The 57,671-nt window shown below is 36.7% G+C and carries 53 protein-coding genes and 3 pseudogenes (2 of these 56 only partly in view); 15 read left to right on the plus strand and 41 right to left on the minus strand.

Annotation, left to right across the window (positions count from 1 at the left end; genetic code table 11):
• The 4 genes and pseudogenes from EUC40_RS20340 to EUC40_RS20355 all read right to left on the minus strand — a co-directional run.
• Nucleotides 1-675 (minus strand): annotated as a pseudogene (locus EUC40_RS20340) (fatty acid--CoA ligase family protein); it reaches 857 nt to the left of the window's first position.
• A 161-nt stretch (nt 676-836) separates the two neighbouring features.
• A pseudogene (locus EUC40_RS20345) lies at nt 837-1,254 on the minus strand (hypothetical protein).
• 160 nt (nt 1,255-1,414) lie between these two features.
• Nucleotides 1,415-2,404 carry a lipoate--protein ligase gene (lplA, locus tag EUC40_RS20350; RefSeq protein ID WP_151626495.1) on the minus strand — a complete coding sequence of 330 codons (990 nt, stop codon included), beginning with the start codon at nt 2,402-2,404 and terminating at the stop codon, nt 1,415-1,417.
• 9 nt (nt 2,405-2,413) lie between these two features.
• Nucleotides 2,414-3,148, minus strand: coding sequence for an MBL fold metallo-hydrolase (locus EUC40_RS20355; protein ID WP_156576394.1), 735 nt, complete (start codon nt 3,146-3,148; stop codon nt 2,414-2,416).
• Between the two features lie 179 nt (nt 3,149-3,327).
• Between EUC40_RS20355 and yhfH the strand changes: the two genes are divergently transcribed.
• The gene (gene yhfH / locus EUC40_RS20360) at nt 3,328-3,456 is read left to right on the plus strand and encodes a protein YhfH (RefSeq protein WP_000567010.1); all 129 of its coding nucleotides are present in this window, start codon (nt 3,328-3,330) and stop codon (nt 3,454-3,456) included.
• Between the two features lie 39 nt (nt 3,457-3,495).
• On the opposite strand, the gene EUC40_RS20365 is transcribed toward yhfH, so the two are convergent.
• Nucleotides 3,496-4,509 carry a LacI family DNA-binding transcriptional regulator gene (locus tag EUC40_RS20365; RefSeq protein WP_000103723.1) on the minus strand — a complete coding sequence of 338 codons (1,014 nt, stop codon included), beginning with the start codon at nt 4,507-4,509 and terminating at the stop codon, nt 3,496-3,498.
• Between the two features lie 197 nt (nt 4,510-4,706).
• Between EUC40_RS20365 and EUC40_RS20370 the strand changes: the two genes are divergently transcribed.
• The 4 genes from EUC40_RS20370 to EUC40_RS20385 all read left to right on the plus strand — a co-directional run bounded on the left by EUC40_RS20370 (nt 4,707) and on the right by EUC40_RS20385 (nt 9,259).
• Nucleotides 4,707-5,648: a helix-turn-helix transcriptional regulator gene (locus tag EUC40_RS20370; protein ID WP_156576395.1), complete on the plus strand. Its 942-nt coding sequence runs from the start codon at nt 4,707-4,709 to the stop codon at nt 5,646-5,648.
• A 92-nt stretch (nt 5,649-5,740) separates the two neighbouring features.
• The gene (locus EUC40_RS20375; RefSeq protein ID WP_071711133.1) at nt 5,741-6,241 is read left to right on the plus strand and encodes a DinB family protein; all 501 of its coding nucleotides are present in this window, start codon (nt 5,741-5,743) and stop codon (nt 6,239-6,241) included.
• A 281-nt stretch (nt 6,242-6,522) separates the two neighbouring features.
• Entirely contained in the window at nt 6,523-8,946 is a 2,424-nt protein-coding gene (locus EUC40_RS20380) for a hypothetical protein (protein ID WP_156576396.1), read from the plus strand.
• On the plus strand, nt 8,927-9,259 hold the full coding sequence (locus tag EUC40_RS20385) for a hypothetical protein (RefSeq protein WP_156576397.1): 333 nt from the start codon (nt 8,927-8,929) through the stop codon (nt 9,257-9,259). The genes EUC40_RS20380 and EUC40_RS20385 overlap by 20 nt, the downstream gene beginning before the upstream one ends.
• A 156-nt stretch (nt 9,260-9,415) precedes the next feature.
• Here the strand turns inward: EUC40_RS20385 and EUC40_RS20390 are convergent, their stop codons facing one another.
• A complete protein-coding gene (locus EUC40_RS20390; RefSeq protein ID WP_156576398.1) occupies nt 9,416-9,718 on the minus strand; it encodes a DUF2087 domain-containing protein in 303 nt (100 codons plus the stop codon).
• 14 nt (nt 9,719-9,732) lie between these two features.
• Nucleotides 9,733-9,936 (minus strand): hypothetical protein, encoded by a 204-nt coding sequence (locus tag EUC40_RS27330; RefSeq protein WP_244322168.1) that lies wholly within the window; start codon nt 9,934-9,936, stop codon nt 9,733-9,735.
• Nucleotides 9,937-10,260: 324 nt separating this feature from the next.
• Here EUC40_RS27330 and EUC40_RS20395 point away from each other — a divergent pair, with 324 nt between their 5' ends.
• A complete protein-coding gene (locus EUC40_RS20395) occupies nt 10,261-10,923 on the plus strand; it encodes a class I SAM-dependent methyltransferase (protein ID WP_156576399.1) in 663 nt (220 codons plus the stop codon).
• A 51-nt stretch (nt 10,924-10,974) separates the two neighbouring features.
• Here EUC40_RS20395 and EUC40_RS20400 read toward each other — a convergent pair whose 3' ends face one another.
• The 4 genes from EUC40_RS20400 to EUC40_RS20415 all read right to left on the minus strand — a co-directional run bounded on the left by EUC40_RS20400 (nt 10,975) and on the right by EUC40_RS20415 (nt 16,866).
• The gene (locus tag EUC40_RS20400) at nt 10,975-13,452 is read right to left on the minus strand and encodes a YhgE/Pip domain-containing protein (protein WP_156576400.1); all 2,478 of its coding nucleotides are present in this window, start codon (nt 13,450-13,452) and stop codon (nt 10,975-10,977) included.
• A gap of 215 nt (nt 13,453-13,667) precedes the next feature.
• Entirely contained in the window at nt 13,668-14,240 is a 573-nt protein-coding gene (locus EUC40_RS20405; RefSeq protein WP_071711141.1) for a TetR/AcrR family transcriptional regulator, read from the minus strand.
• A 272-nt stretch (nt 14,241-14,512) separates the two neighbouring features.
• Entirely contained in the window at nt 14,513-16,462 is a 1,950-nt protein-coding gene (locus EUC40_RS20410) for a M56 family metallopeptidase (protein ID WP_156576401.1), read from the minus strand.
• A gap of 2 nt (nt 16,463-16,464) precedes the next feature.
• Nucleotides 16,465-16,866: a BlaI/MecI/CopY family transcriptional regulator gene (locus tag EUC40_RS20415; RefSeq protein WP_000184503.1), complete on the minus strand. Its 402-nt coding sequence runs from the start codon at nt 16,864-16,866 to the stop codon at nt 16,465-16,467.
• Nucleotides 16,867-17,249: 383 nt separating this feature from the next.
• Between EUC40_RS20415 and EUC40_RS20420 the strand changes: the two genes are divergently transcribed.
• The gene (locus EUC40_RS20420) at nt 17,250-18,104 is read left to right on the plus strand and encodes a hypothetical protein (protein WP_156576402.1); all 855 of its coding nucleotides are present in this window, start codon (nt 17,250-17,252) and stop codon (nt 18,102-18,104) included.
• A gap of 114 nt (nt 18,105-18,218) precedes the next feature.
• Here EUC40_RS20420 and EUC40_RS20425 read toward each other — a convergent pair whose 3' ends face one another.
• Together EUC40_RS20425 and EUC40_RS20430 are read right to left on the minus strand one after the other, a co-directional pair.
• Complete coding sequence (locus EUC40_RS20425; protein WP_071711143.1) at nt 18,219-18,518, minus strand: hypothetical protein; 300 nt, start codon at nt 18,516-18,518, stop codon at nt 18,219-18,221.
• Between the two features lie 99 nt (nt 18,519-18,617).
• The gene (locus tag EUC40_RS20430) at nt 18,618-20,984 is read right to left on the minus strand and encodes a DUF6359 domain-containing protein (protein ID WP_156576403.1); all 2,367 of its coding nucleotides are present in this window, start codon (nt 20,982-20,984) and stop codon (nt 18,618-18,620) included.
• 238 nt (nt 20,985-21,222) lie between these two features.
• Here EUC40_RS20430 and EUC40_RS20435 point away from each other — a divergent pair, with 238 nt between their 5' ends.
• Nucleotides 21,223-22,575: a DUF4026 domain-containing protein gene (locus tag EUC40_RS20435; protein ID WP_156576404.1), complete on the plus strand. Its 1,353-nt coding sequence runs from the start codon at nt 21,223-21,225 to the stop codon at nt 22,573-22,575.
• A 52-nt stretch (nt 22,576-22,627) separates the two neighbouring features.
• Here the strand turns inward: EUC40_RS20435 and hemY are convergent, their stop codons facing one another.
• From hemY to EUC40_RS20455, 4 genes are all read right to left on the minus strand, one after another.
• Nucleotides 22,628-24,049: a protoporphyrinogen oxidase gene (gene hemY, locus EUC40_RS20440; protein WP_156576405.1), complete on the minus strand. Its 1,422-nt coding sequence runs from the start codon at nt 24,047-24,049 to the stop codon at nt 22,628-22,630.
• Nucleotides 24,050-24,068: 19 nt separating this feature from the next.
• Nucleotides 24,069-25,004: a ferrochelatase gene (hemH, locus tag EUC40_RS20445; RefSeq protein WP_000726769.1), complete on the minus strand. Its 936-nt coding sequence runs from the start codon at nt 25,002-25,004 to the stop codon at nt 24,069-24,071.
• Nucleotides 25,005-25,018: 14 nt separating this feature from the next.
• Nucleotides 25,019-26,065, minus strand: coding sequence for a uroporphyrinogen decarboxylase (gene hemE, locus EUC40_RS20450; protein ID WP_071711147.1), 1,047 nt, complete (start codon nt 26,063-26,065; stop codon nt 25,019-25,021).
• A gap of 188 nt (nt 26,066-26,253) precedes the next feature.
• Nucleotides 26,254-28,371: a transglycosylase domain-containing protein gene (locus EUC40_RS20455; protein WP_156576406.1), complete on the minus strand. Its 2,118-nt coding sequence runs from the start codon at nt 28,369-28,371 to the stop codon at nt 26,254-26,256.
• 127 nt (nt 28,372-28,498) lie between these two features.
• On the opposite strand from EUC40_RS20455, the gene hmoB reads away from it, so the two are divergent.
• A complete protein-coding gene (hmoB, locus tag EUC40_RS20460; protein ID WP_071711149.1) occupies nt 28,499-28,996 on the plus strand; it encodes a heme-degrading monooxygenase HmoB in 498 nt (165 codons plus the stop codon).
• Nucleotides 28,997-29,095: 99 nt separating this feature from the next.
• On the opposite strand, the gene EUC40_RS20465 is transcribed toward hmoB, so the two are convergent.
• The 21 genes and pseudogenes from EUC40_RS20465 to ecsA all read right to left on the minus strand — a co-directional run bounded on the left by EUC40_RS20465 (nt 29,096) and on the right by ecsA (nt 48,516).
• Nucleotides 29,096-30,514, minus strand: coding sequence for a PH domain-containing protein (locus EUC40_RS20465; RefSeq protein WP_156576407.1), 1,419 nt, complete (start codon nt 30,512-30,514; stop codon nt 29,096-29,098).
• Complete coding sequence (locus EUC40_RS20470; RefSeq protein WP_071711151.1) at nt 30,507-30,983, minus strand: PH domain-containing protein; 477 nt, start codon at nt 30,981-30,983, stop codon at nt 30,507-30,509. The genes EUC40_RS20465 and EUC40_RS20470 overlap by 8 nt, the downstream gene beginning before the upstream one ends.
• Nucleotides 30,984-31,057: 74 nt before the next feature.
• On the minus strand, nt 31,058-31,354 hold the full coding sequence (locus EUC40_RS20475) for a protoporphyrinogen oxidase (protein WP_156576408.1): 297 nt from the start codon (nt 31,352-31,354) through the stop codon (nt 31,058-31,060).
• A 248-nt stretch (nt 31,355-31,602) separates the two neighbouring features.
• A pseudogene (locus EUC40_RS20480) lies at nt 31,603-32,599 on the minus strand (hypothetical protein).
• Nucleotides 32,600-33,209: 610 nt separating this feature from the next.
• On the minus strand, nt 33,210-34,364 hold the full coding sequence (locus EUC40_RS20485) for an ABC transporter permease (protein ID WP_425278195.1): 1,155 nt from the start codon (nt 34,362-34,364) through the stop codon (nt 33,210-33,212).
• Nucleotides 34,330-35,052 carry an ABC transporter ATP-binding protein gene (locus EUC40_RS20490; protein WP_156576409.1) on the minus strand — a complete coding sequence of 241 codons (723 nt, stop codon included), beginning with the start codon at nt 35,050-35,052 and terminating at the stop codon, nt 34,330-34,332. The genes EUC40_RS20485 and EUC40_RS20490 overlap by 35 nt, the downstream gene beginning before the upstream one ends.
• A 4-nt stretch (nt 35,053-35,056) precedes the next feature.
• Entirely contained in the window at nt 35,057-36,298 is a 1,242-nt protein-coding gene (locus EUC40_RS20495; RefSeq protein ID WP_156576410.1) for an efflux RND transporter periplasmic adaptor subunit, read from the minus strand.
• Nucleotides 36,299-36,314: 16 nt separating this feature from the next.
• On the minus strand, nt 36,315-36,533 hold the full coding sequence (locus tag EUC40_RS20500) for a hypothetical protein (protein ID WP_156576411.1): 219 nt from the start codon (nt 36,531-36,533) through the stop codon (nt 36,315-36,317).
• Between the two features lie 136 nt (nt 36,534-36,669).
• The gene (locus tag EUC40_RS20505) at nt 36,670-38,262 is read right to left on the minus strand and encodes an S-layer homology domain-containing protein (protein WP_156576412.1); all 1,593 of its coding nucleotides are present in this window, start codon (nt 38,260-38,262) and stop codon (nt 36,670-36,672) included.
• A gap of 273 nt (nt 38,263-38,535) precedes the next feature.
• Nucleotides 38,536-38,802, minus strand: a complete 267-nt coding sequence (locus EUC40_RS20510; protein WP_156576413.1) for a CPCC family cysteine-rich protein — start codon at nt 38,800-38,802, stop codon at nt 38,536-38,538.
• Nucleotides 38,803-38,924: 122 nt separating this feature from the next.
• Nucleotides 38,925-39,578: a DUF975 family protein gene (locus EUC40_RS20515; RefSeq protein ID WP_156576414.1), complete on the minus strand. Its 654-nt coding sequence runs from the start codon at nt 39,576-39,578 to the stop codon at nt 38,925-38,927.
• Between the two features lie 228 nt (nt 39,579-39,806).
• Complete coding sequence (locus tag EUC40_RS20520) at nt 39,807-41,258, minus strand: PH domain-containing protein (RefSeq protein ID WP_156576415.1); 1,452 nt, start codon at nt 41,256-41,258, stop codon at nt 39,807-39,809.
• A complete protein-coding gene (locus EUC40_RS20525) occupies nt 41,251-41,727 on the minus strand; it encodes a PH domain-containing protein (protein ID WP_071711159.1) in 477 nt (158 codons plus the stop codon). Before EUC40_RS20525 ends, EUC40_RS20520 begins: the two co-directional genes overlap by 8 nt.
• Nucleotides 41,728-41,806: 79 nt before the next feature.
• Complete coding sequence (locus EUC40_RS27060) at nt 41,807-41,980, minus strand: hypothetical protein (RefSeq protein ID WP_061676567.1); 174 nt, start codon at nt 41,978-41,980, stop codon at nt 41,807-41,809.
• Between the two features lie 2 nt (nt 41,981-41,982).
• Nucleotides 41,983-42,564 carry a TetR/AcrR family transcriptional regulator gene (locus EUC40_RS20530; RefSeq protein ID WP_156576416.1) on the minus strand — a complete coding sequence of 194 codons (582 nt, stop codon included), beginning with the start codon at nt 42,562-42,564 and terminating at the stop codon, nt 41,983-41,985.
• Between the two features lie 240 nt (nt 42,565-42,804).
• Nucleotides 42,805-43,506 carry a LutC/YkgG family protein gene (locus EUC40_RS20535; protein WP_156576417.1) on the minus strand — a complete coding sequence of 234 codons (702 nt, stop codon included), beginning with the start codon at nt 43,504-43,506 and terminating at the stop codon, nt 42,805-42,807.
• Nucleotides 43,487-44,917, minus strand: a complete 1,431-nt coding sequence (locus EUC40_RS20540) for a LutB/LldF family L-lactate oxidation iron-sulfur protein (RefSeq protein WP_156576418.1) — start codon at nt 44,915-44,917, stop codon at nt 43,487-43,489. The genes EUC40_RS20535 and EUC40_RS20540 overlap by 20 nt, the downstream gene beginning before the upstream one ends.
• 15 nt (nt 44,918-44,932) lie before the next feature.
• Nucleotides 44,933-45,658, minus strand: a complete 726-nt coding sequence (locus EUC40_RS20545) for a (Fe-S)-binding protein (protein ID WP_000868616.1) — start codon at nt 45,656-45,658, stop codon at nt 44,933-44,935.
• 189 nt (nt 45,659-45,847) lie between these two features.
• Nucleotides 45,848-46,555: an ecs operon protein EcsC gene (gene ecsC, locus EUC40_RS20550; protein ID WP_071711165.1), complete on the minus strand. Its 708-nt coding sequence runs from the start codon at nt 46,553-46,555 to the stop codon at nt 45,848-45,850.
• A gap of 13 nt (nt 46,556-46,568) precedes the next feature.
• The gene (gene ecsB / locus EUC40_RS20555) at nt 46,569-47,780 is read right to left on the minus strand and encodes an ABC transporter permease EcsB (RefSeq protein ID WP_156576419.1); all 1,212 of its coding nucleotides are present in this window, start codon (nt 47,778-47,780) and stop codon (nt 46,569-46,571) included.
• Nucleotides 47,773-48,516, minus strand: coding sequence for an ABC transporter ATP-binding protein EcsA (gene ecsA, locus EUC40_RS20560; RefSeq protein ID WP_001292594.1), 744 nt, complete (start codon nt 48,514-48,516; stop codon nt 47,773-47,775). Before ecsA ends, ecsB begins: the two co-directional genes overlap by 8 nt.
• A gap of 560 nt (nt 48,517-49,076) precedes the next feature.
• Between ecsA and EUC40_RS20565 the strand changes: the two genes are divergently transcribed.
• The 3 genes from EUC40_RS20565 to EUC40_RS20575 all read left to right on the plus strand — a co-directional run bounded on the left by EUC40_RS20565 (nt 49,077) and on the right by EUC40_RS20575 (nt 50,908).
• Entirely contained in the window at nt 49,077-49,511 is a 435-nt protein-coding gene (locus EUC40_RS20565) for an HIT family protein (RefSeq protein ID WP_001016832.1), read from the plus strand.
• A 178-nt stretch (nt 49,512-49,689) separates the two neighbouring features.
• Complete coding sequence (locus EUC40_RS20570; protein ID WP_071711168.1) at nt 49,690-50,052, plus strand: YtxH domain-containing protein; 363 nt, start codon at nt 49,690-49,692, stop codon at nt 50,050-50,052.
• Nucleotides 50,053-50,350: 298 nt separating this feature from the next.
• Complete coding sequence (locus tag EUC40_RS20575) at nt 50,351-50,908, plus strand: HTH-type transcriptional regulator Hpr (RefSeq protein ID WP_000834923.1); 558 nt, start codon at nt 50,351-50,353, stop codon at nt 50,906-50,908.
• 9 nt (nt 50,909-50,917) lie between these two features.
• Here EUC40_RS20575 and EUC40_RS20580 read toward each other — a convergent pair whose 3' ends face one another.
• On the minus strand, nt 50,918-51,253 hold the full coding sequence (locus EUC40_RS20580) for a DUF1878 family protein (protein WP_071711169.1): 336 nt from the start codon (nt 51,251-51,253) through the stop codon (nt 50,918-50,920).
• A 111-nt stretch (nt 51,254-51,364) separates the two neighbouring features.
• Here EUC40_RS20580 and EUC40_RS20585 point away from each other — a divergent pair, with 111 nt between their 5' ends.
• On the plus strand, nt 51,365-51,559 hold the full coding sequence (locus EUC40_RS20585; RefSeq protein WP_000172690.1) for a hypothetical protein: 195 nt from the start codon (nt 51,365-51,367) through the stop codon (nt 51,557-51,559).
• Nucleotides 51,560-51,983: 424 nt separating this feature from the next.
• Nucleotides 51,984-52,850 (plus strand): peptidylprolyl isomerase PrsA, encoded by an 867-nt coding sequence (gene prsA / locus EUC40_RS20590; protein ID WP_071711170.1) that lies wholly within the window; start codon nt 51,984-51,986, stop codon nt 52,848-52,850.
• 245 nt (nt 52,851-53,095) lie between these two features.
• Here the strand turns inward: prsA and ltrA are convergent, their stop codons facing one another.
• On the minus strand, nt 53,096-54,742 hold the full coding sequence (ltrA, locus tag EUC40_RS20595) for a group II intron reverse transcriptase/maturase (protein ID WP_001097732.1): 1,647 nt from the start codon (nt 54,740-54,742) through the stop codon (nt 53,096-53,098).
• Between the two features lie 649 nt (nt 54,743-55,391).
• Nucleotides 55,392-55,637 (minus strand): cytoplasmic protein, encoded by a 246-nt coding sequence (locus EUC40_RS20600; protein ID WP_156576420.1) that lies wholly within the window; start codon nt 55,635-55,637, stop codon nt 55,392-55,394.
• Nucleotides 55,638-55,917: 280 nt separating this feature from the next.
• Between EUC40_RS20600 and helD the strand changes: the two genes are divergently transcribed.
• On the plus strand, nt 55,918-57,671 hold the 5' portion of the coding sequence (gene helD, locus EUC40_RS20605; RefSeq protein ID WP_156576421.1) for an RNA polymerase recycling motor HelD. 577 nt of this gene lie beyond the right edge of the window; 1,754 of the gene's 2,331 nt are visible here — the first part of the coding sequence; it begins with the start codon at nt 55,918-55,920; its stop codon lies off the right edge, out of view.

A 57,671-nucleotide genomic window follows, 5' to 3' on the forward strand; every position in this document is an offset into this window, starting at 1 on the left:
CGTTTACCGCAACTGTTAAACAGAACACATGGAACATCGGCAGTGCCGCAACGACGCGGTCATCAGCCGTATATTGTAAATACGACGCCACATCGCTCGCATTACTATATAAATTTTTATGTGTTAACATAGCGCCTTTCGGTTTTCCAGTTGTGCCTGACGTGTATAGGATAACCGCTACATCTTCTTCATCTAGTTCAGGACCTTCGTAAGTTGTATCCCCAGTTCCTACAAAACTAGTAAACGTTTTCATTTTTTCGGTTTCTGTATGGTTAAAATCTGATGAGGTTTCGCATATGATGATATTTTCTAATGAAGGAAGTCTTGTTGTAAGAGATTGTATAACAGGTAGAAGGACGTCGAGTACGATGATTGTTTTTACATCTCCATTTTGTAAAATGTAATGTATTTCGTCTGCTGTATAAATTGGATTAACTGGAATGACAGTTGCTCCCGCTTTCATTGTTCCATATAAACCGACCAAAAATGTGGTGAATTCCCAACAACTAATGCGACATTGTCCCCTTTTCCAATGCCCATTTTTGCTAAATTGCTAGAAAACCTCGTGACCATTTTGTTTAATTGGTCATACGAGACCGACTGATCCATAAAAACATAAGCCGGTTTATCCCCCTTCTTTTTTGCCGTTTCAGCCAAAGATTGAACGAGATTCACACAAACCCCACCTTTATAAAATTTAGAATATTTAAAAATTCTAAATTAATTATATTAAAAGAAAATTAAAGTGGCAAGTGATATTCCATTAACTGCATATACACGAGTCACCTCCTCTTAGTTTACTTTGGAAGGATAAGGGAATTTTGTTTGCAAGTAATTTATGAAACGATCCCTAAAATCATTTTAGGATATCTTTTCTCTAAGTCTTTCAACTTCTTCTTTATTTAAGCTCGTATACTCCCCGTACAAATTCATAACGTCCGCTCCATCTGCATGAAAGAACACCGTAACATATAATGTTGGTAATCCTGTGTAGTCTTCATTTATCGATAAAACAACATCTGGCGTTTTATTCACAGTGCTGAACGTTTCATTTCTTTTCCATCTCTTATTTTGGAATATGTCTTGTATATCCTGTATCTTTTGCCTGTTATCTGTATTCGTATAATATATGACATGATCTCCCGCTGGTTTTCCGATAGATAAAATTGTACGACTTGAGGGCAATTCACTGTTACACGCTGTCATTCCGATGACGAAGCTGAGCAATAATACAACGTACATTACCCTTTTCATATCGATCCGCCTCCTTTTAAATATATATATTCCTTTATGAGGGGCAGATGTCTTGGAAATAGATGTTTTGTGATACATGAAACTATATCGACTTACCGACAAAACATGACAATCCACGCAAAAAGAAAGAGGCTGCCAGTTATGACAGCCTCCCTCATTGTTAGAAGAATAAATGTAAGAAATCTTCTGTTGTAATATTACCGAAGTAACGTGCGATATCTACGCCTTCTAAAGCTGTAGTGAATGCATCTTTGTCGAATTGTACGCCTGTTAGACGCTCTTCAATGTCATGAACATCTAGTGAGCCGAAGAAGTCACCGTAAATTTTGCATTCTGTTACTGTTCCTTTTTTCACTTCAAGACGAACGTCAACTTGTCCAACTGGGAAGCGGTGTGAATGTTGTAAGTTGAACTTCGGAGATTTTCCGTAGTTCCAGTCCCAATTTTGGTAGCGCTCTTCAGAAAGTTTGTGGATTTCTTTCCAATCCTCTTCTGTTAATTCGTACGTTGGAATTTCTGTTTCCCCTTCGAAAATTGTTTCTAGAAGAAGTTGTCTAAACTCTTCTGTCGTCATTTTTTCGTTTAGGAATTCTGTAATATTCGCAACGCGGCTACGAATTGATTTAATTCCTTTTGATTGGATTTTATCCATTTTTACTTTTAATGCTGATACAACGTGATCGATTTCAGAGTCAAATAGTAACGTACCGTGACTGAACATACGACCTTTCGTTGAGAACTGTGCGTTACCTGAAATTTTTCTACCTTCAGCTAAAATGTCGTTACGACCACTTAGTTCTGCATTTACGCCTAATTTACCAAGCGCTTTCGTTACAGGCTCTGTGAATTTTTTGAAGTTGCTGAAACTATCTCCATCATCTTTCGTAATAAAGCTGAAGTTTAAGTTTCCTAAATCGTGATATACTGCGCCTCCGCCTGATAAACGACGAACGACATGAATACCCTTTTCTTTTACGTAATCTGCATTAATTTCTTCTACTGTGTTTTGGTTTTTACCAATGATAATCGAAGGTTCGTTAATGTAGAACAGTAAATATGTTTCGTTAATATCTAAGTTTTTTACACAGTATTCTTCAATTGCTAAGTTTATTCTAGGATCTGTAATCCCTTTATTATCAATAAATAACATCGTATCACCTCATGAGTTCCATACGTAGCCACTATGCGCTAGCGTAATATGGCCACTGAAAATTTGTTTTGCTTCTGTTACTAAATCAGATGGGTTGCCTGTATGCGGTAAGTGCGTTAATAAAAGTTCCTTTACGTTTGCATCTTTCGCAATATTTGCTACTTCTGTACTATTCATATGCCCTGCTTTTGCCGCTTCTTGATGTGCATACATATTACACTCACAAATGAAAAGATCCGCATCTCTTGTGAATGGAATGAATTCAGGAATATAACTAGAATCAGCGCTGTATACTACGATATCATCACCAGCTGTAATACGCATCGCAAAGCATGTAACAGGATGAACAGTTTTTAAAAATGAAATAGAGAACGGTCCAACTTGCAGTGTTTCTTCTGGGTTGTACGCGATTCCTTTCGTGTGTGGTTCATGCGTTAAAGATTGGAATCCATTCTCATCACACGTATGACCGTATATTGGTAACTCCGGTAGTTGTCCTTTTGTGGCACTCGTAATTAATCTCGCATATTGCAATACCCCAATGTCTGCAACATGATCGTGATGATAGTGCGACAGTACAACTGCATCTATATCAGATGGCGTTATATATTTTTGAATCTGTGCTAGTACACCACTACCACAGTCGACAAGTAAACGAAAACCATCGTGTTCAAACAAATACCCCGACGTTGCTTCTCCCGCTTCTGGAAAGCCGCCCCAAAAGCCGACAACAGTCATTTTCATATGTATCCTTCCTTTCTAAAACCGAGTAGCCATGCAGTTTTTACTTACATCCTACATTGTTAACTATAATCCATTTCCTAAACTTTTTCATTAATTTTCAATTTGTTATAAAACAGTTGTTGACTTTTGTTTTTTGTACTAATACAATGATAGTAAGAAATGGAAATGGAGGGATTGACATGATCGATCAACCAATGGAGTTTTTCAGAAATTTACCGACGAAAACTTGTGCGCACTGCGGGAAAGAAATTGATGAGCAGCACGAAGCATACCATAACAAATGTGACGATTGCGTTCACGAAGAATAGTAGTTTGTGAACAGAAAAAAACCTAGCAGACATAGTCTACTAGGCTAATAACATCGTATCCTTCATCGTTGAACCTTTCACCAAGAGCTCCAGTTCAAACTCATACAATTCTTTTTTCCTATAATTTTTCGTATGGATTTTATCCATCATCAGGTCGACAACTTTTCGAGCCATCTCATCGATCGGCTGTTCAATTGTCGTAATACCTGGTTCTGTAATCTGTGCTAAAATTTGATTATCAAAACCGATAACAGCGAGATCATCTGGAATGCTCCAGTCATGGCGTTTCGCCTCTGAAATAATTCCAGCTGCTACCTCGTCGCCTCCTGCCAAAATCGCGGTAGGATTTTTTTTGTCCTTTAATACTTCATGGAATATTCTCTTTCCATCATCCCAAGAGAAAGCGTTTTCAAGAAAATCGATTGCTTCCACTTCTCTACTCTTTTCAGTAATCGCACGCAAAAAGCCCATTTTTCGCTGTTGGCTAACAACTTTGGTTTCGTTACCACGGCAAAAAATAAGATTACGATACCCTTGTTCTAACACATGCTTAGCAGCTATGTATGCTCCTTGCGCATGATCAAACTTCACTGTTGGAACATTTGCTTCCTCAATATATTCATTACATAACACGATTGGACCGTGTTGTAAGTATGGCTCTACATCTTCCCACGGATTTTCTAGTGAACATAGAATAATCCCATCTACTTGTTTCGTAGATAATAATTGTAAATACTCCATCTCTTTTTCCGGTAAATATCTTGTTTGACAAATAATCAGTTTATATTTATGTTCAGAAGCAGCAATCTCGATTGCTTCAATAAATCGACTGAAGAAAGGATTTGTAATCCTTGGAACTAGCACCGCAATTGTTTCCGTTTTTTGTTTACGAAGTCTTCTCGCCGCAGAATTAGGAACGAATCCTAAATGCTTCATTGCTAATTGAACCCTTTTTTTCTTCTCATCTGAAACATATGGATGATTATTAATCACCCTAGAAACCGTTGTCCTTGATAACCCCGCTAATTTCGCCACGTCCTCGATAGTCGACACGAAATTCTCCCCCTTTGCATGAAAACGTTTTCTTAATCTGATTATATAGTATATTATTGGAAACTGCAATATAGGTTGTTATGATTTTACTATATTAATATTATACATAGGGAAAAGTATGTTAATGGGAGGGGAATTTATACTGCTTTTAGAAGTATACAGTAGGCATATTTATAAAAGATAAAGGGAGATATTTCATGAATCGGACGGATCGTTTATTAGCTATATTAATTGAATTACAAAGAAAACAAACTGTTACAGCACAAAGCTTAGCTGAAAAATTTGAGACAAGTATAAGAACAATTTATCGAGATATGGATGCACTTAGTGAATCTGGCGTCCCACTTTTCGCCATGCCTGGCCACGGTTATTCATTAATGGATGGTTATTTCTTACCACCCATTCAACTTACGCCTGAAGAGGCTGTTACTCTTTTATTAGGCGGTGATTATATCGAGAAAACTTTCACCTCTTCTTTTTCTATACATGCGCAATCAGCAAAAGAGAAACTTGAAATTGTCCTCCCTGCTGATCAACAAAAGAAAGCCCTAGAATTACGAGAAACTTTCCGTTTCCTTTCTCCTATATTTTCACACAAACAATCTGAACAAGAAAAACTTGAAACCGAACTTATCCTGTTGCAAGAATCTATCCAAAAAGAACAGGCTATCTCTTTTTCTTATCGTAAACCAAGAGAAACTACAAAAATAAAACGGACCGTTCATCCTTACGGCTTAGTCAATATTTCAGGAATTTGGTACATCGTTGCTCATTGTTTACTTCGAAAACAAATACGTAATTTTCGTTTAGATCGTATGGATACGTTACAGCAAGAGCAAGAATTCTTTACGAAGCCAAAAGACTTTTCTTTACAAAACTATAAGCCCGAAAGCAATCGTACTGTTACAATCCATTTATTGTTTCCATCTCATATTGCACATAAAATTATTGAATCACGATATTTTTTTATAGATTCATATGAGCATAGAGACAATGGTTTTCACGTCTTTTTGAAATCAAGAAACATAGACGAAGTATTTCAATGGGTATTAAGCTGGGGAAGCCAAGTGCAAGTACTTGAACCAAAAATTCTTTCTGAGAAAACCCGTGATGAAGCAAAAAAAATGTTGCAACTTTAATTGTTGCATTTCACTACTGACATAATGTTGTCAGCATTACTTCTTTATAGTAGATAGTAACAAATACATTTTCATAAAAAGGAGTTAGTGATATGAAGAATTTTGAAGAGTTAGCAACGTACTACATAGGGGAATTAGAAAAGTACTCTATAGAACAATTTAGGATGAAGCCTTCTAGTGGGGAATGGTCTCTCGGTCAAATGTATAATCATTTAATTGCCTCCACATACATGCAATTAAACGCAATCACACAATGTAAAACTGAAACACCATCAATAACTAACACAAAAACAGATATGGGTGAAAAAGTATATAAACTTGGTGCTTTCCCGGATATACAAATAAAAGTACCTGGTCATTCAGGATATACACCTGAAAACCCAGCTAACAAAGAAGAAGTGCAGAAGCAATTTCTAGAATTAATTACAATTGTAAAAAATACGGAACCAACACTCCCTTCTATCGCAGATGATTGTAAAGTCGAACATCCCGGGCTTGGTTACTTAAATGCAGCAGAATGGTTCCAACTTATTTCTATGCATTTTGCACATCATCTTCGTCAGAAAGATCGACTGGAACTGAAGGTTTGCTAAGCGTTAACATTTCCACTACAAAGAGACTGCCAATATTGGCAGTCTTTTCACTTTTGATTCGATATCCCTACATCTATATAAACGAAAAAATTATTAAGCAGTTTGAAATAGTATAGGGAACTGCGTATCAGCTAGTACGATGATGCAAATACAGTGAAAAAATCTAGTGTTATATGCCCTTATAAAACATACGATTAATCCAATTATAAAAATAGACAGATTTAAAAATGGATACTATAGTTAAATATAGCCATTCACTTTACATTTTATGGGGGAATATTATGACGGTCAGTATGATTTATGACAAACTAATCAAAACGGAATCTATTGTTTTCGAGAATAACGGAGGGTTTTCTGCTCCGAACAATTCGATTATAGGGAGCAAGAAACTATATATAACCAATCATGGTCGTGTATTGGGATATGATTCTGGCGGGATCTTTTCTTCCGAACAAAGCTGGGAATATAAAAAGAAGATTAAAGTACAAATTTCTGAATCTGATGTGCTATTATCTAATCATAAAAAAGATCCTTTTACATTTAATATTTCTGTAACTCATCGGCAGTTTTACGACTTATATAAAGCGGTAGTAGGAAAAAATTCATGGCATATTGTTGGCGAAACAGCGACTAGTACACCGTGTTTAATATCAAATGACTTCGAAAATAAACATGCTGAAATGTTTGCCAGCGACATTAGAATACAAGATCAGAAGATAGTATTAATGAACTGTTCTTTTCCTAATATATATTATTATAGAATCCGTTCATACAGAAAAGCGGATTCTATTATAGAATTGAATGGAAAATTCTATAATAAATCGGTCGGTGATTTAGAGAACATTAAGCTATTTATCCCTTTTGATAATAAAATGAATCAATTAATTAGCTCATTAGAAAAATCTCCAAGTATCTTTGAAGATATAGGTAATACAAATTTAATATACACGGCTGTAACAAGCGGTATCATTCATCGACAGTTTGTAATGAATCAAGAGCTAGTATTTGCCCTTTGCAATGATGACTTAGTTGTCATGGATGAAAAAAAACGTAAGATTATAAGTCAGCATCCTGTCAAAGAATATGACTGCTATTACAATTCGATCTCAAAACAAATATTGATCATGCATAAACAGCGGCAAATGGCTCGATTTATACTATCGTTAGATTATGATGGATTGGAAGAAGAAGTTTCAAAAGAATTTACCAAACCAAATCATAAATTCATTTCAGATTTTGGGGATTTTACTGGTACTTTATTAGGTAAGGAATACACAAATACGAATATAATGATTGCGATAAATGAAGAAGAAATTGAATTTCTTCTAGCAAATCCTTTGAATTCTATTGGTGTAGTGAGGCTGGTGAACGCCAAATTTATTAAAGACGGTAAGAATGTCTTTTTCATCCATCAAGGTGAAATAGCACTTATACAATCAACGAAAAAATTCAAATTACATAATTCCATACAGTTTGAATCAATACCAGAACCGTTAAAAATGAACATTTGTTTTACGAACCACAATGAGCCGTTTTTCTTAGAACAAACGACCGATGCGATCATATTAAAACAATCCCTTCAGCAGGATTTCTTACATTTACATCATGACCAAATTATAGATATTTCTGTAACCAATTATGGTGATGAATCGTCCTCTTATTCTGAAGTGACAGTAACGCTTCATGATCAGAAACAATATAAATTGAATATGTATAATGAACGCATTAAAGATATAATGTCGAAAGCCTATTATTTTAAGAAAGAAGCAAGTCTGCCACAAGTTTCATCAGATCAACTATTTTTAAGTTATAGTCGACAAGTAAATAACCATATCTTATATCACTATTTTGGACAACTTTTCGCAATGTACGAGGGGTTGAAAGAAATTCAAGCTACTACGCAAGACAAAGAATTAAAGAATGTACAAATCATTAACTATTTATATTATGCTACACAGGCTCAAAAAAAACATTTAGATAAGGTATCTATTTATCTTCCAGCAATGCTTGAACAAGTAGAAAAAGATATTTTAAAGGAACACGGTCAAGGAATGGTGTATCAATCATTCAAATCATTACAAAAAAACCTTATGGGTATTACATCTCAAATTCATCGTTCTCTTCATGAGATGGAGAGTTCTACTTCAGCAGTTTCATTTGCACTTATTCCTAGAGAGGACTATGAGAAAACCATTTCTAGCCAAATAGTCGACAGAGGAATAATCAATGGTGCTGCTTACGGGGTAGCAGCGATGCTTTTTGGTCCCGCTGCTTTAATTGGAGTAGCAATGACAGGTATTAATGCTTACTATAGTAAGAAAGACCATGAAATGAGAGAGCGAATTCGAAAGGAAAATGAGAATCAACGTTTAGAATTCTACACTTCTAAAATACAAGATTCCTTCGAACATTTCATTCAGACGTTATTGCCTTTCTATATTTCTGAAGTGAATCATGCCGTTTTCCATACTTATAAGCAAGTTCATACTCTTTATGAACCTATTAAAAACAACCAAGAAGTTCGAGAGCACATGTTAATGAAAATTACACAGCTCTATACATATAAAAACTTACCAATCGATGAGTCTGTTACAATGAAAAAACAGAAGCTTATTGAATTAGTAAATAAAAATGAAAGCCATGCTGAAAAACACGTAGACACATTCCGTTTGGAGGTTGAAAATCATGTTCCGCAATCCATTTAATCCTAACAGTACAGATGCTTTCGATTTATTTGATCAGATGGATACTCTAGATATGACTGGTATTTCTGAAGTGAATAATCCATTTACCTCTGCAGGTCCAGAAGTTACTCATACTTCAAATGTTGATTATGCTGGGGAGCACTTTGTAAATCCCCATTCCGTTTCTAGTTACGATCGTCAAGATGGTACTCATGTTGAAGGATATTGGCGAGATGGTGATGGCAACACCGATATAGACGTAACCGCTGAAGACGGCGGCGGATATATACAAACAAACCCAGATGGCATCCTTCACAATAACTTTGGTTTTTGAGGGCGAATTTCGGGAATGAAAATTAGATTGTGGTGTAAACGGATGCCCCGAGAATGCAGCATCCGTTTATTTCATTTGAAGTATTGAACGGTACCATAAAAATCGATGGGTGCCCGAAACCTCTTTATGTATAAAAATCCCCCTTCCTCATTACCTTTATAACTCCTCCCACTTCGTCCAAACTTCTCTTTCATTTATACGATACATATTATCCTCGCGATCCATAAACCCGTGCACGATAAACTCGCGTCTAATTGTACAAAAGTCCTCATGATATTGTTTGATGAATGTATTCATTTCTTTTTCCGTATATTGATTCTCTGCATTTAATTTGCTAACTAAATGCTCTAACAATACTAATTTTTTCTTCTTTTGACCTGGAATCGATTTTAAGCGGTCTTCTTTATCGAAAAAGTTACGAATGGTCGTATCTCTGAATTTCATTTCGCTTTCTGTCATTTTGCTCCTCCTTATTATTTATCCTTTTCCTTTTCTTTTTCACTGAAAAGATCCAGCGCATAACCTATGCTTATGAAGAAATAGTAGAATGCAAGAAATGCTAACGTATCGTTTACACTTGTATATTCTTCTTTACGGAACAGGATAGGTGATAGTGTGAAAACTAAGAAATAGATGCATGGATACATTATGAAATAATAGTTAAAATGTCTTCTCATAGCCCCTCCTCTTTATATATGATTCTATTCAAATATTTGTAATCCTTTTTTACTATCCCCTTCACTTCTAAGGTAAATTAAAAGGCATTTCCACATAAAGTGAAACTTTAATTAGTGGGGGTTTTCTTCATCCCCTACTGATTATTAGCCTTCACCAATCGGACTTTTATGGGCAGCCCGACCCCCACCTAACTTCTTTGCTTTCGCTGCATTTTGAGGTGGGGGTCTTACTGCCCATTAAAGCGGGATAAAAGCGATATGTTCTATCCGATTATCTTTCACATATATTGAAAGGAATGAATTAAAATTCAAGGAGGAATATGAATGCGATGGATTTATTATGATCCTATATTTGAGGTGGACCAAGTCGCTCCATCTGTTAGAACTTCTTCGCCATGGACTGGTCACAACAAATTTGCATATGATCTCGTTACATTTTTCAAACCTCAAAAAATAGTAGAACTCGGAACATATTACGGTTCCTCTTTCTATAGTTTTTGTCAGGCCGTAAAAGACGAACAGCTTTCCACACAATGTACCGCAATTGATACTTGGCAAGGAGATCCACACGGTGGTTACTACGGAGAAAATGTATTCGAAACTGTAACACATGTGCTGAATACGTGTTATTCAGGAATCGGAAAGACGATTCGTTCTACATTTGATAATGCTTTAGATCAATTTGAAGATGAAAGCATCGATTTATTACATATCGATGGGTTTCATACATTTGAGGCGGTCGCACACGATTATACTACATGGTTACCAAAGCTTAAAAAGAACGGTATTGTTTTATTTCATGATACAGCCGTTTTAGAAAATGGATTTGGTGTATATATATTATGGGATACTTTAAAAGCACAGCACCCTCATCTAGAATTTACACATTCGTACGGTTTAGGCGTTCTCTTTCCAAAGGGATATGAGGAAAAGTTCGAAAATGTACTGAAGAACAATAAAGAACTACAGCTCAAGTACGGCGGGTAAATTCCTACTATAATTAGATACATAAAAAGCACCATTTAGGTGCTTTTTTGTTTATACTTCAACCGATTGATTTTCAGCAATATTTTTAAATTGTCGTTTGTGCATCCAAGTTAATGAAGCAATTGTTCCAATTGATAATACAACGATAAAGATCATGAGTATTCCAATATTTTGCCACATGAAGTTAAAGTCTCCGCTTGATACGACTGCTTTCAATCCTGATACAGAGTATGTCATTGGTAACCAAGCATGAAATGGTTGTAAAAATTTCGGAATTAATTCTAGCGGGAATGTTCCCGCACTCGTTGTAAGCTGTATAATTAATGTGATGATGGCGATGAAACGTCCTGCATCACCGAATGCTGTTACTAAACATTGAATTAATGCGATAAACGATAAACTTGTAATGATGCTAAAGAGTATGAAGTATGGAATGCTTTGTACTTCTACACCTAATCCGAACAATAAAATGACATCTGCTACTATTGCTTGAATAATGCCGACTGATAGTAACACGCCAAACTTGCTAATAAACCAGCTAAATCCGGATTTTGGAACACCGACTGTATCACGTAACGGGTATACGATAGATAATAGTAATGCCCCAACGAATAAACCTAGTGATAAGAAATACGGCGTAAATCCAGTTCCGTAGTTTGGTACTTCCGCCATTTTCTCCGTCTTCACTTTTACAGGGCTTGCAAACATATCATACGTTTTAGCTGTTCCTTTTACTTCACCTGTTTTTTCTGCCCCTTCACCAAGTTTCTCAGCGAGTTCACCTGAACCATCGTTTACTTTCACGAGTCCATCTGTCACTTTTCCTGATCCGTCTGCTAGTTTACTTACTCCGTCGATTAGCTGGGTTGAACCAGTTGATATTTTATTTAGACCACCATTTAAAGTGCCTATGCCTGTCGTTACTTGGCTTGAACCGTCTGCTAATTGCGTTATTCCTCCTGACATTTGATTTGCTCCTGCGGATAATGTACCTAAACCACCTGTTACTTGGCCTGAGCCATCCGCTAATTGGGTTACGCCATCAATTAACTGACCTGACCCGTTATTTAATTTATCTACACCTACTTTGGCATTATTTAATCCTTCACCAAATACATGAAACTTACTTACAAATTCGTTTTGCGCATTCGTTAATTTTTCAATGCCATTCGTTAAAGTGTTAACCACTCCTGAATGCGGTAATTTGTTTTGCATTTCACTTGTCTTTTGATTTATTTCACCTTTTAGTTGTTTTACTTCTTCGTTTAGTTGCTTTGTTCCACCCGATACTACAGCAACTTTTTGTTGAACTGTCGCTGTACTTTTTGCCGCATTTGTAATATACGGTTGTAACTGCTCTTGATATTCTTTTGGTAAACTCTCAATTTGCTTTTGTAAATTAGCTACATCTTGCGTTGCATTTTTTGCATCTCCTGCTGTTGATTGAGTAAATTCATTTAACTGATTTACGTTTTTTTCAGCTCCATCTATTTTCTCATTTACTTTATTTAATATGGTAGGAACTTTCGCCTGCATTTCCTCTAAACCTGCAGCAGAACTTCTCACTTTACTATCTAACTCTTGCAAACCATTTTTAATTTTTTGAGAACCTTCCTCTAATTGACTTTGTCCTCCAACAAGCTGTTCCATACCAGCTGCTAATTCATTCGTTCCTGTTTTTAATTCACCTGATTTATTTACTAATGTATTCAAACCCGCTGTTACTTTCTGAGACCCATCTTGTAACTTCCCGATACCTGTCTGCATCTCACCTGTTTTATTACTTAACGTATTTAAACCGTTTGTTACTTTCCCGGATCCATCTTGTAATTTACTAGATCCATCAGCTAACTTCTGAACCCCATCTTTCATCTCCCCAGACTTCCCTTGAAGTGTATGGAGCCCTTCCGTCACTTTCCCCGATCCATCATGCAATTCACTAGATCCGTCGTGTAACTTATTTGCCCCTTCCGCCCCATCTGCTAATCCTTTTGAGACGTCTTTCATGGAATCAAACATTTTCTCTGCATATGTTTTCGTTAACGTACTTGCTACTTCACCTTTCATTTTTTCAATGGCTGTTCCGCCAATTTGTGAAGATAAGAAGTTTAAGCTTTCGTTTGGAATGTATTCTAAGTTTAATGGTTTCGGATCGTCTTTTAACAGCGTTGTAGCGTTACTTGAGAAGTCATCTGGAATACGTACTAACATGTAATACTTTCTATCTTCCATTCCTTTTTTCGCTTCTTTTTCGCTCACAAACTCCCATTTAAAACTTTTATTATCTTTTAAGTTATCAACGAGTCCTTTTCCGACTTCAATCGGTTTCCCATCAAATACTGCCCCTTTATCTAAGTTGACTACCGCAACTGGTAAATCATCTAACTGTTTATACGGATCCCAAAAAGCCCATAAAAACATTCCTGCATATAAAATCGGTACAAACAAAACCGCGATAATTGGAATTAATATTTTTTTACTTTTTATAATTTCAGCAAATTCTTTACGAAATAACTTATACCCTCTCATAATGTTTCCCCCTTTTTAAAATGACCGAAATTAACTTCTGGTCATTTTCACCCAAATAAAAAGGCTGTACTCGTTCATACATATGCCTTATCCCCGAATTTATACTATGCAACTTTTCCTCAATTTGAAAGTAATATTTCTATTATCCCCCCTTAAATTAAATATATGACCACTTTGTTCAAATGGTCATTTTTTATAATAATAAAAGGATTATCTTAATTTGACAATCCTTTTAATAAATAAAGTTCAAATAATTCTGCTATTTTTTCTTTTTCTAGCGGTTCATGATTTTTTTCCCAATCAAAAATAAGCGATACGTATAAGCGAAGCATAATAAATGCTGTAATTTCTGGATCACATTTGCTAATTTCACCTTTATCAATCGCAATTTCTAAATACGATTGAATGACAGAAACGATTTCCACATCTACTTGTTGCATCACTTCTTGTACTTCCTTCGTTCCCATATCACGCTCTTCTTGAATTAATTTAATCATGAGCTGATGTTCTTTTCTAAATTCTAAGATGCTATATAATGCTCTATGTACATTTTCAAAAAATGAAACATCTGAACGAATTGCATCTTTTGCAACTTGCTTCATTTCTGTAATTAAATTAGAAATAATTTCGCCAAATAGCTCTTCTTTATTTTTGAAAAAAGTATAAATCGTTCCTTTTCCTACATTCGCTAACTTCGCTACTTGATCCATCGTTGTTGCTTTATAACCGAACGCTGAAAAAGATTTTGTTGCAGCTTCAATAATAGAACGTTTTCGATCTATCGCCACATCATCACCTCCAAAAATGACCAATTGGATAATATAGTCAATCAGTACATCTTTGATATTACCACACGCTTACATTCTATACAAGTTCTCTTTTTTATTATTTCCAGTATAAACAATTCCAGTCAGTGTATATCATACTGTCCATAGTGTATCAAAAAGAATGCTTATATGAAAAGCAAGAATATATTCATAATAATTGCTGGCTAGATCCCACTAGAAATTCAATAAAATAGACAGTGTTCTTAAAACAAAAGTTTTAAGAACACTGTCTTTTATTTTGACATAGAAAGTAATATTTTCTCCATCTCTTTCTTAGTTAGATCATCATCAATTATCTCTTCGTATATCTTTGTATCTCTTGTAAAAATATCATTTACTATGACAATTTGATAATCACTATTCTTACCTTGTGCTGGTACAAACATTTTGAGTCCTTTTAACTTACTCTCTCCTTGAGAATATTTATTATAGACCATTTCTTTCCCGTCTAAACTATAACTTTCTAGATTCTCGTCTCCAGGCATCATGTAGTGTAGTGGATCCTTGCCACCATTAACATTACCATCCATATACATCCTTGACTGGTAAATTGTAAAACCATATTTTCCTTTTGTATATTCTGATTTAATAACTAATTCTACATCTCTTCCAAAATATGAATCAGCCCATTCTCTCTTTAATTCATAACCTTCAGGTATATAAGTTGGCTTCTTAATTTGATACGGTACATGTTCTTTTGCTTCTTCCATAGTATATGTTAAAGACTTCTGCAATTTATCATCAAAAGGTTTTAATTTCTTCTGAATACTAGCTAGTCTTTCTTGATCAGGTTTATTCAAGCGTTTAAGATTCATTTCCTTTGTATCTCCATCATAATTCTCAGGCACATTTTTCTTAACCATTGCTTTTTTCTGAATTTCCCTAGCCTCTTTAAATAATTGGACATATTGTTCAAATTCTTTTTTTGTAAAATTCTTTTCTGCCAAATACAAAAAATCTGTATCTCTTTTATATGACTTTATCGACATACCCCATTCTCTGCTTGCATTCTCTGGTGTACCATATACTGTTTCTATCGCTTTTTCAAATGCCGCTTTAGATTGCTTGTTTTCTACAACCTTTTCCTTCTGTCTTTCATCTCCCTCGGTTATCCTTGCATTCAATAAGAATCCCCCTGCTATAACTGCTATAGCAATAACGCCAAGTAAAGACAGACGATACGATTTCTTTTGAAACTTTTTAATCATAACGATTCTCCTTTTTAGTGTTCGTTTATTTCTACTTAAACTCGCTAGACTTGGTGCTTGATAGGAATAGTGCTCTAAAAGAGTAATAATTGTATGACCGTATGCAATTTGCTCCTCTTCATCTATAAAAGTAAGTGCATATGCATCACAGGCTAATTCTTGATCTTCTCGCATACAAAAATAGGCGTACCAAAGAATCGGATTGAACCAATTTAATAGGATTAAGCTATACATAATCCAATTTACAGCTACATCGTTTCTCTTAATATGAGCTAACTCATGGTAAAAAACATATTGTAATTGTTGCTCATTTAATACTTTCATATGTTTTTTTGATAGTAATACTTTCGGACGGAAGAAACTGAAAACAGTTGGGCTTGATATTTTCCCTGCTAGACGCAATGAAACTTCCTTCTTCATTTTCATAGTCTGCTTACAGCGGTTAAACACTGTAACGACCTGTTCATCCATAATATCCGGTTGTTTCTTTATGTACGAATATAAACGTCTATTTGTAATAAACGTGATGGCTGCTAATACGATTACTCCAGCTAGCCAAACATACAGAGCAAGTTTGTATAAAGAAAATGAGGGCTTTTGTTCCGCACTCGCGTTTACTTCAAGTTCATTATTTTTTGTCATAGTTTCAGAATTTGATTCCAATTCCACTTTACGGTCGCTTTCTATGTTCACTATACTCTCAGTAGACGGCATATTTTGGGGAATAACTTCCGATACACTAGAACGATAGGAAAGTAATGAATAAATACTATACGAACTATCTGGTGACCACGGTAAAAGAAGTCTTATCATTAATACAATCCACAGCATATATTGCCACCTGGGCGTTAATTTATTTCTAAATAAAATTTTTATACATAAAATAAATCCAACTAATATGCTAGCCATAAGTGACGTTTCTATAAGCCAATCAAAAAAATGAGGAAGGTATACATTTATAAGCATGTCTATCATTTTTATCGATCCTTCCTCTTATTCTCCTCTGTCTTCTCATCTAAAATGCGTTTTAATTCATTAATATCTTCTGAAGATAATTTCTCCTCTTTTAAGAAATTAACAAGTAATGGCTTAAACGCCGCGCCGCAAAAACGTTTTAGTAAAGATTTCGTTTCAACTTGTAAATAATTATCTTGTGATACTAACGGATAATACGCGTACATACGCCCTTTATCTTGATGGTAAGAAACAGCTTCCTTTTGTACTAAACGATTAATTAATGTCCGAATTGTTTTCGGTTTCCAGTCCATTGCATCTTCCAGTTCTTCAATAATTTCATTCGCTGTTTGTGGTGAGTTCGACCAAAGTACTTTCATAATTTCTAATTCCGCTTCAGATATTTTAGGTAATTGATTTGTCATAGTATATTTCACTCCTTCATATTACATTTGTAATCTATAACTAAGATTACAAATGTAATACTTAATTGTCAACCATATTTTAGAAAAAAATAATCCCAGCTAAACCTTACTTCACAACAACAAATTTCCCTTTTTTCAAATAATTAAATGAAAAAACAAGAAAATCTTTACATTTAATAGTAATATAGAAAATAGACAAGTTTATCCGACTTTAATGGGCAGTAAGACCCCCACCTCAAAATTCAGCGAAAGCAAAGAATTTAGGTGGGGAATCAACTGCCCATTAAAGTCCGATTGGTGAAGACTAATAATCAGTGGGGGATGAAGAACCCCCCCACTGATTAAAGTTTCACTTTATCAAAATAGTGGAGGCTTTTTTAGTCATGATGCGTGCGCTTCGTTTAAATATAAAGCAAGCTTTTTGTAGTCGTATTTCTTTAATTATGATGCTTAGTGGATTCGTTCTTATTTGTATTTATCACTATTATTATGTAATTCGTTATTTAGGAGACGCAGCGAATGGTCCTATATCAACAGATTTAAAATGGATTGGATTTCGCGACAATGAAATGGATGTTTATTTATTATTAATGCCAGTTATTGCGAGTTTCCCCTTTAGTACAAGTTACAATTCGGATAAGTCAGATGGTTTTAAACCGTTTGTGAGTAAGGGGATTTCTATATTTCCTTATTCAGTAGCGAAATATATCGTTACGTTTTTTTGCGGAGGATTTCTTTATACGCTTCCATTCATCTTATCGTTATTATTTTGCAAATTAACCATTCCAGACGGAACACCTAAGATTGGTTCAGGCATCATAAATGCTGATGGAATGTTCGCAAACCTATATTTCAATGAGCCTCTCACTTACATTACTGTATATATCGGAATTAATTTTTTATTTGCAGGTTTAATGGCCCTTTTAGGACTTGCTGCATCTGTATGGTCACAAAAAGACTATATGGCAATTCTCTTTCCATTCGCAGCCGCCTCCATTCCGTACGTCCTGCTAAATACAATACTTCCTTCAATAGGCGGAGCACCTTTTCATTTATATGATCCGAAACAACCATTGCAAGGCATGTCACCATATATTTTAATGACTCAGTGTGCTTTCTTCCTTTTCGTTAGCCTACTTATGTATATACAAGGAGTAAAGCGGGATAGAAAAAAATATAAAAGAAGACTGCAAAAAAGAGATCGGTGTAGAAAAGCGTTTCAAGTAATTTCAGACTAAATCATTGAACGAATAAGAGCGTAATTCCCTGAGTTAACTTAGAGAATTACGCTCTTATTATCATTTACATGTATCACTCGTATATTTTCGATACTCATATAATCAACCTCTCCTTTACGGCGTACCTGCCAATCCCCATAAAATAACGACCGTCGTAAAGTAAATCGCTTTAATACCTACAACTAAACATAATGAAATAATAGCATATTTACTTAATTCTCCTCTTGCGCCTATTAAAGTGAAGATAACCGCCAAACTAAACGTTACATAGGACACCGCTGTATTGATTAAGTTATACGTAATATCTAAATTTTGTGTAAGCCCTGTTATCTCCGCCACAAATTGAAGCATGACGAGTGTACTAAAAAAAATCGCAAGCTGGTTCATTACTTTTCCATTTAGTCGTGCTTGCATCTTTAACTCCTTTCATAAAACTGAATATTTAATTAATTTTAACATGATTTTGCAGAAAAAGAACGCTTAGTATATTTCTAAGCGTTCTTTCTCGACTATTTAAGAAGCCTTCTTCAAATCAATTTGAGCCAGTACTGGGTCGTGATCACTTACACGTCCGTGCTCTTTCATAATGTTTGAGTTTAAGTGTACTGGGTCTACGATTGTGTGCGGTGCGATGTTGTTTGTTACTAAAATATGATCTAACACTTGTGCATTTCCTTCATGAATGTACGTGTAGCGGTTCTCTTTCGGCACTGTGTTTAACATATTTTTCAAGATTGTTCCTTCTAATGTTTTTAATGGTTTAGCGAACTCAAAATCGTTCATATCCCCTAACACAACAACTGGTGCATTTGCATTCTTTTTCTGAATACCTTGTACGAAATGATTGACTTCTTGTGCTAACTGAACTCGTTTTTCCTCACTCTTTAATACGAGCGGCTGCACTTTTCCAAATGGCGTTGCATCTCCTATTTTTGAGTTTAAGTGATTTGCAACGACAACCATGTTTTGTCCTTGGAACGTGAATTCTGCCGCTAACGGTTTACGTGTACTTTCAAATAATGGATTTTCGTCTCCAATGCGGACGACTTTTTTATCAAGCAACTTCGGTACTGCTGCTAATTTCACGCGTGATGGGTTATAGAAGAAACCGACGCGAATGTTCGCCCCTGGTGCTCCTCCGTCTAGATTGTTGTTTGGAGCAATTTCTACATACTCATACTTCGGACCACGAATTTCTAGCACTGCATCAATGATACGTTTTGCGCTTAATGAAGCATCTGTTGTACCGTCATTAATCGATCCGTTATTATCTTGCATTTCCTCTACACCGATAATATCTGGCATTTTTAAATTGTATTTAATAGAATACGCTAACGCTTTTACTTTTTCATCTGTTGTTTCTTTTTTATTCGCCGAGAAGTTTTCAATGTTATATGTAGCAACTGTTAATTTATCAAGACGCGGCTGAATATTCGCCCCTACTTGCTTAAATCCACCGTCTACTACAGCTGGTAATTCCGTTATTGGCGCAATACGGAACGCACCGTAATCATATCCGACTACCCCTGTTATATCTCCCGTGAACGTATCTCCTACTTTTGCTACATAATCACGAGGTACTTTTACAGAAAGACGCTCTGGGTTTAATTGATTTTCATCTAAAAGAGGTGTGCCATATTTCGTTACGACTTTTTCACCGCCATTTTGTACTGTTACATATAAATTCCCGTTTTTCTGAGGAGCAATAATTTTTGGTGTTGGCATCGTAACGCGCATACCTTCTACACTTTCATAAAAGTCAATTGCATCTTCATTTGGATCAAATAAACCGAATGCATCATTATCGATAATTTGGTCAGGTATTTTCACACCGTTTTCTCCAACTACAACCGGTGCTGGTAAAGATTGATCTTTTGCGATTACAGCAACGCGGCTCGCCTTAATTTCAGTCGTTGTTAAGTCTGTTTCAAACCTTTCTGCATATCCAGGTCCAACATATTCTTCTACTTCTCCATCAACCTGAATAAGATCTCCTACTGCTACATTCGCATCTTTTTTGTATACGTAAATACCTTCTGACGTAGCTGGGTCATTATCTGGTTGATTGTCTTCTATATAAAAACCATTTTTATCAAGTGCTGTTACAACGCCTTCCACACTGTATACTTTCTTCCCATTGTAAGGAGAAATGTGTGATTTCCCTTGAATATCATGAATACGAACCGGTTCATTGTTTACGATAATAAATGAAAATGTTGAAACTGCTGAAGAAGTAAGTCCTTCTTTTTCAGCAATTGCTTTCACTACACTGTTTTCATTCACTATAATTTGTCCGTTATAACGAACACTTTTATTTGTAGGATTAGAACCATCTAACGTGTAGTAGATTGTTGCTCCTTCTGTGTTCGTTGTTAATGTTACTGCTGTTCCTTTCGCAACTTCTCCCCCATTCGGTGAAGCCACTACATCGCTAACACGGTTTTGTCCTTCTCCTTGAAACTTATGAGCTGTTACTGATTTTAAACCTGGGCTACTAAAATATAATTCAAGCGTCCCTGTTAAACTAACTTTCTTCCCGATATTTTCAGGATGATCTTTCACGTTTACTGCCGCTCTCACATCACCTTTTGGCAACTGAACAGGCATGATTTTGTCTGGATTCGTTTCATTTGGCGAATCGGCAATTGCCACATTTGTGTCATCAAACTTAGCCGGATCCTTCGTGTACTTAGAAGGACTTTGTGTATATCCAACGATATATCCTTCGACTATCCCTTTCGTTTTCCCTTGCTGCTTAAATACTTGAATTGCTTTTTCTACCGACATAGAAGTAGTTTCTTCTGCTTGTGCTAAAGTTCCAGTAAATGAAAGCAATAGCAAGAGTGATAAAAAGATACTTAACAATTTCTTCACAGCCATTCCCTCTCCCTATTTCATATTTTCTCAACATGTCTATCATATCAAATGATTCGTTATATAGAACTATGTTTCGACAAGTTTTACAAAAAATTAATCTAATTTACTCGTTTTCAAACTATAATACAAAATAATAATTTTACAGCCTCTATGAATGCACTCTATAATGTTAGAGAGAAAACAGAAAATATCGAAATTTCATTGGCATGTAAAATGGATTCATTTGAATAGGAGTGATTGGATGGAAGTGCAAACAGAAACATACCGCGCAGCTATAAATGGAACATTAGAACGTCATTTTTCAGATATGATTGCTGTTATACCAACTAGAATTACAATTGAGCAGTTAAAACAGCGACTAGAGAATATCGCTACTAAAGTTGATGAGTTAAAAATTGTTTATAATGATGAGACAAGCCTTATTGTTGAGTTACATATAGACGAAAAAGTCATACCGTATGAACTGCATATTGATGAGGCGAATGACCCAGAAGAATATAAAATGTACAATAGACAAGATTCTACAATCGTAGATCGTAATTTTGAAGATGCGGCTTTCGGTACTGAAATTTTCACTCGCACACTATTTGTAGGCGATGTGCTGGACTGCTTTTTCCAGCAGCTACAATTTTTATGGAACCTCGCCCCAGATTTGTTATTTGTAATTGATTCAAGTGCAGCAATGAAGGTAATATCTAGAAGCTATATTGAATATCACGTTGAAAATGAATTATTACCTGACATTCCTGACTTATACGTTATTCATTCCGTTTATGAAGACGATAAAGAAGGCGAGCCTACGCAATATTGGTTTCATACACACGGCCTTTTAAGAGCGGGCGTAACAGAAATAGAATTAATTATTCCAAATTGCATTTCTTCCTACTACGGCATTGGTGACCTCTTTCAAACATTTGCTAATAATGCCGTTGAGAATGGACAAGTCCCTATGAATGAGCCTATCGTTATCGCGCATAGTCAGCAGGGTTCTATACATACAGTAGCTGTTCCGTGGGAAAAAGGATTATCTTATATTGGGCATAAAACGAGTATGGACCAATTATCTTCAATAGAGGATGAAGAAGTGAAGCTACAACCAATAGATGCACAAAACACATTCTTAGGCGGGATGGATGACCGAGATGAATACCATCAATCTCCATCCGTTCTCTTATTCAAATTTAATACTTCAGAAGAATGTATCGAAAGCTTTTTCAAAGAACACGAGGAAGCTACAGGGCTCATGTTTTATAAAACAAATAGTGAAACGGCTCGTATGGCTTACAATGCCAAAAATACTTTCGGGTATTTCAGCAACATTTTTCAAATTGAGCAATCAAATGAAGGTTTTCGTTTCCTCGCTAAGTTTGGTGTTTCCTATGAAGAGGGTAAAAGCGAACATATGTGGTTTGAAATGCAACATATTACAGAAGACCTTATTGAAGGAATACTCATTAATGAACCATATTTTATAGAAGATATGAGTGAAGGAAATTCTTATCATTTAGATTTTGATGACTTAACAGAATGGGTTATTTATGCTGGTGATGCCGTTATAAAGCCAAGTAACTTATATATGTTTATTCGCGAATAAGTGTTTTATATAATAAAAGAAACGCCTTCAATACGATTGAAGGCGTTTCTCTTTATTGTGCGATTAATTCCGTATTCGTTACTTTCTCCAAATGAGATAGTACACGCTTTGCGGCTTTCTCACCTTGATCAATACAGTCTGGAAGACCAGAACCAGCGTAAGAACTACCTGCCAAGTATATACCTGGCAACTCTTTCTCCATAAATGTTGTGAGTTTCTTCATTCGCTCGTTATGACCTACTGTATATTGGGGCATCGCTTCTTTCCAGCGACTCACAATTGTGAAATCCGGATCCATTGTAATGTCCATTGTCTTTTGTAAGTCCTCTAAGACGAGCTGGACAATTTCCTCATCGGTTTGTTCTACAATCGCTTCATCACCAGGGCGTCCAACGTAGCAACGGAGAAGCACCTTCTCTTCTGGCGTTGTATGCGGCCATTTTTTATGTGACCATGTACATGCCGTAATGGAGAAGTCACTATTTCGCGATACGACAAATCCCGTTCCATCAATATCACGCTGAATGGCTGATTTCGGGAAAGCAAGTGCCACATTTGCAACTGATGTAGAAGGAATGTTACGGAAGAAACGGAACTGCTTGTACTGGGCAAACATAGATGGCAATACTTTATGAGAAGCTGCCATAACGATCGCATCTGCTTCGATTTCTTTGCCGTTACTCAGAGTGATCGTATAACCATCACCTTGTTTTGCAACTTTTTCAATGCGTGTTCCCTTCATTACCGTACCTTCGTGAATCTTTACTTCAAGAGATTCTACTATAGATTCTAAACCAGTTGTAACCGTTTGGAAGACTCCCTTTTTCGGCTCCGCTTTCTCTTCTTTTGGAGCGAGTGTACGCATGCCAAGCGAAATACTGCGATGTTTTTGCTCTATTTGATATATTTGCGGGAATGTAGACATTAAGCTCATTTCATCAATATCCCCTGCATAAATACCAGATAATAATGGTTCTATTAAGTTTTCAACCACTTCGTTTCCGAGGCGATGTCTGAAAAACTGCCCGAGTGATTGGTCAGATACTGGTTTTGATCTAGGCATTAACAGATCAAAACCAGCTCTTAATTTACCAATCGGGGAGAACAAGCCTGAAAATAGAAACGGAGTAATTTGCGTTGGAATTCCCATCATTGCTCCGATCGGCATTTTATGTAACCGATTATTTACGAGAACAAATGATTGACCGGCCTTATTATTTACAAGTTCATCGCCAAGCCCTAATTCTTTCACTAATTTAGCTGCACTCTCTTTTCTTGCTAAGAAAGAATCTGGTCCGCGTTCAATTGTAAATCCATCTTTTCGAACGGTTTGAATTTTCCCGCCAAGTCTACCAGACGCTTCTATAAGTAATGTATCAATCGGCAAGTTCTTTTCATGGATTTCTTTTTGTAAGTGATACATTGTTGTTAATCCTGTTATACCACCGCCGATGATCACAACTTTTTTCCTCAAGCAGGCTCCCCCTTTCTTTTTACAATACAGATTCTTTTTTCTTTACTACAACATCTGTTAAGCAATCAATAAATGCGTCCGATGCGTTTGGCATTTCTGGACGATAATATTTCGCGCCAATTTCATCTGTTACAACTTTACACTCAAAGTCATTGTCATATAAAACTTCTAAATGTTCCGCAACAAATCCAACTGGTGCATATACGAATGAACTGTATCCGTACTTTTCATTTAGTTCTCTCGTTAAATCTTGTACATCTGGACCGATCCAAGGATCTGGTGTGTTTCCAGCACTTTGCCAACCTACTGCATAGTTTGCTACTTCAGCGCCGCGTGCAATATAATCAGCTGTTTCATTTAATTGATCTGGATATGGATCGCCCATTGCGATAATTTTCTCTGGTAAGCTGTGAGCAGATACGATTAATACTGCTTTTTCACGCTCTGCTTCTGACATACCGTTATATATACCTTTCACTGCATCAACCCAGTACTGGATGAATTTCGGTTCTTTATACCAGCTGTCGATGCCATGAATTGTTAAGTTTCCAAGTTTCTCAGCTTCTTCTTGTGCTCGTCCAACGTATGATTTCACGCTAAATGTAGAATAGTGTGGCGCAAGAACAAGTGCAATTGCATCTTGTATACCGTCGTTATGCATATCTTTCACCGCATCTTCAATAAACGGTTCAATATGTTTTAAGCCAAGATACATGCAGTACTCTACTTCATCTTGCACTTCATTTAGACGCTTTTCTAACTTCTTAGCTTGCTCTAATGTAATAGTAGCTAAAGGAGAAATGCCACCAATTGCACGGTAACGCTCTGTTAAATCTTCTAGCATTTCAGGACTTGGCTTTCTTCCTCTGCGAATATGTGTATAGTAACGTTCAATATCTTCTTCTTTATATGGCGTTCCATATGCCATTACAAGCAAACCAATTTTCTTTTTCATACAGCAATGCTCCTTTACTTCGCTAACTGCCCTTTAGAGTATTCATGAATAAATGTAGTTAAACGTTTTAATGTATCTGGATTTACTTCTGGGAATACACCGTGACCTAAGTTAAAGATATAACCTGGCTCTTTCATCCCTTGATCTAAAATACCTTTTACATGTTCTTCAATAACAGACCATGGTGCAAGTAAGAACGAAGGGTCCATATTTCCTTGTACCGCCTTATGAACGCCGCGTGCACGTGCTTCTTCAATCGGTAAGCGCCAGTCTAAACCGACTACATCAAGCGGTAAGTCGTGCCATTCATTCACTAAGTGTGCAGCGCCAACGCCGTGCATAATCATAGGAACACCCAGCGGGCGAACCTCAGCGAAAATACGCTCCATTGCTGGTTTAATAAATACGCGGTAATCTGCTACATTTACTGTTCCAACCCAAGAATCGAAAATTTGAACTGCTTTTGCACCTGCATTAATTTGCGCTTTTAAATATGTAATAACCATATCTGCCAGCTTATCCATTAAAGCGAACCAAGCTTTCGGTTCAGCGTACATGAACGCTTTCGTATTATGGTAGTTACGAGAAGGACCACCTTCGATCATATAGCTCGCTAGTGTAAATGGAGCTCCTGAAAAACCGATTAACGGTACGTCTAGCATTTCTGTCGTTAATAAACGAATCGTATCTAATATGTAAGGTACGTCATCTTCTGGATTGATTTCCCCTAGTTTTTCTACGTCTTGTAAAGAACGGATTGGATTATCGATAACTGGACCAATACCTGATTTAATTTCAACGTCCACACCAATTGCAGGTAGTGGTGACATAATATCTTTATACAGAATTGCTGCGTCTACGTTATATTGATCAACTGGTAACTTTGTAACGTAAGCACATAACTCTGGATTATGTGTAATTTCAAATAAAGAATACTTTTCTTTTATCTTTCTATATTCCGGCTGCGAACGACCTGCTTGACGCATATACCATGCTGGTACATACTCTGTACGTTCCCCCCTACATGCTTTTAAAAATGTCTCATTTATAGTTCTTACCAAGACCCTTGCTCCCTTCCTTGCCAATGCTTTTGCTCTAAATACGTTCTATCCCGATATTTATCTTTTTTACTATACAGCTTGTAAAAACAAAATGCATAATATTATGTACGTTGTTCATGAAATTGACACAAACATCCTTAAAAACGCTTACTATTTTCACAACATTCTTATTATAACACAGAGAAAAACTATGGTTTAGCTACTTTTGACTTTTCTCCTTCACGATTCGTTTGTGTGTTATATGGCACAACGTAAAAGCTCGGTTTTGAAAAGATGTTAACAAACTTTTCCTCATATTCTCCAGCACCTGTTACAGTACCTACATGCGTATGAATTCCGTTTTCCACTCTGTAAATTCGATACATAATTCTTTCATCTGGAAGAGGTGTCCAACTTAATTTCGTTTTAAATAAACCGAAAGGACTAAACGATAACTTCATTTTTACATTTTCAATCCGATGTAACCGAATCGGAGCACCGATTGTTTCCACACCTTCTGGTTTCATAAATTTCTCTTTCTGTTCTACATTTGCCTTCGTTAAAATTTTCTTAAACAATTTCGTCGCAGATGCACTTTCCCCTTGCAGCTGATGATCTTTATCTGTGCGGTCATAACCAATCCAAACAGCGCCTACTAAATTTGGTGTATACCCAACGAACCACATATCTCTTGCTCCGTTGTCGTCATTTGCCAAAGAAGTAGTACCCGTTTTGCCAGCTAACGCTCCTTTATACACACCCGCTTTCGCTGTCCCTTCCTTCACGACCCCTTCTAACATTTTTGTCATATACCATGCCGTTTGTTTTGAGAATATATTTGTTTCTACTTTTGGCGATTCCCCAATGACTGCGCCGTGTCTATTTAACACTTTATCAATCACGTGCGGCTCAATAATATCGCCATTTGCTAAAAATGCACGATACATTTTCACAAGGTCAAATGGTGAAACACCGTTTTTTAATCCGCCAAGCGCTGTACTTAAACCAGCGTCTGCAATATGAACATTTCCTTTCTCTAAATATTGCTTTCCTTCTTCTACCCCTAACTCATTTAATAAAGAAACCGCTGGTACGTTTGCTGACTCTAACATCGCATCGTACATCGTCATTTCTTTCGTATACTCATGATTATAGTTTCGAGGTTCATATCCTTCGAAAGAACTTCTCTCATTCGTTAATAAAGAATATGGATTATACTTTTTCGTTTCGAGTGCTGGTGCATAAACGATTAGTGGTTTTAAAACAGAACCGGGCTGCCTTTTTGCAAAAACACGATTAAACCCTCTTGGCACATACTTTCTTCCACCAATCGCCGCTTTAATTCCGCCCGTACGATTATCCATTAATAAAAATGCACCTTGCGCCCCTTCTTCTTTACCAGGGAAATTTCTCGCATCTTGAAACTGGTTATACGCTACCTTTTGAATCTTTTCATCCATCGGTACGACAAACGTATATCCACCGCGAAGCACTTCTTGATGAGACAACCCGTATAAACGAGCTGCTTCATCTATGACCATATCAACATATGGCATATATGCGAGTTCATTCTCATCTAAGTTTTTATATAGAGCAATTGTCTTCCCTTGATAACGTACGCTTTCTTCTGCCGTTAAATAGCCTTGTTTATGCATAAGTGACAATACGAGATCACGGCGCTCCTTACTCTTCTCTGGAGATAAGTACGGTGAATATCCGTTCGGTGCTTTCGGAAGACCTGCAAGCATTGCCCCTTCTTCTACCGTTAAATCTTCTACATTTTTATTAAAATACAACTTCGCTGCAGCTTGAATACCGTAAGCCCCATGTCCAAAATAAATATGATTCATATACATTTCAAGAATTTGTTGCTTCGTATATTTTTGCTCTAGTTGAAGGGAAATTGCGACTTCCTTCAATTTGCGCGTAAATGTTTTTTCACGAGTTAAAAAGACGTTTTTAGCGAGTTGCTGCGTAATGGTACTACCGCCCTCTACCTTGTCACCAGCTAACGTATCTTTATAAAGAGCCCGAAATATAGACGGATAATCAATTCCTTGATGCTCATAAAAACGAGAATCTTCCACCGCAACGAACGCCTGCTGTACATATTTCGGAATTTGCTCGACTGGTACGAGTTCTCTATTTTCTACGTATAATTTCGTAATTTCTTTTCCTTTCTGGTCAACGATACGTGATGAAGAGTGGAAAACGAGCTGCTTTTCATCCATCATATAGCCACCAGCTAACACGATAAGTTTATAGAGTACAATCGCTACTACCACCGTTGCGACGCCTCCTAATAAAGTCCACTTTACTTTCTTCATACATCGTCCTTCTTTCCAAATGATGGTACATTTATTATTTGAAAAAGAAGTATCTTTATGTATATAATCTTCGAAGTTTTTTAAGAGAATTGATATAATAGAAACAAACTATTAAGGGGGCATTACAATGAAGGCTATTATTTCATACGAAACACCTCTAGAACAATCACATTTCACTGCAAAAAACGATGAGAAAAATATGTTTTATAAAGAAAATACTGAAGAATCTGTAGAAGGATCACTTCAATATGACGTACTAGACGCTGTTGGCGAATTTAACGGACAACCTGGCTATATCGTTTGTAACAACATTTCTGTAACAGACGAAGGTCGCCCAGTATTTGAAAACCGTTTTAAAAACCGCGCAGGCCTTATCGAAAACGAACCAGGATTCCAAGCAATCCGCGTTCTACGCCCATTAAGTAACGATACATATGTCATCTTAACGATGTGGGAAACAGAGCAAAACTTTAAAGACTGGACAGAATCACGTTCATTCGAAAATGCTCATAAAAAACGTCCTGCACAAGCAGAAGGACAAGCTCCAGCGCATCCACATGCGGAACAGCAAAAGAGTATTTTCTCTCGTCCGTCGTTCGTGACTACTTTTGATGTGTTAGTTTAATTTTAGGGGTTCAGAGACCGCGGTATGTGAACTTATATCGGCGATTTTTTGAATATATCGACTTATCGACAAATGACGACACACAAAAAGGAAACACCATTAAACACTGGTGTTTCCTTTTTCTTTGTACCAATTATATATACGAAGTGCATCTTCTTTACGCATATGCTTCACTTCATAACCTTGCCCCGCCACTGATACGGCAGCTGTACATAATTCGTCTTTCTTTTGAAAATACGATTGATTATATCCGACTGCTTGAACATGCCTTCTACGCATAATCCCTGTATATTTCGCAAGACCTCGGTATACCGTGACTAGCTGATTGTCTCGTATCATATAACCACTACTTGTATACCGAGCGTATGCAAGTAACGTAAATATGATACATAGTGGTATCAGAGTGAACAATGCGATATGTTGTTTAAAATATATACTTGCACCGGTAATCGGCACAGCGAGCACAGCACTTGTAATCCAGCCCATGATGACATAACGGCGCAATGCAGCCTTCGGTAAATGGACGATTTCCTCTTCCATTTCATATGGCAACTGCAAATACGTAAGTAACTGCTGTACATCTTTTTTCTTCATAAAAGGATGTAACATTACTTCATTTCCCGCCGCCTCTATACTTTGAATGACTTCTACTTCGACAGAGCAATAACCAAATGGCTGCCGAAGAATTCCTTCTTTCACAGTAATCGCTTGAATGCGGTGTAATTTTAAAACAAACTCTTTCTTATCAAATAACCCTTGCACGATGCGAATTTCATTTCCGTTTCGCTCAATTTTAAAGTTCGCATATTTTAACGCATAGCCGGCTGTTGAAATGACCCACGAAACCGCCATTAAAATCGCAGCCATAACGATTAATTCATATACACCGTTATCCATCACATACGCTTCCACTTTACTGATAAGCCATTCTGGTAGAAATTGATTAAACTCTGTGTAAATAAGAAGTAGTCCAGAAAATACTAATCCGAATCTACCAGATGTAACGGATGCAACTAAAATTTCTTTCGTTGTTAACTGATATACCGTCTGACTTTCTTCTGCCGCAGGCGTCTCTTCAGTCACAACACTTCTTTCTTTATGTAATAAAGCAATGAGTTCCTTCGCTTCATCTTCTCTAATACCCGCTAACATCACTTCTGGCTCATTACCGCCGCCCGCTACTTCGATATTTAACTTTGTCAGTCCAAGCACCTGATAGATGATGTTAGAAGATGTACTAATATTTTGCACACGCTCTTTATTTAAGTAACTTTCTTTCTTCACAAAAACACCGTGTTTAATATGTACAATATTATTTTCGACCCAGTACACTTTAAAATACCATTTTATAGCTGAGAAAATAGCCATAATAAATAATACAGCCAAAAGAACAAGATGTAAGAAATACCAAGGTTTCACTTCACCATCTGATCGAAATAAGACAAGCAAAATAAAAGGTAACAAGCCCGCAATTCGAATACCTAACAATATTGTGATCGGATGTTGCCTCTTATACATCCTGATCACTCACTTTCGCAAGTTCTCCAATTTGTCTTTTCAGCTGTTCTGCCTCTTCTTTCGTTAAACCTGGAATACTATGAGAAGTTGCTGCTGTTGAAATATGTAATTCTGCTAAATTATACTTTCTCATAATCGGTCCTTGTTCGATTGTAACGTGCTGCACGCGAATCATCGGGATAAGTACGCGTTTTACAACGAACATTCCTTTTTGAATTTCAATCTCTTCTTCATTTAATCTGTAACTATAATAGCGCTGACGTAAATTTGGAAATACGAAATAATCAAGTGGGATAAATGTAATAGCTCCGGTTACTAACAATCCAAACAACCAGCCCCACCAGTTAAAATTGATCATAAAAAAGAAATACGCAATTACGACTGCTAGTATGACTGCTGCCCCAATTAAAGCGTGAATTCGCCACACTTTCAGCATATTAGCATGAATCTCCCTTTCTAACGGCTGCATCTCATCACTCCAATTATATGAATTTACTAATTATATATTAGGCGGTATATACATTTTTGTAAATTTATAGTTTTCTACATCGTATCAAGCACTTCTTTAAAATTCCCTTCATTAATCGCATACACTTGAAACTGAATGTAATCTATTTCATTCGTATCTGGTTTAGCAAATGGCAAAATGTTAAATTTAGAAGCAGACCTTCCTAACATATCTATAACCATAAGAGAAACATCAATATATTCGAAGTCTACACGGAATACTACCGCATCTCCCGTAAACTCATAATCTTTAATCGCATCATAAGACTTATTCGCACTTATGAGCATTATTTTTAATAAGTGATTTAAATTTTCTGGTTTGAAATTAATCATATATACAACTCCTTTTTTCAACAAAACACTACAAAAATAGTGTAATCTTATACTTTCCTAGCTTCACACATCCAGTATATAAAAAATAAAGCTAGTTTTTTATAAATTTTTTGATATAATTACATACGGGAAAAGGGAAGAATTTTGTCTTCCCTTGTGTTTTTATTTGCATCTAGTACTTTTGCTAGATGCTTTTTTTATGCAAAAAAAGGTATCCTCACCTACTTTGAGGATACCTTTTTAGCAATTTAGTGCATTTCAATAATTGTACCGTCTTCAAATACTTTGAATACGCCCGTAAATCCTGATCCAGCTGCGCCTTCTATTTTATATGTCGTACGCACTCTAATTTGATAATATTTCTTTCCATTCTCTACTTTCGTATCTTCTAACGTGTAATTATATTCTTCTTTATATTCATTTTTGATATATGCTTTAGCTTTCTCAAAAGTAAAATCATCTTGAGTTTTTCCTGTCTCTACCTTTTTATTATTTTCTGTCGTTACGTTTTGAGTCTTATCTGCTTCTACTTTTTTATTATTCTCTGCCGTTACGTTTTGAGTCTTATCTGCTTCTACTTTTTATTATTTTCTGTCGCTACTTTTTGAGTCTTGTCTGCTTCTACCTTTTTATTATTCTCTGTCGCTACCTTTTGAGCCGGTGCTGTATTCGTTTTTTCTGTTTTCGTTGCTACTGTTTCATTCTTTGCATTTTTTTTTCTTCTTCACCAATTTTTGTGATTAATCCTGCGGCTTTTTTATTATATTCTTCAAGGCTCTTGTTATCTTTTGTTTCTGAAACTAGCTTCGTTAATAACTCTTTCGCTTCTGAATAATTTTTCTTGCCGATTAACTCTTCACTTTTCACCAGTTGTTCACTATATTTCTTTTTTGTTTCTAAAATAGCTAGTAACGCTGTTCGTTCTTCCTTTGCTTGTTTTACAAGCGTAGTGCTACCATTCTTCACGCTTTCTACTTTTTCAAATGATTTAACAGATTCTTCTACCTTCGTTTCTTCTTTTAACTTCACTGCTTCAATCATTGCTTTCGTTTGTTCTACAAGCACTTTTACATCTGAATCATCTTTTTTCTCATCTAGTGCTTTTTCAAATGATGACAAGGCTGTTTTATATTCTTTATTCGTTAGTGCGGTATTTCCTTCATCCATTGCTTTTTCATAATTCCCATTACTACATCCAGCTAACATTAAAACTGTAAGTCCCATTACTGTTAATAATTTCTTCATTTTTTCTCCTCCTATATATCCCCTAAAACAATAATTTCATATGTATAAAAGTCTGTGTAGCAATTAGACTGAAAGGAAATATGTACTTTGTGTGCGGGAAAGGAAGTACACTCCATTTGCTATCATTATGTAAAACTCCTAAATAGTTGGTAGTTGGTTTTCTTCTTCTTTTCAGACAGAAAGGAATTTTAATAATGCGCGTAAAGCTCTCACCAGGCTCTTTACTACACACACTTTTATACACATAAAAAATCATTTTTAATTAAAATACGAACCGTAATTTGTAACATACCGAAAAACAACAGAAAACAAACCGTAACATAAGTCACAGTTTGTAACTTTTCTGTAACACAAATGTAACATAAGGTTTTTAAACATACAATAGTTTTTTTACATTATTTTTCCTCTATCTACATTTTTAGGTGTAAATACGGTTCCGATTTTAGTATAAATACGAGTTTGTATAGTAGCGTGTAGCGGATTCCACCAAATTGACAAATAAAAGATTCTATAAATCAATCACACATTTGTTAGTATCATACTCTCCGTATCTACAATGTTTGCATATAAACGAAAAAAGCGATCGCAGGATACAATCGCTTTTTTTGTTCTATTCATATCGTAATGCTTGAATTGGATCAAGCTTCGACGCTTTATTCGCTGGGAATACACCGAATATCACTCCAACTAGTAAAGAGAAAACAAATGATAATAGCATAACAGGTATCGAGTACGCTATCGTTGTACCTGTTGCTAGCGTAAATATTTGCGCACTAATTACTCCCATCCCAATTCCAATGATTCCACCGAATGAACTCAATACGACTGCTTCGATAAGGAATTGCAGCAGAATGTTTTTGCGTTTTGCTCCAATTGCTTTTCTAATCCCTATTTCTTTCGTACGTTCTGAAACTGATACGAGCATAATGTTCATAATGCCAATCCCGCCTACAATAAGAGAGATTGCTGCACTGCCGCCTAACATGAATGTCATCGTGTCATTGACAGATGATGCAGTTTCCACTAAATCTTTCGGACTTGATACGCTATAACTATCTGTATCCCCTATGATTGAATTCATCGTTCTTTCAATGCGGGTCGATATGAAATTAATCATATCTTCATTTTCTACCTTCACATATGTTGTCCCAACATTCGTAGTAGCAGCTAAACGCTGTCCGGTGCTAAGAGGGACAATAATCGTACTATCTCCGCTTGTTCCTAGTGAGCTTCCTACCGATTCAAGAACCCCAACGACTTTATACGATGTTCCGTTCACCTTTACTGATTGACCGACCGGGTCTCCTAAACCGAATAATGTTTGTGCTGTGCTTGCACCAAGTACTGCAATTTTCGAATGATTCCCTTGATCTAAGTCTGCAATGAAGCGTCCTGATTGCAGTTTTAAATCACGGACGTCTAAGTAAGAAGAAGTTGTTCCGATCATTGATACTTGTGTATTCGTTTTTTCATGTTTCACTGTTACTCTTCCTGATACTGTTGGTGCAATATCTTTAATACCATCGATATCTTGAATTTGTTTTGCGTCTTTTTCTTTAAAGGTAGCCTCTGAATCCGTAATCGATACGGTTAATACGTTTGTACCTAAGTTGCCAATTTGATCTTGTACCTCTTTTGTCGACCCTTGCCCTATTGCAACCATGACTATAACAGAGGATACGCCGATAATAATCCCTAGCATCGTTAAAAATGCTCTAATTTTATTTGCTCTAATGCTTTTCAGTGCCATTTTGAATGTTTGCAAACCATTCACCTCCATTCTCATAGAGCTGTCCATCGTGAATTCGGACGACGCGGCTTGCTTTCTTTGCAACCTCTAAATCATGCGTAATAAGAATAATCGTATGCCCTTGCTCATTTAATGCATTCATAATTCCTAATATTTCTTTACTCGTTTTACTATCCAGTGCTCCAGTCGGTTCATCTGCTAGTAAAATAGGAGGATGTCCAGCCAACGCACGCGCTATGGCAACACGTTGCTGTTGCCCACCCGACAATTGAGAAGGTAAATGATTCGCTCTATCTGCCAATCCTACTTTTCGTAATGCTTCTAATGCTGTTTCTCTTCGTTCTCCCGCTTTCATACCTCGGTAAATGAGTGGAAGTTCGACATTCTCAGCTGCTGTCAGTTTCGCTATCAGGTTGAAGTTTTGAAAAATAAAACCTATTTTTTCATTTCGAATCGTTGCCAGATCAGAGCTTTTCATTTTCCCTATTTCTTCATTATCTAGTAAATATTCACCTGAATCCGGTCGATCTAAACATCCAATCATGTTCATAAATGTTGATTTTCCAGAGCCTGATGGTCCTATGATAGAGATAAAATCGCCCTTTTGAATATCAAGGGAAACACTCTTTAGAGCCATTACAGTTTCACCGCCAAGTTCGTACACTTTCTTCATGTTCTTTATTTGAATAATTGGCTCCACCATAACATTAACGCCCTCCTTGTCCGCCGCCAGCTGGAGCTCCGCCATTAGATCTTCCTCCAAATTCACCGCCAGGTCTTCCTTGGAAATTGCCGCCACCAAATCCGCCTTGAGAGTTTCCGCCAGGCATCATCATAGGTCCTTGAGAAGAATTGCCTTTAGATTGAACTCTCGGTATTTGCACCGTATCTCCTTTTGCTAACCCTTTTGTAATTTCTACATGCGTATCATTTGAAATGCCAGTTTCTACTGTCACTTTTTTTGTTGACTGCGTCGCATCGTCTGAAGATGTAGGAATTAGTACATATTTTTCATTTCCGTTTGTATACACCGCTTCTACCGGAACGTATAATGCGCCTTCTTTACTTTCTATTGAGATACTTGCTTCTGTTGACATACCTATTTTCATATTTTTCGGATCTTCAATTTGTACAGTTACGTCAAATGTAGAAACGCCTTTATCTGCTGTTCCTTTTTCTGCTACACTTGTTACCTTTCCGCTGAATGTTTCATCGCCGAATGCACTTGCTGTTATTTTTACCGCTTGACCCTCTTTTACTTTCGGTACATCTAATTCATCAACACTAATGGTTGTTTGAAGTGCACTGTAATTTGTTATGTGTGCAATTGGATCTGCAGCTTGTACAGAATCACCGCTTGCAACAGAAAGACTTGTAATTGTCCCCGTTACTGGAGCTTGCAAAATGCTTCCATCTGTAAAGGTTACAAGTGTTGCACCTGCCTCTACAGCATCACCTTCCTTTACACTGACACTATCGGCTGTCAAACCACTCCCGCCACTTGCTTTATCTGTATTTGCACTACTGTTCCCTCTCGTTATAGGTGATGTATATCCATCTGCATCTTTCATACGGAGAAGAATTGTACCTTGTGACGCTTTACCGCCTTTTTTCACACTAACTGATTGAATGTCTCCGTCATATGGAGCCGTAACGACAGCACCATTTTTAAACGTTACAAGTGTGTCACCTTTTTTTACTGTATCTCCGGCCGCTACACTTATAGTATCCACAATAAGAATGGTATCTTTCGCTGTTACATCTTGATCTGTATTTGCTGTAACCGAGCCCGAACCACTAACTGCTACCTCCAGTTTTCCTTGTTGTACTGTCGTCGTTTGAGAAGCGGCTACAACACCTTGTGTTTTATCTGTTTTATGTAAAAAGAACCAAGCGCCCACTCCCCCTATTACAACAATAATAGTTGAAATAACAATCCACTTTTTCAAATTTCTATTCTCCTTTCTATTCTTGAATTTGCCCTGATTGTTCTTGATTCGGCTGGAATTGACTATTACCATTACCCGGGAACATCTTACCTTGTCCTCTTGATCCCATCTCTGAAAAATCCGGGCTTTTACTTTGTTTATAAGCTACATACCCTACTCCGATAGCTGCACACGTACTGATCCCCAAGTTTACGATGAGTAAAATTTGTATTAACTTTTGTTTCGTTTGTTCCATTTTTGTTCCACCTCTTATTTTTTTGATAAGCCTATTGTGACTTTCGTTCCTTAACTTTTTCTTAAAAACTATTACGGAAGTTTTTTTGCAACAAAAAAGTCTACTAATTAAAGTAGACTTTTTTTAGAGTATCAAATTAATAGTTCATCAGTTCATTTTCAGGTGTTTGAATAATAACAGGATTTTTCCCTGGATCAATCCATCTTAAAATATCAATAACATTTTGTTTATCTACACCTGTACACCCTTCTGTCCATGAAGTAGAAACATGGAAGAAAATTGCGCTTCCTTTGTACGGTGTACGTGATTCCGTATTATAATTAATTACGAATCCATAATCATACGCTGGGATATACATATTTTCAGCTGATTTCCATCTACCTCTTACAGGCTTTTCTTGCAGCGTATTATAGTATGGGGATGTAGAATCATCTACCCAGACATGATTTGGTGTTAGATTGATAAAGGGAAGTTTCGTACCTGGATTCCCTTGTCTACCGAAAGCGGAACCAATGGTGTATTTTCCTCTTGGCGAACTCATTCCACTTTCACTCATCTCAACTGCAAAACCTTTTTTCCCGATATATCCTCTTATATTCTTTTGCTCTCTCCATTTCCCATTTGAATTTTCAAATGTACGAACTTGAGCTTGATTCGTATTATACCCGTTTGTTGTAACTAAAATAACCTGTTGATTATTTTGGATCGTTTTTAAGTTATCAATTACTGTTCTGGATTCATTCGTATTCATCCATTGTAGACCTGCACCCGTTCTTATACGCAACCACGTACCTCTTTCTTCAACTACTGTCACAGTTTGCGCTGCATACTTTACAAGTACATTCGCTCCGTCCGCTGGATAATCATAAGTGAAAAAGTCTCTATTAATATGAACCTTTTTTTCGTTTAGTAAAATCCATTTGAATCCTTGATACGTATGGATTTTCACCCACCCATCTTCTCTTTCTTCATACACTTTTACATCTTGTGGTGCAGATTCAAAAGCAATACCTGAAGATAACGATGCACCATGATAAGCGAAGAAAGGTTTTTGCATATGAATTTGTTTACGTTTGAACTCTTTGTCTTTTGAAGTATCTGTTTGTGCAATTAAACTTACCGCTTCCGCACGAGTAATCGTTTGATCAGGCTTCCAATTGTCATCACCATACCCACTTGAAATACCTAACTCAACCAAGATGTTTACATGTTTCTCGCTCCAATGTTCTTTTAAATCTTTAAATACTGTTGGAGGATTCTCTGTCACTTTCTCTTGTAATTTGTATGCATTGACTAACATAGCAGCCATTGCACCTCTCGTTAGCTTTCCAGTAGGGTTAAACTTCCCAGCCCCTTCTCCTTTTATAACACCCACTTTTTCTATAGCTGCAATGTACGGAGCCGCCCAATGCTTTTGTGAGTCATGAAAAGAAGGCTTTGCCGATTGATCGACAGGAAGATTCAATATTTTGGCCATCATTGTTGCGGCTGCCCCTCTATCTATCTCTAAATTTGGTGAAAACGTGCCATCAGGCATGCCTGACAATACATTTTTATTTATAAGATAGTCTACTGATGGCTTTACCCAACCAGGGACATCCGGGAAACTACTTGGAGCTGCTTGTGCTTCATTCTTAGTTACATTTTCCATTTCAGCTAAAGAACTTGAAGAAATAGAAAGAGATCCTACCGCAATCATACCTATCGTTACTATTTTTATAAACTTCATATTTATATCCATTCCCCTCTTTTTCACTAAACTAAATCGTAGTACCCGATTTTTTGTGATTAATTTCACAAAAACTATCGTCGTTACAAACTGACAAATGTTAATTATACCCTTTAATCCTATATATTCCAATAGTTGGTTTGGACTCCCTTTTAAAATCCACCTTCCTTTTCCTTTATTAGCTTTAGTTTTTATTTTGTGAGACGAAGCTAATTCTTTACTCAATATAAAAAAATGTTATTCCTCCTGTTGAACTGAGGAATAACATTTTACTTAACAAATATGCTTCCAACTCGCATCCTTTACATCTTCGCTAGTCGGTTTTCTAACTGATCCAACACAACATTCCTGGCAAGCACCAAATGCAATGAAATTTTTCTGCGCTTGTCTTAACGAAGCTTCATTTGCCCCGCCTTCGAAGTCAGGATCGTTAAACTGTACCTCATCATCTTCCCAATAACATATACTGCAAATTTCATATGTACCTGGTGGTTCTTCTTCTAATGTTTCATATCCGCAGCATGGACAAGTATATTTCATTTCATTACTTTACTCCTTTTATTTTTACTCAACATAATTATAGCTATTTATTAGGTAAAGTCCTCAAAAAGAAACCACCTATCCCCTAAAAAATATAGGAAACAGATGGTTTACATGTTTTATTAGAAAGTAGTACCTTCTTTTTTATAATATTCTTTTGAAATTTCTTCATAAAACGCTGCCGATGTCGAGTAGAAATAAGGCGCTAACCATAAGAAACCGATTCCTATAGTAAGAATACTTAAAATGAACCAGCCAATGAAGCTTAAGCATAGTAAGAAGTAATCCATTTTATGTCCATTCATCATACGGCGACTTTCAGTAATTGCTTGATTCGCTGTGTATTCTGGGTGATCATTCAAAATAAAGTACGTCATAGCATAAGAAAATGATTTAATAATTCCCGGAATAATAAGAAGTAATGTCCATAGAATCAAGTATACATACATTAGTAAATATGTTAAAAATGCCTTCATAAATTTACTTCCGTCGCTAAACCATCTAAATAAATGACCAATACTAGCATTATCCCTACGGATTACATGTAAAACAAGGTAATAAGCACCTACTGTTAATGGACCGATAATAAGCATTGCAATAATACTTACTGTAAGCGACTCCCTTGCTTCTTCCCAACCCCAAAATATCGAGAAAATACCTGTGAATAGCATATTAGCAGCTCCAATGAGGATTCCAAGTAATAAGGTCGCCCCTACCGCTAATCCCCATTTTCCCTTTAATGCATCCAGTGCTTCTCTTTTCAATTGACTTATCATATATAACCTCCTAAAAAATAGTTCTATATTATTATACCATTTATATCAAAAACTCCACAAAATTACCTGAAATAGAAGCCCACTACCTTTTTAATACGTATTGATACATGCGCGCTGTATTTGTATTCACACATAAATGAAACCAAGAAAAAACTAGTCCAAATGTAAACCACTCATTTCTCTATAACAAAAAAGGCTTACCTTTCATAATAGGCAAGCCTTTTCAAATTAATTCTCACTTATTCTCTTCTTATACCAATCCTGCATTCTCTCCGCATCTTCTACTCTCGTATGCTCTATTTTATAATTCGATGATGCATTAGAGAACTTATACGTACATAAATCCGCGCGGCGCTGGAAATATGATTGTGTCTTTTCCATTGATTGGACGTGTCTTCTTCTAACAAGCCCTGTATATTTTCCGAGACTGCGATATACAAGCGTAATTTGCTCTCCGTTTACACCGTAACCATTTGTTTTAAATGTTGCGTATCCCAGTATAAAGATGAGGATCGCAAGTGGAATTAATGCCCACATGATGAAGTGCTTTTCAGAGTATATACTTATTCCAATAAGCGGGATTGCTAGCATTGCGAAGAATATAAAACTATCAATTAAGTAACGACGCAATGCTGATTTTGGTAATGAAATAATGTTTGTATTCAGTTCGTATGGTAATTGTAAATGTGCGAGTAACTGTTGTACACGATCTTTTCGAATGATAGGATGCAGTGTAACTTTTTCTTTTTCGTCTCCCAGTCCTTTACTTTGAATGACTTCTACTTGCACAGCGCAATAACCGAATGGCTGACGTAAAATACTTTCTTTTATCGTAATACCTTGAATACGGTGCAATTTTAGGACGAGTTCTTTTTTCTCAAGTAATCCTTGTGAAATGCGGACTTCATCATTTCTTCGATTCACTGTGAAATCCCCATGTTTTAACGCATAACCGATTGTCGATATAATCCATGAAAGGACGATCAAAATGGCTATCATGAAAATCAAGCCATATATATCGTGGTCCATTACATACGACTTTACGCCATTCTCTATCCATTTCGGAATGTACTCATCTACTTGATGATATACGAAAAAGATTAATGAGAATAATAGTCCAAACTGACCAGATGTAACAGAAGCTAATAAAATCTCTTTCCAAGTTAACTTGTATTCTGTCGATTGTTTTTCCTCTGTAACAATTTCTTTGTCTACTGCATGTTCTGCTTCTTCGTCTAACGTTCCTTCTGCTTTCACTTCTGGAGTTGGCTCATTTAACAAAGTAATAAGCTCAGTTGCCTCTTCTACTGTAATACCAGCTAAACTAACTTCTGCATCATCGCCTCCGCCAGCTGTTTCGATTTGAATTTTCTTTAAACCGAGCATTTGATATAGAACGTTAGAACTTGTATTAATTGTTTGGACACGCTCTTTATTTAAGTAGCTCTCCTTCTTCACGAAGAGTCCTTGTTTCACATGTAATACGTTATTTTCAACCCAATATGTTGTGTAATACCATTTTTCAAACGCTGAAAAGATGGTAAGTAAACCAAATCCAGCGGGAATTAAATACCAAAACGGGAATTTTCCGTTTAAGCTAAACATGAAAATAATGAGTGGTATAAAGTCTGTTATTTTTAATTCTAATAACATCGTGATCGGATGCTGCCTCTTATACATCCTCATCACTCACTTTCGCTAATTCTGCGATTTTCGTTTTTAACATTTCTGCTTCATACATCGTTAAACCTGGGATACTATGAGAAGTTGCTGCTGTTGAAATATGTAATTCTGCTAAACCATATTTTCTCATAATTGGCCCTTGTTCAATCGTAACGTGCTGCACACGAATCATCGGTACTAATACGCGCTTTACGACGAAAAGACCGTGCTGAATTTCAAGTTCTTCTTCGTTTAGTTGATAGCTATAATAGCGCTGACGTAGTTTCGGGAATAGGAAGTATGAAAATGGTGCGAACACAACTGTTAGCCCAATCATCACATACAAAATCCACGCCCACCAATCAAACTTTATCATGAGGAAAAGGTAAGCTAAAATGACAAGAATACCGATCCCTTCTTCAATTACAGCACGAACTTTCCACACCTTGATCATGTCAGGGTGAATTTCATTTTTCAATGGATCCATGTAACCACTCCAAATCTAGTAATCTAATATATGAATACTCCCAAATTATATTTTACATAACTTTACAGAAAATTAGTATTTATTCTTCTTTATCTTTCTTCTCTGGAATAAAATAGCCGAACCAAAGTAGCCAAATAAACCCTATTAACTTCATCCAACTTCCATCCGCTTGAAAAGCTTCAATCATACCTGGTATTTTATAAATCCCAATGAATCCAAGAAAACCGAGCCACCAGTTTTTTTGCATTTTCACCTTTATTCCTCCTTCATTACGTTTTTCACATTTTGAATCCAAATTTCTTTATACTTTAAATCGAAGCCTATTAATATGTAATTACTCATGTTATCAATAACGAGCGCTAACGTATGAGCATTTTCTTCTGTTGCATCTTGTGACACAACATCAAGTTCCACACCTTTCTTCAATAAATCGTGGAATCCATTTAAAAACTCCTCTTGTATTTCAAATAAACGTTTCTGATACTTTTCATTTCGCGTCGCACTTACGATAAATTCATTTATAACGCGTAATATACCTTCTTGGCCTTTATACTCAGACAACATTTGTAAACCATCTTCGATTAACTGTTCTGCAAAGTTTTCTTTCGTATATCGTTCTTTATCGAAATAACTGGCGAAATGATAACCAGAAAAAACCTCTTCAAATAAAAAATCCACTAACGCTTCTTTAGAAGGAAAATGATAATAAATAGCCGGTTTTGAAATACCTACCTCTTTCGCAATCATGGAAAGGCTCATCTTCTCAATGCCGTGTTCTGCCATAAGTTTAAATGAAGCTTCTACAATGTTGTGCGATGTTTGTAAATTCTTTGTCATACTGTACCTCACTTATTTTTACTTACCGGTCGGTAAGTAAATTGTAAAATGAAACGGAATGATTTGCAAGGAACTTCTTGATAAAGTGAAACTTTAATCAGTGGGGGTTTTCTTCATTCCCCACTGATTATCAGCCCTCACCAATCGGACTTTTATGGGCACACAAAATAGAAAGCACTAGTTATGTGTAATAGCTAGTGCTTTCTATTTTCAGCATTCTTATACATCATATTTGTTTCATTATTGATCATCCACAATAATATAAGCTGTTCTAATTGGCCCGTGTACACCTACGACAAGGTTCATTTCAATATCAGCGCTATTTGACGGACCAGAAACGAAATTCACACAAGCTGGCAGGTTTTCTCCTGATGTATTTTGGTCATGAATCAGTTTTGTAGCTTGGGTTAATCTTGGTACGATCGTACTTTTAGGAACGATTGCAATATATGACTCTGGAAGAAGACTCACATGTCTTCCTTTTAACCCGTCATTAAATAGTACAACGGTTCCTGATTCTGCCAAAGTCATATCACTGAACGTAATACCAAGGTCAGCAGCTTTCGCAAATGCTACGTCCTCTTCTTTATGATTTAATCCCCATGTGCGAAATTGTGTTGTGCCTTCATTTTTGAAAAATGGAGTAAGACCATATTCATTAAAACGCTCATCATTCGCACACATCGCAGATTTGATATTCCATTCTTGTATAAATGACCCCAATGTTTCAACAAGCTTTTCCTTTGTTGTTCGCTTTACTTCTGTATGAATCACTTCGCAGTGTTCCATTAACTGTAAGACAAGTTCATCTTGCGAAAGTCCTTCAAACACATTCCACTGCGGGGAAACAGACCATTTCGGTTTTTTCACTGCTTCTGGACGTTTCCTACCAAGCTTTTCTGATAATTGGAGCAAAAATTCCTCACGATTTTGGATGGCCATCATCGTTCTCCTTTACGCGTTTTTCAAACCACTCTCGGAACGGTTGTTTTTTCGGAACTGGAAAATCTCTCGCTTCCGTCCATGCTTTTAACGGCCCAATGCCGCGCTCGATTTTATCGCCTTTTGCAAGAGGTTTTAATGCATACGGAGCGCTCTTCGCAGCAAAAGAAAATAATTTAGGACTCCTCACCGCTTTTTCAAAACCTTTCATAGCAACGTTCCAAGCTACAGGTGAGTATTTTTCTTGTACAATGCGGCTCCGATGTTTAATTAATAAGTCGTGTAACGGGATTTTCACTGGGCACGCTTCTGTACAAGCACCACAAAGGCTAGACGCATAAGGTAAATCCTTATATTCATCATATCCCCCTAAAAGCGGTGTCAACACAGCTCCAATTGGCCCTGGATAAATAGAGCCGTATGCATGTCCACCAATATGCCGGTATACAGGACACACGTTAATACATGCGGCGCAACGAATACACTGAAGGACACTTTGGAATTCTGTTCCTACAATATCAGAACGGCCATTATCAACAATGACTAAATGAAATTCCTCCGGTCCATCTGTCCCGCCTGGCTCAGTTAACCCTGTAATATAACTTGTTAATTTTTGTCCTACAGAACTTCGGCATAGAAGTGTTACTAACACATCAAGCTCTTCCCATGTCGGAACAATACGTTCCATCCCCATCACTGTAATTAACGTTTTCGGAAGTGTCGTCGTAAGTCTTGCATTTCCTTCGTTTGCTACGATAGAAATGGATCCAGACTCTGCAACAGCAAAGTTACATCCCGTCACCCCTATATCCGCTGCAAAAAAATCATCACGCAAATACGCTCGTACAAACCTCGCCATTTCCGTAGGGTCAGATGTTCCCGTGTAATTTAACTTTGTTTTAAATATTTCACAAATGTGTTCTTTATCTTTATGAAGGCACGGAACAACAATATGTGACGGCGGATCGTGATCGTTTACTTGTAGAATAAATTCAGCAAGATCTGTTTCTAACACTTCCGCTCCCGCTTCTTCAATTGCTTCATTTAAACTAATCTCTTCCGTTACCATCGATTTTGATTTCACGATTTTTTTTGCATTTTTCTTTTTTACAATCTCTTTTACATATTCCCTTGCATCTTCTGCAGTCTTTGCAAAATAAACAGAACCACCGTTTTTCTCAATATTTTCACTCAATTGATATAAATAATAGTCTAGGTTTTCTAATGTATGCTTTCGAATTTCTTCTCCTAAAGCTCGCCATTCTTCCCAGTTTCCAAGACTCTCAGTAGCTTTTAACTTCTTACCTCTAAGACCATCTTGCGCTTTCCGAACAGCTTGCCGCATAAATGGATCGCCAATGCCTGTTTTCGTACGCTTATGAAAGGGATCATTCCCAATTTTCATTCCCATCTCTATATCCCCCTCTTATTTTCGATCTTCATTTAATACTTGAGCAATATGTTTTACATCAATTGGATAACCATTACGTGTTAAACGTCCTTTTATATTCATTAAGCAGCTACAATCCATTCCAATTAACACTTCCGCACCGGTTTCCATAATATGTTTTACTTTTTCCTCAACCATTTCTTCAGAGATTTCTGGCATCTTTACTGAGAATGTCCCTCCAAATCCGCAGCAATCATAATTATGCGGCAGTGAAACCACTTCCAGTCCCTTTACACATTTTAATAATTTTTGCGGTGGTTCTTTAATCCCCATTAATCGGCTCATATGACAAGACGTATGCACCGTTGCTTTTTTATGAAGCTCCGCACCTAAATCTTCTTTCCCTAATACTTCAACGAGAAATTGTGTGAATTCGTATGTTTTATCAGCAAGTTCAGTAGCTTTTTTCTGCCAGTCTGCTTCACTTTCAGAAAATAAACTAGAAAACTCGTGAACCATCATCGCGCAAGACCCCGACGGTGCTACAACATATTCTGAACTAGCAAAGGCTTCAATCATATGTTTTGCAGCTGTTTTTGTTTCTTTCACATACCCGCTATTATAAGCAGGTTGTCCGCAACAAGTTTGCGTTTTTGGAAAATCAACTTCACACCCTAAATCCTCAAGAATTTCGACGACATCTCTTCCGACTTCTGGATAAAAAACATCTGCCACACACGTGATAAATATTGATACTTTCATATTTTGCACCCCTAAATACAGTAAAGTAAGCTCAAGTAACTTTCTAATCACATCCACTTTATTTGTATATTATTGGTAATAAATTAAAACTTTAATCAGCGCGATTTTACGGCTCACAAATAGCGGAATAAAATAAAAGAAGGCATCCTAAATGTGTAATTTAGGATGCCTTCTTTTTTATACAGCAAATTAATTTCTATTCAGCAATCGCATTCGATAGCAATTCATCGTCACTTCTCCAAGTCGTTGCAATAACTGATAGTTCGCATACGCACCGACCGGGGCACCGATTACTGGGACGAGCTGAAGCATCTTCGCTAAATCGATATAGTCTCGGTACTCTGTTTGGAACTTTTCCCAGTCCATATGATTTTCCTCTTCTGTATCCCACGTTTCAATCACTTTCCATATTTCTTTTCGGTGATCATCACTTGAAAAGGCAAGCTGGAAAACGTGAAGGATAAAAAGTCGTTCTTCTTTGTTACTCGTATCAAATCCATACAATGTTGCAGCATCGAATAAAAATTTAATTTTAATCGTAAGTAAAAGCGGAAAGTCAGCAAGGCCGAGAAGAATACCACCAGCGCCCGTCCCAGCTCCTTCTGCTGCAGCTATTTTTTTGTATTCATCTATTTTTTTACGGACTTCATCGTCACGTCTTTGCAGTGACCAGTTCGTTTCTTTTAGCTTCGGTTTTATGAAGTTTGATCCAGCACTAATTGTTTGCACCATCATCCGAATCGTTTCTGTTAGTACCTTTTGCACTTTCGCGGGCACTAGTTGTTGCACTTTCACCTGCACTTTTTTAGAGAACCGTGTCATCATAGAAGAATCTTTCATGAATGTAGCTTTCCACTGCTCCAATTCTTTTATAACCTTTTCTTCATATGTAATCATAGGTTCATTCCTTTCAATTTAAGCGCTCGATGCGTTTTGCACCGTATTGATAAACGAAACCGATACTAAATACTATGCTTACGATTAGTAAAATTCCCGTCATCATGAAATCTTTCGTCGCTAGTAGAAATACAATTGTAAAGATAATGCTACCAGTAATGAGGATTGCATTTAATAAAGTAAGAAAATCTTTCTTCTTCTCTTCTCCCCTTACTGGATACAAATCAAGCCAAACTTTCATGCGGTGATGTTTCCATAAAGTTAATAGCTGATAACCGATTAAGTATAGGAAGATTAGGCTTACGATAAATCGCCCATATAAAAACGGAATGAAGTACAGAATAACTCCGCCAAGAGCGAGCAAACGCACATATAAACCAAAATAGTTGCCCGAGCGTAAAAACGTTCTCGTATATAAGTATAAATATGTACGCTTTTCGCCGATTATCGAAAGAATGAAATCAAGCCATTTTCTACGGGATACTCGTTCTTTTAATGCTGGTACATCAATGAACATATTCGCAATGCGGTACAGCAGCATCATCTTCTTACCTTCTTCAGAAATTAAATACTCCCAGTTCAGCGGCTTTCCCTTCACCATTTGATGCAGGATCACAAGGTATAACACCATAAGCAGGACGATTCCACCAATAAACATAACGGAAGTACGTTCTACAAGGAAATAAACAAATAAGCCGTTTAAAATGAAACGAATGAACCAATCGGCCCTTTGCACATTTTGATCTGTTAAAAATGATTTTTCCCACGCTACGAATAAATTCCACGCTTTTACAATGACAAACGCAAGTACGAGCCATATGTAGCCAGCACCTGTTTGTTTCATTTGCTGGAAATATAACGGCGCAAGCGCTGCCGCTACAATTGCGATTATGTATAACTGAATCATAAACGTAAAGAGAAATGCCTTTGTGAAGTAAGGTTTTAACTTTTCTTCAACTGGCAGTAAGTAAACGAGGTCTGCTTCTTTCAATAACGTTTGAATCGATCCAGCCGTTAAAACGAGTCCAATTAATACTGCCATCACGAGTGCAGTTGGGAACGAAGGTGTTAACGTTTGTAACCATTGCTGGTAATAATACGCTCCTGCACCGATGATGAAAACAAAAATAAATTTCAAATGATCATTAAATACGTATTTACTATATGTACGAACTTCTTTTAGAAAGTGACGAAATCGTTCTTTCCATAATGCTGTGCTATTCATAATCTTCTTCCTTCGTTAATGCAATGTAAATATCATCTAATGTTGCACCAGGCATATTAAAGTCAGATTGCAGTTCAGATAATGTTCCCTTCGCTCTTACTTCACCTTGATGCAGAATAATGAACGAATCACAATAACGCTCTGCCGTCGCTAAAATATGTGTACTCATTAAAATACCTGCGCCGCTCTTTTTCATTTGATCCATCATTTGAAGAAGCGATTGGATCGCTAACGGATCAAGCCCAACGAACGGTTCGTCTACGATGTAAAGAGATGGCTCCACTAAAAACGCACTCATAATCATTACTTTTTGTTTCATCCCTTTTGAGAAATGAGATGGAAACCATTTTAAACGATTTTTCATACGAAACTCTTGCAATAGTTGCCCTACACGTTCTTCATATTGCTTTTCATCAACACCGTACGCCATCGCTGTTAACTTCAAATGCTCTTCTAACGTTAATTCATCATATAATACCGGTGTTTCCGGAATGAAGGAGAAACTAGAACGGTACGCTGTCATATCATCACGAATTGTTTTCCCATTAATTGCGACAGTTCCTTTTTTCGGTTCCATTAAACCGATAATATGTTTAATCGTCGTACTTTTACCAGCTCCATTTAAACCGATTAAGCCGACAAGTTCGCCTTTATTAACAGAGAACGAAACATCTTTTAGTACAGGTCGTTTCGTATATCCTCCTGTAACATTTTCTACACGCAATAACTCGCTCATACGACACCACTTTCTTCATTTATATTCGTTCTATATTCATCTTACCAAAAATGGCACTGTACTACATAGTATCGATGTCTTAAAAAAAATTTAAATTTCTTCGCATATATTTTTACGAAAGCGGACATCATAATTAAGGAAGAAGGAACACATTGAAAAAGCAACCACCAATTGATGAGTATAACAACATAGTGAAGTCATCATGAAAAGGGGTGTCCATGTTGGACAAAGAAATTTACACATAACCAGATTATTTGTTTCATTTTAGAAACGGGGTGTCTCCGAAAGAGCATATACTGTTTTAAAAAATAAACAATTTCCTTTTATAAAAGATTGCAATTCATTTCACTTGAAAATGGGGTGTCTACGGCAGAAACTTTAGCCGATTTACCGTGCATTTCTTAAATTAAATGGGGTGTCTGCGAAACGTAAATTACGATAATGCTTTTTCAATCCATCTTCAGAAAACAGGAAGCTGAGTCAGCTTCCTGTTTTTCGTGTTTGTTCTATTATGTAATTATGGTAAAATACGGCTAAGGCTACTTGAAAGGATGATATTGATGAATCATACAGCGGATAATTGTATTTTTTGTAAAATTATTGACGGGCAAATCCCTTGCTCAAAAGTATACGAAGATGAGCATGTACTTGCATTTTTAGATATTAGTCAAGTAACAAAAGGACATACACTTGTTATTCCAAAAGTTCACAAACAAGACATATTTGCGTTAACGCCAGAAATCGCATCACACATTTTTGCTGTCGTTCCAAAAATCGCAAATGCAATGAAAGCAGAGTTTAATCCAGTTGGCTTTAACCTACTTAACAATAACGGTGAAAAAGCTGGACAAACTGTGTTCCACTTCCACCTTCATTTAATTCCACGCTACGGTGAAAACGATGGTTTCGGTGCTGTTTGGAAATCACATCAAAATGAATACACTATGGAAAATTTACAAAACATCGCAAGCACAATTGCAAATAGTGTGAAATAGTGACACTATAAGAAGACGTAATACATAACAAGTCTATTCCCCAAAATGGTTACACATTAGCATGACTTGTTTCTTCACAAATGCTCGGGGATGATTGTTTGTGCCTAGCACATATAAGAAAGATATTCATACTTTTTCACATCATGAATACGAACAAAAAATAAGGAGGTCTCCTTTTATGTCAAAAGCTAAATCCTTTATTACAGGTGTTATTTGCGGCGGAGCTGTTGCTGGACTAGCCGTTCTTTTCTCAACTCCTTCTTCTGGTAAAGACATGCGCGGTAAGCTGAAAGAAAAAGGAACTGATATTAAAAAGACTTTAGCTGATATTACAGCTGATACAAAATTATTAAAGCGTCAAATCGTTGAAACGGCTTCAGAAGGTAAAGAAGTATTTCAAGAATTAAAAGACGATATGCAAGACACGCTTTCTAACTGGAAACAAGATATTTCTCAAAACAAGCGCCATATTGAGAAAGAAATTTTAGACATCCAAAAGTCAATTGAGAAACTACAAGAAGCTGTTCCAGAAAAAGCGTAAACAGATTCCTGCTTAGTTTTTTGCATATAACAAATATTTTTTAGATAAATTGACCTTAACACGGCATATCACATAGATATGCCGTGTTTTTATGCATTTACAATATATGTTATCACTTAACATGTACAGACAACACATGTATTCTTGACTCATAAACCGCTTCCATAGTTATGCATGATTTGTATAGAATGTCATTTTGTTAAAAAATTTTCACAATTCTCACAAAAAGACTTTATTAATTTTTATTTTACTGGCATAATAGATAGTAATGAAAAAGAATGTTAAAGTGGGTGAGTAAATGAAAAGTGGAGAAAAAGATTACTCGGTAAAAGAAGCGATGATTTTCAGCCAACGCATTGCTCAATTATCGAAAGCGTTATGGAAATGTGTAGAGAAAGATTGGCAACAGTGGATTAAACCTTACGATTTAAACATTAATGAGCATCACATTTTATCAATTGCTTATCATTTAAAAGGGGCTTCTATTTCTGAGATTGCTAAGTTTGGAGTTATGCACGTATCAACGGCGTTTAACTTCTCGAAAAAGCTGGAAGAACGCGGCTATCTTGTATTCTCGAAAAAAGAAGATGATAAACGAAATACGTACATTGAAATTACAGACAAAGGGGAAGAATTACTACTTCGCTTAATGGAGGAGTATAATCCCGAAAATAATTCCGTGTTTAATGGGGCTCTTGCACTTCGTAATTTTTACGGGAAATTCCCAGAAAATATCGAACTGATTGCAATCCTGCGTAATATTTACGGACAAGAATTTATCGATATTTTTGAGAAATCATTAGAAGATATTGATGAGAACTTTATGGAATCCGATCAGAAGTTAGTTAAGAAGTAATCTATTTATTTATTTTTTCGCAATCATGCTTAGGAATTCATTCATAAGTGGCTTAAATAAACCTTGTTTTGCTAGCGCTTCCGCAGTTTCGTGTACTTCGAGCTGATGTGGAAGCGCTTTTTCAAATTGATCTAACAGCGCATCGAACAATAAAAGCCCTTCTGCTTTCTCCACTACGTATTGTTCGTTCAGTATTTCACAAAGTTGTAGTATACGTTCAATATCTTTTTTACGAGCTTTTTTCTTTATGATCAAAGAATAAAATGGACACTTTTCTTCATCAATCATTTTAAATAGTAGGTCTACGTAGTATTCAGCTTGTTCTAATCTTCTAACAACGTCCATTTTCTCCCTCACTTTCTAACACAAAGTCTTCTATTTCTGAATTTTGTAACACGAACAAAATATCGTGTGATACAATATATATGTATTTTAGCCAAAAGGAGGTCTCGCCTCATGACACTTATAACAGTTGTTTTTGTCGCATTCGCACTTCTTGTTATATTTTACACGAATTTCATGACACATACACTGTGTGAACGAAAACAAATAGCTGCGAGCCGCCAACCCGGTGTCTTTCGGGTTATTAATGTATGTATAACAATTTTATTAATTTCTAGTTATATAGAAATTATATTTCATGGAAAGTGAGGAAGGAAAGCCCCTTCCTCATTTTTTTCCTCTATAAGCAAATTATACCTACTATAACCAATAAAATAAACAGTACAAGTAATAAAATAAGTTGAGAATTCATCCCCATCCCCTCCTCTATTCTGTATATGCGGCATATGCCCAATATGGCACACTTTCAAAATCTGACACGATATGGTTAATTTTTCTTTATCAATATGAAATCGAGTCGAAATATGATATATTAAATTCTGTACATATTGCTTATACTATGAAATAAATGACACGCATCTTAACTTTATCCTCAGCCTCGGTAAGCCCTGTTAAGCGCGCTTTACCAGTATAAGAAGCAAAAGTATCAGTGAGACTTAATCGGGCTCTTATGAACTAAAATTCATCGGTGTAGGATAAATTAAAAATACATAATAGTAGGAGTGTTTATCGAATGAAGAAAGCGATGCTTGCCTTAGCCGCAACAAGTGTAATTGCCTTATCAGCATGTGGAACATCATCATCATCAGACAAAATTGTTACATCTAAAGCTGGTGACATTACAAAAGAAGAGTTCTACAACGAAATGAAGCAAAAAGGTGGTAGCCAAGTCTTACAAAGCATGGTTATGGAGAAAGTACTTATTAAAAACTACAAAGTTGATGACAAAGAAGTAGACAAAAAGTACGATGAAATGAAAAAGCAAGTCGGTGATCAATTCGATACACTATTAAAACAACAAGGTCTTAAAGAAGAAACGTTAAAAAATGGTGTTCGTGCTGAATTAGCTCAAGAAAAAGCTATCGAGAAAACAATCACTGATAAAGAACTAAAAGAAAACTACAAACCTGAAATTAAAGCAAGCCACATTCTTGTAAAAGATGAAGCGACTGCGAAGAAGGTTAAAGAAGAACTTGGACAAGGTAAATCTTTCGAAGAGTTAGCGAAACAATACTCTGAAGATACTGGTTCAAAAGAAAAAGGCGGAGACTTAGGATTCTTCGGACCAGGTAAAATGGTTAAAGAATTCGAAGATGCTGCTTACAAACTGAAAAAAGATGAAGTAAGCGAACCTGTAAAATCACAATTCGGTTACCACATCATTAAAGTAACAGACATTAAAGAGCCAGAAAAATCATTCGAGCAATCTAAAGCTGACATCAAAAAAGAATTAGTTGCGAAGAAAAAACAAGATGGCGAATTCATGAACGATCTTATGACGAAAGAAATCAAAAAAGCTGACATCAAAGTTGACGATAAAGATTTAAAAGATCTTTTCGAAGAGAAGAAAGCTGACGCTAAAAAAGAAGAAAAGAAATAATGAATTGAAAAGCTTGGGCTTAGCCCGAGCTTTTTTTGTATGCCCTCTTCTCGAGATAATAATGGAGCATATTCGCTTTTTATAGCCCTTTTAATTCTTCATGTTGGTAATGTAAAGTCTTAGTCACTTATATATAATTAGTCGGGTAAGCGGGGGGCATCGCTGCCCCCAACTCCCCTCAGAACCGTACGTGACAGTTTCCCATCATACGGCTCAAGCCTTCTTTTTATCCGATTTCAGTCCCTTTAGTATAGGCAAGGTAAGTGAACTAATTTTAAGTTTAAATTAGACAATATGAGGTGTTGCGGAACAGGCATGTCTTTTACGACTACCTTTTCCCCGTTTTGTAGTGGAGTTTTGCAGATAGCGCAGCGGTAACCTTGTTTTCTAGCCAGCTTCATTCTATCCATCGTGTTTTCCGTATCAAATACCTTACGGTCTCTTTTTTCCCAGTATTCTTTCAATGTTGGGTCATCAGGACTATTTTTGAATTTCACCATGTTGTGTCTCTCAATCTTAATCCATGACATATGTAAGAGTTGGATATTTGTTTTCGGGCAGGTTGGTGTCCAAGCATTTCCACCATGATGTGGATGCCTGTAATATCTTGCATATATCCATTTCCACGACTTCTTTGGATGGAGCTGTCGAAGATGTTTGCCGATTCTCCAATAGATATAGCTATCCATTGTACCAAAGATTTTCTTAGAAACGACATGTTTCCAGTATTGCCCGTATCCTCTGATAATAGGATTAAGCACTCGGATGATTTCTCCGATGGGTTGACCCCTCATGACACGTAAAGTATCTCCAATTTTCTTCTTCGCTTTCTGTCTACTGCCCTTACTTGGTTTGATGAACAGTTTATTCCCCTGTTCAGTTTGGTACTGCCGAATCAAGAATCCTAGGAACTCAAATCCTTCCTCAATATGTGTAACCTTCGTCTTTTCAGGGCTTAATTCCAATCCCCTGTCCTTTAAGTAGGGACGAAGTCTCATATATACAGAGAGTGCTTGTTCTTTTGTCTCCGTTAAGACCACAAAATCATCTGCGTAACGGATAAGGGTAAATTTGCAAGCAGGATTCATAATATAACTATCATTAGCTTTATAGTTTTTCTTGTAAGTAATTCCCAAGGTTTCTTCCATTCCATGAAGGGCAATGTTAGCGAGAAGTGGCGAGATAATTCCTCCTTGCGGAGTACCTTCTTGCGTTTCCGCGAAAAAGCTTTGCTCCATGTATCCCATCTTGAGCCATCGCTTCAATAGTTTTCTTCCTGGGAAGTAAGAAGTTTGTTTGAGTATCCACTCATGGTTGAGATGATCAAAACAGCCCTGAAAATCTCCTTCAAATATCCATTTCTTCTTTGTGCCCCCGTTGATTCTATTGAAAATGCTTCGTATGGCATCATGGGTACTTCGCTTAGGACGAAACCCGTAAGAAATAGCTTCAAATCTGGCTTCCCACTGTGGTTCAAGGGCATTTCGCACTATATTTTGATATACCCTATCCTTTATAGTTGGGATGCCCAACGGTCGCAATTTTCCGTTTTTCTTCACAATGTATATACGTTTTGCTGGTTTTGGTCGGTGTTGTAGCGTATTTAACTTTTTGAGTTGCTCATAGAGAAGATTTCTTTCTCTGCGACTCAAGGCTGTATGTTCATCAACACCTGCTGTTCGCTTTCCTTTATTCTGCTGTGTTACTCGTCTAATTGATAACAGTAAGTTTGCTTCGCTTCTCATGAGTAAGCGTTGAAGTTTTCTTACCTTTCTTTGTTGCTGTAACTGTTCGGCACGGTAAATTCTTTGTCGTAACTTCGTCACATACATCTGAACTGCTTTCCAGTTTGTATACGAGACGTGCGCCGACGCTCGTTCTGAGGTGTTCATAACTGCACGCTCCTATTCGTCAGAAGATAACTTACAAATGTATTTCCATGTTGAAGACCTATAAGAAGTGGGCTCCCTTTCAGGCTTGTCATGGGTTTGTCCGTAAGGACGACAATATCCGCTCAGTTATACATATTTCTATGCTTTCCTGTTTCCTTTCGGCTAGCGGCTTTTGCTTTCTCTTATATCCTTTACCCTCTGCCACATCGTTTGACTTTACAGTCATCCTACTGCTTGCGCAGATGACATAGGGCTTACCAAGTTTCACATTCCACAGATACGACAGGGTTAGGTGGACTCTTTACTCCGGATAAGTTGCGGGATGCAACGCGGCAGTATTATGAGAATGCCTTTCCTCTTATCAAGACCTGGGTAGAGCTGTACATTATCCCAAGCTAACGATTACGAAGCTTACGAGCCTTCACTCTCGTTCACCGTACCTGTCTTCTCCTAGCGGTATTCCGAGTCATGTACAGACTCTCTGTTTCCACATTTCCTCATGCAACCCACGAGCCCGTTACCAAGTCCGCAGTTTCGGATGGAGATAGACTTTGCATCTAATCTAGTAGCAGAAGCTACCCTGTGGGAATGCGACTTCTTGTCGCACCATAATCTTCGTTAACGGAAGTTGCTTTTGCCATTCGTTTAACTAAAACCATCTCTTATGCATTTCGCCTAAAAATTTTTCTGTGATTTTCAATCCAGAACTTTCTCCTATAATAGAGTCAATCCCGCAATGAGGACAAACGGCTGTGTTATCATCATCCCACCACTCTGTAATTTTTTCTGGATTAAAAATTTCCAAACAATAAAAACAACCACATATAACATCCTTTTCTAAGCTGTTTCTATTACGAGAACAAAAACGATGTGATTCCTTAAAATGTTTTTCCATCAGTATCCCCCTATTCCTCATTCTCTTCTTTGCTTTACTTACATTCTCCTCGATAAAATTGCAATTCTTCCTTAAAGAAAAGCATAAAAAAACCTCGATCCACATAGCGCGGAACCAAGGTTTATCTCATTATCATTGATTAAATTCAAAAACTATGTTAAATTAGTACAGAAACGCATTCATTAAAAATAAAAGAATGTATTTATCCGTATCTTAATTGTACAACAAAATCCATTTTCAGTCAACCTCTATTTTTCACTTTTAAAGGAGTGCTTAGCGTATGAACAAAAAACTTGATCTAGAGCAAAAACGATTGGATACCGTAATCGAAACGATTGCGAAACAAATTGATAAGCTGGAAAACGAAACTGGCAGACGCCGGGCGGAAGTAATCAACATCCGCAAACACTTTTGGGATGACGTGAAAGTGAATACTGATACTTTTGATGATTATCTTGAAACAGTTATCAACTTAAGACAACAAGCTCAATCACTTGCTGTAACACAAATTACACATAAGCACACTTTTAATCGACTTGCCGCACTAAGACGTATGCAGAAAGCACCTTACTTCGGACGCATTGATTTTACAGAAGAAGGCGAACCTGCGGCTGAGAAAATTTATATCGGTGTCGCTACCCTTACTGATGCAAGCGGCGAAAACTTTCTTATATATGATTGGCGCGCACCTATTTCAAGCGTCTACTATGACTATCCACCAGGGCCGGCAAAATATAGTACGCCAGGCGGTGTCATTAACGGAACTGTGGAGAAAAAATTACAATACATTATTCAAAATGGCGAGATTGATTCTATGTTCGATACGAGTCTTACAATTGGAGATGAAATCCTGCAACAAGCGCTCGGAAAAGGTACGAACAAACATATGCAAAGCATCGTTGCGACGATCCAGCGCGAACAAAATGAAATTATTCGTCACGATGAAGGTCGACTACTTATCGTGCAAGGAGCTGCTGGTAGTGGTAAAACGTCAGCTGCACTGCAGCGAATCGCCTATTTACTATATAAATATCGCGAATGGTTAAAAGCAGATCAAATCATTCTCTTCTCCCCTAACTCTATGTTCAACAGTTACGTATCTAACGTACTACCTGAACTTGGCGAAGAGAATATGCAGCAAGTTACATTCCAAGAATATTTAAATCATAGACTAAGTAAGTCATTTGACGTGGAAGATCCATACGAGCAATTAGAATATATGCTAACTGAAACGAATAGCCCTGCCTATAAAACTAGAAATGCAAGCATTCGCTTTAAAGCATCTACTCAATTTTTCGAGATGATTAGAACGTACAGACAATCTCTTGAATCGTCTGGCATGCTATTTAGAGGAATGAAATTTAGAGGAAAACTGATCGCCTCCGCTAAAGAAATCACGGAGCAATTTTATAATACTGACTCCTCCCTCCGCTTCCATAGCCGAATTGAAAAGTTAACGGATTGGCTAAATAAGCAAATAGATGCACTTGAAAAAGCAGAACTGAAAAAGCCTTGGGTAGAAGAAGAAATTGAACTACTTAGTAAAGATGAATATCAAAAGGCTTATAAATACTTACAGAAAAAGGGCGAGTTTGACGACAACTCCTTTAATGATTTCGAGAAAGAAACGAAAGTACTTGGGCGTATGATTGTTCGTAAAAAATTGAAGCCACTTCGTAAAGGTGTTCAAACACTACGTTTCATCAATTTCACAGGCATATATAAACAGCTCTTTACAGATGCATCATTGGTTGGCGAAAAGCCGAATGAATGGGACGACATTTGCTCACTAACGGTGAACATGCTTGATGAAGGAAAGCTATATTACGAAGATGCGACTCCATTTTTACTTTTAAAAGAGTTAATTGAAGGCTTCCAAACGAACAGATCGATTAAACACGTACTCGTAGATGAAGCGCAAGATTATTCTCCGTTTCAATTCGAGTTTTTAAAACGTCTCTTCCCTGCCGCAAAAATGACGGTACTCGGAGACTTTAACCAAGCGATATTTGCTCATGCGAGTGAAACGGTGAA

Origin of the sequence: Bacillus luti, assembly GCF_009739945.1 — a bacterium.
In the GTDB taxonomy this organism is placed as follows: Bacteria; Bacillota; Bacilli; order Bacillales; family Bacillaceae_G; genus Bacillus_A; species Bacillus_A luti.

Bases quoted from the DNA above. Each gene is read 5' to 3' on its own strand.
- EUC40_RS20600 (WP_156576420.1), bottom strand. From the start codon at position 55,637: ATGGAAAAACATTTTAAGGAATCACATCGTTTTTGTTCTCGTAATAGA.
- ecsC (WP_071711165.1), bottom strand. From the start codon at position 46,555: ATGATTACATATGAAGAAAAGGTTATAAAAGAATTGGAGCAGTGGAAA.
- yhfH (WP_000567010.1), top strand. From the start codon at position 3,328: ATGATCGATCAACCAATGGAGTTTTTCAGAAATTTACCGACGAAAACT.
- ecsB (WP_156576419.1), bottom strand. From the start codon at position 47,780: ATGAATAGCACAGCATTATGGAAAGAACGATTTCGTCACTTTCTAAAA.
- EUC40_RS20410 (WP_156576401.1), bottom strand. From the start codon at position 16,462: ATGATAGACATGCTTATAAATGTATACCTTCCTCATTTTTTTGATTGG.
- EUC40_RS20435 (WP_156576404.1), top strand. From the start codon at position 21,223: ATGGAAGTGCAAACAGAAACATACCGCGCAGCTATAAATGGAACATTA.
- EUC40_RS20570 (WP_071711168.1), top strand. From the start codon at position 49,690: ATGTCAAAAGCTAAATCCTTTATTACAGGTGTTATTTGCGGCGGAGCT.
- EUC40_RS20565 (WP_001016832.1), top strand. From the start codon at position 49,077: ATGAATCATACAGCGGATAATTGTATTTTTTGTAAAATTATTGACGGG.
- EUC40_RS20525 (WP_071711159.1), bottom strand. From the start codon at position 41,727: ATGGATCCATTGAAAAATGAAATTCACCCTGACATGATCAAGGTGTGG.
- EUC40_RS20390 (WP_156576398.1), bottom strand. From the start codon at position 9,718: ATGACAGAAAGCGAAATGAAATTCAGAGATACGACCATTCGTAACTTT.
- EUC40_RS20380 (WP_156576396.1), top strand. From the start codon at position 6,523: ATGACGGTCAGTATGATTTATGACAAACTAATCAAAACGGAATCTATT.
- EUC40_RS20395 (WP_156576399.1), top strand. From the start codon at position 10,261: ATGCGATGGATTTATTATGATCCTATATTTGAGGTGGACCAAGTCGCT.
- EUC40_RS20510 (WP_156576413.1), bottom strand. From the start codon at position 38,802: ATGAAATATACTTGTCCATGCTGCGGATATGAAACATTAGAAGAAGAA.
- ecsA (WP_001292594.1), bottom strand. From the start codon at position 48,516: ATGAGCGAGTTATTGCGTGTAGAAAATGTTACAGGAGGATATACGAAA.
- EUC40_RS20425 (WP_071711143.1), bottom strand. From the start codon at position 18,518: ATGCAAGCACGACTAAATGGAAAAGTAATGAACCAGCTTGCGATTTTT.
- EUC40_RS20375 (WP_071711133.1), top strand. From the start codon at position 5,741: ATGAAGAATTTTGAAGAGTTAGCAACGTACTACATAGGGGAATTAGAA.
- EUC40_RS20505 (WP_156576412.1), bottom strand. From the start codon at position 38,262: ATGAAGTTTATAAAAATAGTAACGATAGGTATGATTGCGGTAGGATCT.
- prsA (WP_071711170.1), top strand. From the start codon at position 51,984: ATGAAGAAAGCGATGCTTGCCTTAGCCGCAACAAGTGTAATTGCCTTA.
- EUC40_RS20530 (WP_156576416.1), bottom strand. From the start codon at position 42,564: ATGACAAAGAATTTACAAACATCGCACAACATTGTAGAAGCTTCATTT.
- EUC40_RS20540 (WP_156576418.1), bottom strand. From the start codon at position 44,917: ATGGGAATGAAAATTGGGAATGATCCCTTTCATAAGCGTACGAAAACA.
- EUC40_RS20470 (WP_071711151.1), bottom strand. From the start codon at position 30,983: ATGCAGCCGTTAGAAAGGGAGATTCATGCTAATATGCTGAAAGTGTGG.
- EUC40_RS20580 (WP_071711169.1), bottom strand. From the start codon at position 51,253: ATGGACGTTGTTAGAAGATTAGAACAAGCTGAATACTACGTAGACCTA.
- EUC40_RS20500 (WP_156576411.1), bottom strand. From the start codon at position 36,533: ATGGAACAAACGAAACAAAAGTTAATACAAATTTTACTCATCGTAAAC.
- EUC40_RS27330 (WP_244322168.1), bottom strand. From the start codon at position 9,936: ATGAGAAGACATTTTAACTATTATTTCATAATGTATCCATGCATCTAT.
- EUC40_RS20455 (WP_156576406.1), bottom strand. From the start codon at position 28,371: ATGAAGAAAGTAAAGTGGACTTTATTAGGAGGCGTCGCAACGGTGGTA.
- EUC40_RS20420 (WP_156576402.1), top strand. From the start codon at position 17,250: ATGATGCGTGCGCTTCGTTTAAATATAAAGCAAGCTTTTTGTAGTCGT.
- EUC40_RS20355 (WP_156576394.1), bottom strand. From the start codon at position 3,148: ATGAAAATGACTGTTGTCGGCTTTTGGGGCGGCTTTCCAGAAGCGGGA.
- EUC40_RS20585 (WP_000172690.1), top strand. From the start codon at position 51,365: ATGACACTTATAACAGTTGTTTTTGTCGCATTCGCACTTCTTGTTATA.
- EUC40_RS20475 (WP_156576408.1), bottom strand. From the start codon at position 31,354: ATGATTAATTTCAAACCAGAAAATTTAAATCACTTATTAAAAATAATG.
- EUC40_RS20415 (WP_000184503.1), bottom strand. From the start codon at position 16,866: ATGACAAATCAATTACCTAAAATATCTGAAGCGGAATTAGAAATTATG.
- EUC40_RS20465 (WP_156576407.1), bottom strand. From the start codon at position 30,514: ATGTATAAGAGGCAACATCCGATCACAATATTGTTAGGTATTCGAATT.
- lplA (WP_151626495.1), bottom strand. From the start codon at position 2,404: ATGTTATTTATTGATAATAAAGGGATTACAGATCCTAGAATAAACTTA.
- hemH (WP_000726769.1), bottom strand. From the start codon at position 25,004: ATGAAAAAGAAAATTGGTTTGCTTGTAATGGCATATGGAACGCCATAT.
- EUC40_RS20400 (WP_156576400.1), bottom strand. From the start codon at position 13,452: ATGAGAGGGTATAAGTTATTTCGTAAAGAATTTGCTGAAATTATAAAA.
- EUC40_RS20535 (WP_156576417.1), bottom strand. From the start codon at position 43,506: ATGGCCATCCAAAATCGTGAGGAATTTTTGCTCCAATTATCAGAAAAG.
- ltrA (WP_001097732.1), bottom strand. From the start codon at position 54,742: ATGAACACCTCAGAACGAGCGTCGGCGCACGTCTCGTATACAAACTGG.
- EUC40_RS20515 (WP_156576414.1), bottom strand. From the start codon at position 39,578: ATGATAAGTCAATTGAAAAGAGAAGCACTGGATGCATTAAAGGGAAAA.
- hmoB (WP_071711149.1), top strand. From the start codon at position 28,499: ATGAAGGCTATTATTTCATACGAAACACCTCTAGAACAATCACATTTC.
- EUC40_RS20575 (WP_000834923.1), top strand. From the start codon at position 50,351: ATGAAAAGTGGAGAAAAAGATTACTCGGTAAAAGAAGCGATGATTTTC.
- EUC40_RS20490 (WP_156576409.1), bottom strand. From the start codon at position 35,052: ATGGTGGAGCCAATTATTCAAATAAAGAACATGAAGAAAGTGTACGAA.
- EUC40_RS20370 (WP_156576395.1), top strand. From the start codon at position 4,707: ATGAATCGGACGGATCGTTTATTAGCTATATTAATTGAATTACAAAGA.
- EUC40_RS20545 (WP_000868616.1), bottom strand. From the start codon at position 45,658: ATGAAAGTATCAATATTTATCACGTGTGTGGCAGATGTTTTTTATCCA.
- EUC40_RS20520 (WP_156576415.1), bottom strand. From the start codon at position 41,258: ATGTATAAGAGGCAGCATCCGATCACGATGTTATTAGAATTAAAAATA.
- EUC40_RS20385 (WP_156576397.1), top strand. From the start codon at position 8,927: ATGTTCCGCAATCCATTTAATCCTAACAGTACAGATGCTTTCGATTTA.
- EUC40_RS20430 (WP_156576403.1), bottom strand. From the start codon at position 20,984: ATGGCTGTGAAGAAATTGTTAAGTATCTTTTTATCACTCTTGCTATTG.